A 57671-nucleotide genomic window follows, 5' to 3' on the forward strand; every position below is an offset into this window, starting at 1 on the left:
CTTCGACAACCTTACTTGGATCGTTTGGATCGTTTGTGTAAGGAGTCTTAGGTCCAATTGGGTTACCATCTGGATCAACTGGTACGTAGCTTCCTACTGGTTTGTAGACAACAGTTACCGTTGAATCAGTTCCAGCTTCTTCACCATCTTTAGCATCAGCATTGACAACAACTTTAACGCTATCAACAGCTGTATCTGCAGCAATCGTACCACGTCCATCATTAGCGTCATAAGTCTCTGTACGAGCCACATAACCTTCAACAACTGGTGTTGCAATAGAAGCATAGCTATCATTTGCAGCTACCCATGGTGTTGAGCTGATGACTTGACCAGTTACCTTATCAATAGTCACGCTACGTGTAATTGGTACTGAGATGGTCTTATCAGCAGACAATGTCTTACCAGCTTCATCAACATAATGAACTGTTAGAGTCGCGCTACCTTTAACGTTAGACTCTTGAGTTTCTTCTGGATATGTTGGTGAATTTGGATCTTCTGGGTTGATTGGATCCGTTGGTTTCTTAGGATTTTCTGGAGTAATTGTCTCAGTGATATGCTTCAAGACGATTGTGAAGTTTTGGTCAACTTTTGAATCATCATCAAAGGCTGTACCTGACTTGTAGTCATTTGATTCCACTTCATAACCACGTGCTTTGTAGTAAGCAATAATTTCATCAACTGTCTTACCTTCAAGGACAGGGTTAGTTTGACCTGTAAAGGTATCTGAGATAGTCTCACCAGCTTTACCTGTTTGACTTGCTGTCGTCAAGACTTTGTTATTATCGTCTTTATCAACAACAGTTACTGTCGCACGTTGTGCATCCTCAGTCTTCTTAAATGGTTGTTCTGTATCCTTAGTTGGATCCTCATTTGGTGTGTATGAGTTATTCGTACCATCAGGATTTTGTGGATCATAACCATTTGGTGTTGTTGGTGTGTTGTTACCAATTACCTTAGTTGGATCTTCTGGATCGTTTTGATAAGGTGTAGAGCTTGTACCTGGAATTGGTTCGTTTGTTTCAGAATCTACTGGAATGTAGTTTCCGACCTTGTTGTAAACTACTGTTACAACGGAATCAGTTCCAGCTTCTTCACCATCTTTAGCCGCTGTATTGACAACAACTTTAACGCTATCGACTGATTTATCAGCTGTGATAGTACCACGTCCATCGTTTGTATCATATGTCTCTGTACGAGCCACATAACCTTCAACAACAGGTGTCGCAATAGATGAATAAGTATCTGTCGCAGCTGTCCATGGTGTTGTACTAATCACCTCACCAGTTACTTTGTCAATTGTCACACTACGTGTAATATCAACAGAAATGGTCTTATCTGTTGCAACGCTCTTACCTGCTTCATCAACATAATGAACAGTTAACGTAGCGTTGCCTTTAACGTTAGATTCTTGTGTCTCAGCTGGATACGTTGGTGAATTTGGATCATCTGGATTGATTGGATCTGTTGGATTCTTAGGATTTTCAGGCGTGATTGTCTCTGTGGTATGTACCAAGTAAACCACATAAGCTTGGTCAACTTTTGAATCATCATCAAAGACAGTACCAGCGCTGTAATCTGCTGAATCTAATGTGTATCCACGATCTTCATAATACTTGATAACTTCAGCAATAGTCTTACCTTCAAGAGCAGGAACACTATAACCACTAAAGGCATCTAGGATTGGATCGCCAGATTTACCAGTTTGACTAGCCGTTGCCAAGACAGCATTGTTTTTATCCTTATCAACAAATGTCAAGGTTGCACGTTGCTCTTCTTCAACAACTTCAGTCTTCTTAAATGGTTGTTCTGTATCCTTAGTTGGATCATCATTTGGTGTGTATGAATTGTTAGTACCATCTGAGTTTTGTGGATCATATCCGCTTGGTGTCGTTGGTGTGTTAGTTCCTGTTACCTTAGTTGGATCATCTGGATCATTTTCGTAAGGTGTAGAGCTTGTTCCTGGAATTGGTTCCTTAGTGACAGAATCCACTGGAATGTAGTTACCAACTTTTTTGTAAACAACTGTTACAGCTGAATCAGTCGTTGCATCATCGCCGTTAGTAGCTGCTGCATTCACCACAACTTTAACACCGTCAACTGTCTTATCAGCAGTGATAGTGCCACGTCCGTCATTTGTATCATAAGTTTCAGTCGTAGCGACATAGCCTTTAACCACTGGAGTTGCTACTGCAGTATAGCTGTCAGTTGCTGCTGTCCATGGTGTGGTGCTAATGACTTGACCAGTTACCTTGTCAATCGTTACACTACGTGTTACTTCAACATCTGCTGTCTTATCTGATGCCACTGTATTACCAGCGTCATCAACATAATGAACTGTCAGAGTTGCTGTACCTTTGACGTTAGTTTCTTGTGTTTCTGATGGATACTTAGGAGAATTTGGATCTTCTGGATTGATTGGATCCGTTGGTTTCTTAGGATTCTCTGGTGTGATTGTCTCAGTTGTATGCTTCAAGACAATCGTGAAGTTTTGATCAACATCAGCATCATTATCAAATGCTGTACCTGACTTGTAGTCATTTGATTCTACTTCATAACCACGTGCTGTGTAATAAGCGATGATTTCATCTACTGTCTTACCTTCAAGTGCTGGGTTAGTTTGACCAGTGAAGGTATCAGAGATAGTCTCACCAGTATTACCTGTTTGGCTACCTGAAGTCAAGACTTTATTGTTGTCATCTTTATCAACCACAGTCACAGTCGCTTTTTGAGCAACGACTTTCTTATAAACAACCACTGTTTCGTAGTCTGCTGGTAAACCATCTGTTTGACCATTCTTATAAGCATCTGTCAATTGACCATTTGAAACGACCGTTTCTTGGATAGAAGACGCATCCAACACAGCATGAACTTCTGTACCTGAAGCGCCAACTGTTACGCCGTTGGCGTTTGTTGACTTGATTTCAGCAGTATAGCCATCAAGGACAGGGGACACAACTGTATCGTATGTTGTTTTAGTGTTGTCTGTCTTGCCAACTTTCCAACCTGTATCTGATGTCACGCTATATTTATTCTTAATGAAGTTAAGCACTTCATCAGCGTTGTGCGTACGTGCATACTCTTGGATAGATTGAATATCATCTTTGGTAATATCAAGCTTAAGATTACGTGTCCAGTCAGAACCTTGTTCTACGACAAGAGGTTGTCCATCTGTACCTAGAACTGGTGTACCATCTTCGTAAACGTAAGTAATCGTATTTTTATGATTACCTGCAGCTTGTACTTCTGTACTATGTGGAAACCAGATTTGGTGGTTTGCACGTTGAGAAGAAATACCGTAGTATGGCGCAGTACCTTGAGCACCTTTGACAGTAGGAGACGTATTGTTATCTTTAACGTTGTTGGCCGCTACATTTGGTGTCAAGCCGATACCTGTAATAGACATATCAGGGTTGACGTTGTTGTTGTAAGTGTCTGCTGCGTTGAAACCATGTTTTGGAGATGTCATGCTGTTGACATTCAACCAAATTTGTTTAGCATCATCAGACTTGATTTGTTGGTAAACAACGTAGTCTGTACCACCGATTTTCAAGACACCTTTAGTTCCACCCATATAGATGAGGTTACCATAGTTCTTGTTGTCTGTTTTGAGGATTTCAGTACCACCGACTGGCATCCAACCATCAATACTTCCACCTGCAGTGTAGCGTTGAAGGTTGACATACAATGGATCTTGAATATCAATCGTTGAGTTGGCAGCTCCAAGTGGGAATGAAATCAACTCAGCGTAGAAGTTGGTATTGTCGTCACGAATATCGACGATAGCACCCTTCTTAGATGTAAAGCTTGCTGTTGTTGTCGCTTTACGTGAGTCAAGTGAGATAACGTCATCCCATGGATTAGCTCCACGGTTTGTCATAACAACACGGAAGGTAGCATACTCATCAATTAAGATATTACCAGCTTCGTTGACCCCGATGTAGTTGTAGGCATTGTAAGAACCTGAAATCGCATCAGACCCTTCACTACCTGACTTATTACCTTTTCCATCTGATTCAAATAACGTATCAGAGTGTTTAGAGATGGTAATGTTAGAGTCGTTGGCAAGGTCAAGTGCCACACCATTTCCTTTATTTTGGAAATGTACTTTAGAGTATTCACCTGATACAAACTTAGAGTTGTTACCTAAGATAATACCATCACGACCTGTGAAATTAAAGGTTGAGTACTCACCAAGTTGGACACTAGCTGGACCTGCGTTACGTGATTGGTTGGCTGTGTAGCCACCAAAACGGTCTCTATCTGTAACAGCAATACCTGGACGGTCTGCACCGATAGAGATAGCTTGTCCGATACTTGTGTTAAACGTTACTTTTGATTCACGTCCACTTGTGAAGCTACCGCCATTTTCCATAAAGATACCAGCATTGTGATAGCGTGCACTGTCTGTTGCGTTGTTTGTGTTAAGGTTAACAGTGAATGTTGCCTTATCACCAACAGAGACAGAACCACCATCAACGAGCTTGATACCATCACCAATAGAGCTACGGTTTAAGGTAAAGCTTGCACCTTCTTCAATCGTAACACTCTTAGCATCATGGATATTGGCTGCACCACTCTCTAATACTGTTCCGTTATTTTGGATAGTAACACCATATTGGCGGTTACTATTTCCATATGACTGAACAAATGGGGCATTATTAACAGTTGACGTTGTAGTACCTGCAATGACGATATCTGTGTTTGCACCAGATGTTGTCGCATTATTACCTGTACCTGTTGTTGCGCCACCAAAGAGTGAGTTACCCGTATGAGTAACATCTTTGAATGTGATTTTGTTATTACCTTGACCAGTATCAATCACACCACGACCACTACCTGTGGTAATGTTTAAATTGTCAAAGGTCAAGTCCCAACCACTAGCAGTTGTGGTTAGTAAGTTAGTACCAAAGTTAAGGCTAGCGCCATCAGCACCTGTAACGGTTACTTTTCTGGCAGCTGAAATAGCAGATGTTGCTGTCGCAGTAATGTTTCCATTGACTTTGATGTTTGAAACACTGCTATCATTTAAAGCATTAACCAAGGCATTCCATGTGCTAACAGAAACAGCATCTGTATCTGTTGTCGCACGAAAGGCTGTGTTTTTCTTTTCAGATACATAGCTTTCGATAGATGAGTTTAATAACTCACCAGCTTGTGCTGCACTTTGTCCTGCTTTTAGGTCATCAAGAGTAGTTTCTACATTTTCAGCTTCAGAGGCTGCTTCACTAGTAGCACTTTCTTCAGATGCTTCTGTGCTCGCTACTTCTGAACTTGCTGTTGTAGAAGATGTTGGCGTAGCTTGGCTTGTACTTGAAGGGGTTGTTGTTCCCTCTTGTTCTGAACTTGCTACTGTTGTTTCTTGAGATGATGAAGCGCTTGTGTCTGTAGCTGTTGTACTGTCACTAGCTTCTGTCTTTGTTTCTTCACTACTTGCGGTAGTGTCTTGTGCCGAACTACTGTCTTCAGTAGTTGAGCTAGAGTTAGTGCTTTCTGCTGCAGAGCTTGCTTCAGTAGCTGTTTCTGAGCTTTCTGTTGATGCAGACGTTTCAGTAGAACTTGGTTCTGTTGATGCTTCTGTCACAGATGAGCTTGCTGTTGTTGGCGTAGATACTTCAGTACTTTCAGTACTTGAACTATCTGTCGCCGCAGTTTCCGAAGAGGCTAGCGTCGTTGCTACTGTGACATCGTTTGTGACGTCGTTAGCTTTAACGTTAGGTGTATAAGCACCTACAACTAGCGTTCCCAGCAGAACAGACGTTGCTCCAAACGAATATTTTCGTATGGAGAAACGTTGTTTATGTTTTGCCTTGTAAAACATACTATCTCCTTCTTCCTTTTATTTTCCTTTAGCTTTCGCTACGTATCAACACTCATTTAAGAATATGCCGGTACACTACCATAATAATATTTTAAATTGAATTTGTCAAACGTTTTACTTTTATTTTTTAATTATTTTTTAATTACATTGATGACATCTTTTTATATTCTTTGTCATAATCTCTTTTGAGCACTCAAAAGAGGATTTTTTAAGATTTTGATAAGAAAGATATGATAATAGCCGAGAGTTTATCTTTAAGCGATTTTCATCTCATTTTCCAATTCCGCTATGGAGTAATTTTCTGATTTTTCTTAGTTTATTGCTGATTTGTTTTTTAACATCGATATGGTTTTCTAGCTGAATTTTCAGATATTTTTATTTTTTGTCTATTTTTCAAAAAAAGAGAAAAAGTAATGCGCTACTTCTTCTCTTCTTTCTTCCTATATATATGAACATCTTCTACTTCTAGTTGAGCTAGGCACTGACTTAGCTCTTGACCAGTAGGAAGTTTCAAATCCGATACGATATCAAGTAAAGGTATCACAACAAAGGCTCGTTGGCACATATAAGGATGTGGAACCTGAAGATCTGATGTTTTAATGATCTCCTCACCATAAAGAAGAATATCAATATCAATGGTTCGAGGTCCCCAATGACTATGGCGGACACGTCCGAGCGCCTTTTCAATCTTTTGACAAGCCTCTAAAAGCGCGAGTGCTGATAGTGAGGTCTCTAGCTGACAAGCTAGGTTTAAAAAATCAGCTTGATCCGTCTTTCCCCATGCTTTTGTCTCATAAATAGAAGATACTGCTACTAGACTAGTTTGAGGGAGCGTCCCTAGCGATTCTAGCGCCTCTTCTAAGTAAGACAAGCGATTGTCGATATTGCTCCCCAAGCTCAGATAGACTTTAGTCATGACGCCTTCTTTCTAGCTCGACCGCAACAGCATCATAATGACCATTTATTGGGGGATTGTCTTTTTTGATCTTAATCTTAATGGAGTCAATCATCTCAAAATGCACGAATAAATCCTCTATAATAGCCCCTGCTAAACGCTCAATCAAGCGGTAGCGCTCTTCTTCAACAATGTGTTTGATACGCTCAAATACTAAGCCATAATGCACCGTATCATCTAAAGAGTCTGACTGTGAGGCCTTTGTTAAATCTACTCCTAAGATACAATCCACACGAAAAATCTGACCAAGGCGCTGCTCTTCTTCAAACGCACCATGATAAGCATAAAAACGACAATTTTCTAAATATATCTTATCCATCTAATCCACCAATTGCTCTAAGGTTAAAAGTGTGTCTTTGGTTGCCTTAACATGATGTACTCGAACTAACTGACAACCCTTTAACAAGGCCCAAGCCGATAAAGCTGCCGTTCCTTGATCGCGCTCTAACATTGAGCGGTTGCCTCCTAGTAAATAATTGACAACACGTTTCCGTGAAATACCACATAAAACAGGATAGCCTAGCGCACACACCTCATCCAGTCCTTTTAAGAGAGCGATATTATCCTCTTCGTTTTTAGCAAAACCAAAGCCAGGATCAAGGCAGATATACTCCTTTTTTAGACCTGCTTCAAGTGCTTTTTGTGCCCTTTCCTGAAGAAAGGCAACAACCTCACTAGTAATCTGCTCATAGCCTTCTTGGTGCTGATTGTGCATCAAAATAATAGGCACCTGATAGCTAGCAGCCAACGACAGCATCTCCCCATCATATAAACCTGCCCAGACGTCATTGATAATATGTGCCCCTGCCTCAAGGGCAGCCTTCGCCACAGGCGTTTTGTAGGTATCAATAGAAATCAACGTCTCTGGAAAAGCTTCGCTCAAGGCCCTAATCACAGGAATAACACGCGCTAGCTCTTCTTCTTCACTCACAACGTCAGCTCTTGGTCTAGTCGATTCGCCACCGACATCAATAATATCTGCCCCATCTGCTATCATTTGTCGGACTTGCTTGAGTGCTTCTGAGACATCAGCGTATCGCCCACCATCTGAAAACGAATCTGGGGTAACATTTAAAATGCCCATAATGGCACATTTCCTATCAATACAATACGGTCCAATCTTCATGACTACTCCTCTCTAAGATAAGCTCTGACTTGTGCTATAAAATACAGGGAACCTGTTACGAGATAAAAACAATCCTTATCACAAGCCTTGTCCAGCCACTCCTGCCAAGAGTGAATACGAGGATAGGCTTTAGGATAGCTATCTAGTGGTGTCGCATTAGGATAATCAAATTGTGTCACTGACACGTCTCCAAGTGTCTCTAATTGCTTTAGCATAGCTAAGACTGGCTTGGTTGTCAAGGTTCCCACTAAAATCTTAATCGGCTTATGAGTATAATCCTTCAACACCTTAACTAAAGCTTCTACGCTCTCTTGGTTGTGCGCCCCATCAATCATCAGATTGTCCCTCATCAGCTCAGTGCGACCAGCCCAAGTCGTCGCCTCAAGACCTGCTTTGATGTGTTCAAGAGTCAGATTAGGGTATTTTTGAAAAAGTAATAGACTTGCTGTAATGGCTAAACTAGCATTAGCCATCTGATGCTCTCCTAATAACTGGAGCTTAATCGCCTTTAAGCCAACCTCTCCCATCTGATAATGAAAGTTATTTCCATCTGTAACAATCTTAAAATCACGTCCAAGGCGGTAGCCTTGACTGTTAGTCTCTTGCATCTGCTTACAAAAGACTTGCTCAACATCACTGCGGTCATTGGCATAGATAAAGGGAACACCTTGCTTTAGAACACCTACTTTTTGCCTAGCAATTTGCTCATAACTATCTCCTAGGACATCCTGATGATCAAGTCCAATAGAAGGACACAGTACAGCTAGAGGTGATAAGACATTGGTCGAATCATATAAGCCTCCCATACCAGCTTCAATAATAGCAATATCAACGGGATGTTTATGCCCAAAATACACTAACATCAATAGCGTGATAACCTCAAACTCTGTCGCAGGCTCCATATCAGTCTCAAGTGGCAAGCGCTCAACAGTAGGCTTGACGCTCTCTACCAAGTCTATAAAATCGTCTTTAGCTATCATCTGATTATTGATACTAATGCGCTCTCTAAAATCAGTTATATAAGGTGAGGTAAAGGTACCAACCTCATAGCCTGCTAGACTAAAGATATGCTGGAGATAACTAGTGGTTGAACCTTTGCCATTGGTCCCTACGATATGGACAGCTGAGATGTTATCTTGAGGGTTTCCTAGCTGCTCTAAGAGCCACTGCATCCGCTCTAAGCCTGGTTTAATGCCGAAGGCTAACTTACTATGAATCCACTCTAATGCTTCTTGGTAGGTCATTTTTATCCTTTCTAGCAAAAAATGGCTTGGATTAGTCCTTACAATCACATAGCCACTTTTTGTGTTTTTTTAGCGTTTAATCTGTGACAACAACACCTTTGGTATCAACTGCCAGTACATCAATCTCTCCCATTAAAGGTAAAGCAGTTAGCTGTTCTACAAAATCAGCTGCCTTGTCCTTACTTATCAAGGTCATCACAGTAGGCCCTGCTCCTGAGAGATAAGTCGCATAAGCCCCACACGTTAGCGCTAAACGCTTAATCGGCTCAAACTCTGCAACTAAGCGTTGACGAAAGCGCTCGTGAAATAAATCAGCTTTGATAGCCTGACCTGCACGCACCAAGTCACCACTTAATAAAGCTGCAACAGCAACATTGGCAATGCTGCTTGCTTGAACCGCTTCTGAGTAGCTCATCTCCTTAGGTAAGACCTCTCGACTCTCACTTGTCTTTAATTCATAAGTCGGAATAAAGCAAACAAAAGCACAATCTGGGAAAGGAGCAGATAGAGCACTCACCTCGTCCTCAATGATACTCGCAACGACTAAATTTCCTAGTAAAGCGGGAGCGACATTGTCTGGATGCCCTTCAATCTTAGTAGCAATCCTCAGCTTTTCCTCAAGACTAAGATTAAGCCCAGCCAATTGATTAGCAAGCTCAATCCCTGCTACAATAACAGAACTAGACGAACCAAGTCCCCTTGCAAGAGGGATAGTCGAGGTCATCTTGAGATGGTGTGGCTCTAAATCAGGGCTTACTGTCAGAGCCGTCTTAATGAGGAGATTTTGCTCATCAGAAGGAATACCAGCCAGCCCATGGTCAATATGCCATGTCTTTGTGGGAGAGAGCACCTCAATACAGAGATACCTGCTAAGAGCGACACCTACTGAGTCAAAGCCTGGACCGATATTAGCACTGGTCGCTGGAACTGTGATTTTCATAGCTATTCCCCCAAAACCTTAAAGGTATTTAAGAGTGTCATATCACTGATAGAGCGGATTTGCTCTGTAATACGAGCTAGTTGGGTCTTACTCATCTCATGTGTGATGATGACAACACGCGCCTCACTACTACTTGCTTGTTGTTGCAAAATTTGAGCAAACGAAATATCTTGCTTGGTAAACAATTCTGCCAAACGCAACAATTGCCCTTTTTGATCAGGTGTTTTTATAGCAAAGTAATAGCTACTCTTGACATCACTAGCATCAGCTAGTCGTGTCTCACGGACAAATTCATTAAAGGGCTTGCCGACTGTCTTATCTGACATACGACGAGCGATACGGACAATATCCGCTACGACAGATGTGGCTGTTGGTTTTTGACCTGCCCCAGGACCGTAATACATAGACTCACCGATACCGATAGATTCTACAAAAACAGCATTCATCACGTCATTCACACTGGCTAGAGGATGATCTTTTGGTAAAAACGTTGGTGACACTTCAGCTGATATCCCTGATGGGGTTTCTTTGATATCTCCGACTAGCTTAATCACATAACCTAGAGATTGTGCGACAGCAACATCATCAGGAGTAATCGTTGTGATCCCTTGATGATCGACAGTTTCAAAATCAATCGTCATCCCAAAGGCAAACTGGCTCAAAATGACCGCTTTATAAGCTGCATCGATACCTTCCACGTCATTGGTCGGGTCACTCTCAGCATAACCAAGCTCTTGTGCTTTGGCTAGCGCTGCCTCATAACTCCAGCCTTCTTCTACCATTTTGGTCATCATAAAGTTAGATGTCCCATTTAAGACGCCTAGAATACGAGTCGCTTTGTCAGACACCAAGGCATTAGCCAAGGTTCTTAAAATAGGAATCCCACCTGCCACAGCCGCCTCATAGTAAAAGGCTACATGCTGTCTCTCAGCCAAACTAACCAACTCACTACCATGAGTGGCAATCAAGTCTTTATTGGCTGATACGACGTGTTTACCTGCTTCTAAAGCCTTTGTGATAAAGGTTTTGGCAGGCTCGATGCGTCCCATCAACTCCACGACAATATCAATTTTATCATCTTCTATAATCTCATCAACATTTGTCACAAAATCATACGTGTGCCCTGCCGCCAATAGACGCTCTTTTTCAGCCTCATCTCTAACCAATACTTTGGCGATACGCAAATCACCCTTGGCTGCTTCTTGAATTTTGTGACCATTTTCAGCGAGAAGGTAGGGAATACCACTTGCCACCGTTCCAAATCCTAATAATCCGATGTTAATCACTATACTGACTCCTTTATTTACTTGTCTCAAAAAAGAACTTTTTTTCATTATATCAGATTTTTAGTGTAAATGATACGCTTAAACCTGTCATTTCCTACGACCTTTATGATTTTTCAAGTTTAGAGTTCAAAATAACACCACCTTCAAGAGAAGATGGTGTTATTTTAACTAAGATAAACGCTACGATTGACTTTATGAGCCATACTATCATCATGCGTGATAAAGAGATAACTCACCTCTCTTTTGTCTCGGATTGCTATCAAGCGTTTTAAAATCGTCACTTTATGAATCATGTCAAGGCTGCTAAAAGCTTCATCAAAAATAATCACATCAGGATCTTGCAATAAGCTACGTGCAATTGCCAAACGTTGCAACTCACCGCCACTCAAGGTGCGCACTGATCGCTCTAAGAGTTCTTTAGCTAAACCAAGCTCAGCTAATAGACTAATGAGTCTCTCATCATCTTTAGGCACTGGCACTTCCTCTAAGACATCTCGTACACTAAAGCTAGGGTCAATAGCTGTTTTACTATTTTGAAAGACGAGACTCATCTCACCACTAGCCACAACAGAGCCGCTATCTGCTTGCTCTAGTCCTAGGGCGATACGTGCTAAGGTCGATTTCCCAGCACCATTTTCGCCTCGAATAGATAACACCTCGCCTTTTGTGACACTAAGATTAACCTGCTCCAAAATAGGCTGACGTTGTGATGAAAAGAGGCCTCTTTTTTGCTGATAACCTTTAGAAATAGCAACCAGCTCAAGCACCTTCTCAAGACTCGTTGGAGGTTCAAAATGTAAAGCCGCCCACTCTTTTTGGGCTTTTTCTAGCTGTCCTAGAAAGCCCTCCGTCTGACTAGCTATTTCTGCTTTTGAGACTAGGCTCAACTTAGCATCATCCAATACCAAAATATCTTTGGCTAGGGCTCTAACCAGCTCCAAATCATGACTGGTAAATAAGAGCTTGGTGCCATTTGCCGTGGCTTTGGTCATCGTCTGGATAAAGTAGGTGACACCGTCTCTATCTAAAGCACTCGTTGGCTCGTCTGCAATAATCACTTTAGGATGATTGAGTAGCGCTAAAGCATAGACGATTCTTTGCAGTTGTCCTCCCGATAATTGATAAGGATAACAATCCAGAAGCCGACTATCAACTTGGCTCATCTCTAGCAGCTCTGCTATGCTTTCTTTGACATGCTGACTACCTTGGACTTTGATAATATCTGTGACCTGTGCTCTAATCTTTCGTTGAGGATCAAGGGCGTTTTGAGGGAGCTGTGGAATCACCCTAATCTCTTTACCTAGACAAAGCCTAGCCTTGGCATCTAACAAGCTAACACTGCCTTTATAAGTCAAGTCTGCACTCTTATCTCCAAGAAGCATTCTAAAAAGTGTTGATTTGCCACTACCACTTTTTCCTAGCAAGGCCAAACTCTCTAGAGATACAGACAAATCCTTCTCTTCTACAAGTGTCATCTCACCATTATAAATGCCTAATTGCTCAAACTTTAGCTCCATCATCTATCCTTTCTGATACTATCACCGAGATAATTAAGGCTGACAGTCACTAGAAAAATAGCCAGTCCTGCTGGCACCATCTGCCAAGGGTAAGAGACCGCCGATTCACTTGCGTCACTTAGCATACGTCCCCATTCAGCTGTCGGTGCCTGCACCCCAATGCCTAAAAAAGACAGTGAGGCAATACTAATAATCAAAGCACTCATGTCCATAGTCGCATAGACGATGAGATTTGAGAAAATATTGGGAAAGACATGATGCACTACTATCCACCAAGATGAGCGTTTTAAGAGACGCGAAAATGTCACATAATCACTCTCTAAAATCCGACGACTATCTGTTTTGATCATCTGTACATACCAAGGTAGCTTAGACAAGACAATAGCCAATATCAGACCTAAAAAAGTCGGCCCCAATAGAGCAATAATCATAAGACTCAACATCTCACTTGGCAAAGCTAAAAACAACGTACATATGCCTGTTATCACCGTATCAACAATCCCTTGACAAAGCGCCGCTAAAAGCCCCAACACAGCACCTATCACCAGAATCACACAAGTCAAAAAGACGCCTAATAGTAATGTCGATCTAGCACCATATACCATACGTGCAAAAATATCGCGCCCTAGAGCATCTGTCCCCAAAAGATGAACAAGATTTGGTGTTTGGAGTTTTTCAGAAAGACTAATAGCATTGGGATCAAAATGACTCACAAAGGGCGCCAAAATGGCAAGAAAAATACAAACAAACAAAAGACCGACACATATATAGGCTAACTTATCCTTATGGATACTCATAACTTCTCCCTCATATTAAATCGTTGATGATAAGCTTGACAAATCGCATTTAAGACTAAAAATAGTGCTGTCATGATGCAAATATAGCCTTCTATCAGTGGAAAATCACGATCCTCTATGGCTGTGATGCATAAAGAACCCATACCTGGAAACGAAAAGAGCGTCTCTACAATCACACTACCTGCTAGTAGCTTAGGAAAGCTGATACTTAGCGATGACAAGGTTGAGGTCAAGGAATTTCTCAAAAGACGCGCTTTTTGGTAACGCCTTGACATACCACTGTAGCGATAATAAAGCATATAATCTTTCTCTTGATTACTTAACAGCTCACGCCTGATCAAGCGAATATAAGTCCCTAGATACATAGCTGTCATGGTTAATAAAGGGAGTATGAGACTGCTTGGTGTGACTTCTAATGACGCAATAGGAAACCAACCTAGGCGAGCTGCAAAGAGCGTCAGTAAAATCAAACCTAACCAAAACGACGGCAAACTACTAAACGTCAATAATCCAAATCTAAGCGTACGCTCCAACCAGTGATCTTTCAAGCTCAAAAAGACCTTAGCATAAAGCCAAACGATAACCGCAATCAAGATAAGAGTCAAAATAGTCAATAACAGCGTATTAGGTAGGACCTCAGCAATCAACTTTGTGACAGACTCTTTCTGGACATAGCTTGTCCCTAAATCCCCATGGCAAAGTCTAGCTAACCAAGTCACATACTGGCTAAACAGAGGCTTATCTAGACCTAATCGTACTTTTTCAGAAGCTATGGCTTTCGCTGAGACAGCGATACGATTAGCATGAAGAGAGCTTATCGCTAAGTTAGGGTTAGCTGCGACAAAGAGAAAGAAAGATAGCGTGACAATGACAAACCACATCACCACAAGACGCAATAAGGTCTTTAGAAACTGAAAAACAGGCATAACGGTTTCATCTCTTATTTCTTAAGATTTAAAATACATATGAGCAAATGGAATTTCATATTGTGACGTAGGGAAGTAAATCCCTTTTAGCTGACTGCAAGCAACGGCTTTGGTACATGAAAAAGAAATAGGCACATAAACATACTCATCAGAGATATAAGTCATCACTTGACGATAAGCTTCTTGTCTATCCTCGTCATTTGTTGACAGAATAGCTGTCTTGATTTCTTGATCTAACCACTCTTTTTTAGCAAGGCCTAGCTGTGCTTGATAGTCTCCATGACCATTACCACTGACCGCCCAAGAAGACAAGTAGGTCTGTGGGTCATAAGGGGCTCCCCAAGATAAGGAGTACTGCATATCAAAATCACCGTCTTTTTGACGAGCTAGATAAGTCTGCTTATCCTCAGAAACCACATCAACCTTGATTCCAATCGCTTTTAGCTGACTTTGAATGACTTGGGCAATGCTTTCTTCTTGAGCATTTTGAGCATTACATGAAAAAGTAAGGCTAAGCTCTCTACCATTTTTGGTGCGATAGCCTGTCTTATCATCCAAGACATAGCCAGCTTTATCCAAGATGCTATTGGCTTTTTGGGCATTATAAGTGATTTTTTTCAAATCTATCTTATCCATATAAGGTGCGCTGCTTGGAAAAATGGTATTCGCGACTGTCTCCACGTTATCTAAGACACCTGAGACAATTTCCTTTTTATCAATACCGTAGGAAATAGCCTTACGCACAGCAATATCTTTTAGCGCACTGCGATTAGTGTTTAAAAGGACTGATCTAACCGCATTTGGCTTACTGAGGTAAACGCTAAAGTGGCTGTTATTTTTTAAGGATTGTAGCGTGTCAGAGCTAAGCTGATCGCCATCACTTCCGTAAATCAAATCAATGCTACCCTTCTCTAGAGCCAATTGTAAACTTTGAAACGAGCTAATAACTTGCCAATCAATCGTTTTAAGTTTGGGTTTATCCCCCCAATAATAAGGATTTTCACTAAAGACAGCTTCTTTATTTTGCTTATGAGAACTAAGCTTATAAGGCCCTGTCCCGATATAGTCTGTCACACCATCTTTGGTGCCCCCATTTTTAAACGTCTTAGGCGAGGCAATACCAAAGGGACGCACCAAGCTAAGCTCCGTCAACGTCGGATAATAAGAACGCTTCAAGGTCAGAACAAAGGTAGAATCATCTGCTGCATTGGTATCTGCGATTTCATTGATAAGCCCCATCCACGAATGGCGCTCTTTGTTGGCTAAAACCGCATCAAAATTAGCCTTGACATCCTGAGCTGTCAGCTTATCCCCATTTGAAAATAAGACATTCTCACGCAGGTGAAAGGTGTAGGTCAAGCCATCATCGCTGATATCCCAGCTAGTAGCAAGGGCTGGTTTGATGTCTGTTCCATCACAGGCAACTAACCGCTCATAAATCATATTTTGCGCAGCCATCTCACCACTGTAGAGATGCGGATTCAAATCACCAATATCTTTGGTCGAACCATAGTGAAGTGTGCTGTTACTCTTACTAGAGGCATGAGCCTCTGGTGTTGTCACCATCACACATAATAAGCAGGCTACTAATAAGCCATAGAATAACTGTCTTTTGTTCACGTTTTAGTATCCTTTTCTAGCGATAATAGCAAATAGAGGGGTCGCATTAAAGTTAAGTTGTTGTTCTTTAGTCAAAACGGCTTGATTGATATTTTTAGTCACCGTTAGATGACTAGAACTTGGCAGCAAGTCTTTTAAAATCGTAAAATCCCAGTGCGGACGCTTATGAGCACTTAGCGGTAGGTGTCTTGCAATTGACTCCATATCTGAGACATCTGTGTGGATATAAAAATCATAGACACCCTCTTCTTCCACCACTTTGCGGTCTTGTTCATAAGCTGCTTTTGCCTCTTTATCAAAGAGATAATTGTACCAATTAGCATCGACATTGATTAACAGACCGCCTGGGCGTAAAATCCTGAGCCACTCCTTATAAGCTGCTCTAGGGTCTTCTAAGTTCCACGTGAGATTACGACTCACCACGACATCCACACTCTCATCTTCATACTCTAAATCAAGGGCATTCATTTGTTTGGTGGTTAGCTCAACCTCTAGCTTTCTAGCATTTCGACTAGCTTCGTTTAGCATGGCTTCATTCATATCAATCGCATCAACAGCTAAGCCTTTTTGGGCGAGCAAAATCGCTAAAAAGCCAGGTCCTGTCCCGATATCTACTGCCTTTTTGAGAGGGATATCTGCTTTTTTCAAAGCTTTAGTCAAGTAATTGTCCCACTCTTTACTATTAAGGTGTGTCAATTCGTCAAAATGCTGCTTGGCATAACTTTTGGAGCGCTTAGTCCAATAAGCACTATTTGCTCTTGTTAAGGGAGATTTCATAACTTACCTTTCTTCTTGTTTATCATTTCCTAGCATCACATAAAAGCCAAAAGCTACAGCCATCAGACCAAGAATCATGTTGAGTACCACATAGCAAAAAGCCACTAGCAAATGATTGGTTGACATTAAGCTCTCAATGCCAGAGGCAAAGGATGAAAAGGTTGTCAAACCGCCACAAAAACCTGTCGTTAAAAACTTATTACCGGCTTGCGACATACGCTTTTTCATCACCATAGCGCTGACAGCAGCTATGATAAAACAGCCTGCTACATTAACACATAAAATGGCAAATGGGTCTGAAATGGCCTTTCCAATAATGGTTTCACACAACCAACGAACTGCTGCACCCAAGGCTGCACCTAAGCCGATTAAGAGATATTTTATTCCAGTAGTCATCTTGTCACCTCACTTAAACCAAGCTTGTAGGGCTAATCCTAGAAAGACACAACAAATACATAAGACACAACTACCTATCCAGTAGATAATAGCTCGTTGGTCATGGCGGTTAGCAAATAGCTGATACACTTCTAAACTAAAGGTTGAAAAGGTCGTTAAACCACCACAAAAGCCTGTTATCAACAAGACGTTGCTAGCATTTGACATTCCCTTAGTCGCTACGATACCAAGAAAAATACCAACTAATAAAGAGCCAATCAGATTAGCTAGTAAGGTTCCATAAGGATAGCTGTCTTTTTTTTGATTAAAGACATCAGCTAAAAGGGCTCGAAGACACCCTCCGAAAAAAGCTCCCACACCAGCTAAGCAAAATTCTACAAATCCCATAAGCCACCTACTATCTTATCTTGACACCTGTTTTACGCAGGTTAATCGGCTCAAATGATTTGATATGTTCGCGGTAAAAGTTGATAAATGCCCAGACTAAGTGACGATTATCATGATAAGTGTCACCCAGTATGCGCAATACCACACCACCTGTAATACGAGTTAGACCGTATTTACAAGTTGTCTGCATATCATCTAAGAGGTCATGCATCTCTGCTATCATCGCATCACTCAAGCCATCATCAATAATCACAACTGAATTAAAATTAGTACGTCCTTCAAAATAACCTAGCTCTGCCATCAAGTCATCTTCTGGCTGACAAAGCAAAAAGTCATTTAATAAAAGTTTGCCGTCTTTTTTTATCTGCGTCTTAAGTCCTACTCTATAATATTTAAAAGGATCACCATCTTTTGACCAGCCACCTGTAATCCCATCTGTCAAAATCAGACTAGAGCCTTTTGCCATGGTGATTTCAGTATCTTGGAGATAATAAGCGGACTCGTAAGGGACGACCTCATCAAGATAATATTCTAAGGTGGCCCCTTCTTTAATCGTAATCTCTGTTTTTTGCTTAGTTTCTAAGCGCTTGTCACACTTATAGACATAGTTAGGTGCTTGACTGGTGATAACAGCATGGGCATCCTTATCTAGGTGCACTGTCTGCAGATAATCCTCACCTTCAACATAACCGCCACCTGTGGAGATAAAGAAGTAAACAGGGACGACTCCTGTGTCCATGATGGCAGAGGAGACACGTGAATTGCCCTCACGGTAGATACGCTCTGCCACTGTTCTATCATCACGTTTGACAAAACGCATATCAATATATCCGTCACGCTCTTTCATATTATAAATCCTCTAACAAGCAATTCTTCTTAATCCAGTCAATAACATTATTTAGACCGTCATCTTTTTTCAAGTTGGTAAATAAAAAGGTACCATCTTTACGGAATTTTTCAGAGTCTGATTTCATACGGTCTAGATCTGCGCCGACATAAGGAGCAAGGTCGATTTTATTGATGATAAAGAGATCTGATTTGATCATCCCTTGTCCAGCTTTACGTGGGATTTTTTCACCCTCAGCCACATCGATGATATAAATTGAAAAATCAACTAATTCTGGGCTAAATGTCGCTGCTAGATTGTCACCGCCACTTTCTAAAAAGATAAGGTCTAAATCCTCAAAACGCTCCTCTAGCTCCTCAATTGCAGCAAGGTTCATAGAGGCGTCTTCACGAATAGCTGTATGAGGACAACCACCTGTCTCAACACCGATGATACGATCATCATCAAGCACTGAATTTTTCAACATAAATTCAGCATCTTCTTTGGTATAGATATCATTGGTGATGACAGCAAGATTGTAATCATCTGCCATATGGCGTGTTAAGCGTTCGATTAACATTGTTTTACCTGATCCGACAGGTCCACCAACACCGATTCTAACTGCACGTTTCATTAGTTTTCTCCTTTGTCTTATGACATAAATAAACGAGCTTCTTGTCGTTCATGTTTGATTTGAGCTAATTCTAATCCAACAGAGTTAGCTCCCAAATAATAAGGATCTAAATCAAGAACCTCTTGATATAAGACTCCTAGCTGTTTGATAAGCTGGTTTAAAATAACTTGCCCTTCTTTTTGCCCTAGAGGCACGGCACGAACGGCATTTTGCACTAAGGTTGAGCCGACACTGTAGCCGTACATGAGAAAAGCTTCTTTTAGCGGAACCTTTTTATAATGGGCAAAAATAGCAAAAACAATAGCGGGATTACCACAAGCCCTAGACGCTTTAATCGCCTTTTGATAAGCCTCTAAGTGAGGGATGCTAGTACCGTATAGGTCTTGAAGCAAAGATAGCATTTGTTTGGCAATCAAGCGCGTGCCACTTCTTGTTTCAGAAGCGATGGTAGAGGCATCCATAATCCTGTCATTAGCTAACAACTGCTCAAAATCATCAGCCTCAAGAGCCCCATAAGTCAGCTTAATCAAAAGCCCTTCACCACAACGAAACTGGGTTTGGTAATAATTTTTCAACCAAATGGCAAACTCATGCCCTTTTTGAATGGTACGCTCAAACAAGTAATGTTCCATCCCAAATGAGTGGTTAAAACTCCCGATAGGAAATGTGGAATCACAGACTTGAAAGACATCTAAATAATCTAAAAAATTCATTGGCCTACCCATTTGATAAATTAACGTATTGCAATGGTTGATCTAACTCAATAGCCTCTACCACATAAGGAATATCACGCGCGCTCAAGGTCTCAGCAACAACCTTGTCAAATAGCAAAGCAATGCGCCCATCACTCACTTGAACAGGCTTATGAAGATTACCTAGCATATGAGCAATGACACCCATCTCATCAATATCTTTAGGCGTCACTATCAGCATCTCATCAGCAATCACACTAAGCACCAACAGTTCCTTATCAGATAATTTAAAAGCAGAGCCATTTTCCAGACGATTACTTGTCTCAGACAAGCGAATACCGTAGTCATTGCCGTGGTCTGTTGTCACACGCAAGATACTCTTCATCAGATCATCGCTCTTAACCATGGCTGTTTCGATATGAAAATCAGATAGATTATCAATCTCATCAACCGTACTAAACACTTCGGTTAAAATCATTGTTTTCTCCTTTTAAAAAAAGAGAACCTAAGCCCATTTTTGTATTCAATTGACTTAGGTTCCATACTAGCATCGCTAGCCAAATAAAACATAAAATGTAGTGAATCTTAAAACACTAACCATGCTCGCCATTAAACGAATCATTTAATAACGTGATAACACAGTTTGCTAAGAGGGAGAGCGCATAGTTAGTGCCTTCATCATCTATTAGAATAAGTAGTAACGTTGTGCCAATGACATGGTATTGGCTGGGTCACAAGTAATCAACTTGTCATCAATCGTTACTTCAAAAGATTGTGGGTCAATCTTAATGGTTTTTGGAATGTAGTTGTTGAGTTTCATGTCACGTTTTGTAAGATTACGTGTATTGTGTACTGGAAGAACAATCTTTTCAAGTCCAAGTTCTTCTTTAATGCCGTGGTCATAGGCATATTGAGACACAAAGGTAATGTTTGTAGAACCTACAGCTCTACCTTTAGCACCGTACAAGTCTTTCATCATACGTGGTTGAGGAGTTGGAAGACTTGAGCTAGCATCACCCATAACACCATAGGCAATCATACCACCTTTTAGGACCATCTTAGGTTTTGTCCCAAATTTAGCAGGTTCCCAAATAACAAGGTCAGCAAATTTACCAACTTCAACAGAACCAATGTAATCTGACATACCATTGACAATGGCAGGGTTGATAGTATATTTAGCGACATAACGTTTGATACGGTTATTATCGTTAAAGGCACTATCACCTTCCAAACTACCACGTTGAGCTTTCATCTTGTCCGCTAATTGCCAGCAACGCATAGCAACCTCACCGACACGACCCATAGCCATAGCGTCAGAAGTCATGACAGACAAGGCACCCATATCATGAAGAACATCTTCAGCCGCAACGGTTTGTTTACGAACACGTGATTCCGCAAAAGCGACATCCTCAGGCACTTTTGGATCAAGGTTGTGACAAACCATAGTCATATCAAAGAGTTCGTCGATAACATTTTTAGTGTATGGGTTGGTTGGGTTGGTTGATGATGGCAAGATATTTTCTTGACCAGCAACAATCATAATATCTGGAGCATGTCCCCCACCAGCACCCTCTGTGTGGAATGTGTGGACAGTACGTCCCGCAAAGGCATTCAAAGTATTTTCAACAAATCCACCTTCGTTCAAAGAGTCAGTGTGGACAGCGTATTGCACATCATACTTATCACAAGCACGAAGGGAATTATCAATACCTGCCGCAGTAGCACCCCAGTCTTCGTGTGTTTTCACGGCTGCAGCCCCTGCTTCGATTTGTTCTTCAATAGTACGTGGATGTACACCAGCACCTTTAGCCATCAAACCAACATTAATTGGAGAAGCATCAACAGCTTCTAGCATACGGTGAATGTGGAATTTACCAGGACTAGTAGTTGCTGAGTTAGTTCCATCAGCTGGTCCAGTACCTCCACCAAATAATGTGGTAATACCATTATCAAGCGCTGCATGCGCAAGACCTGGTGAAATGTAGTGAACGTGAAGGTCAATACCACCAGCAGTCACAATCAATCCTTCACCAGAGATAGCTTCTGTACTAGCTCCAACGATAAAATCAATATTATCCATAATACCTGGGTTACCACCCTTACCGATAGCAATGATTTTACCGTCGCGAATACCAATATCAGCTTTGATAATACCAGTATAGTCAATAATAGTGGCACTAGTAATGATTGTATCAGCAACCATTGGATTGCTTTCGCGTGTTTCATTAGGATTGACACCCATACCATCACGAAGCACCTTACCACCACCGAACTTGCTTTCTTGTCCGTGTACAGTGTAGTCTTTTTCAATAGCCGCAAACAAATTTGTATCACCTAGACGTACGCTATCACCCTCAGTTGGGCCGTATAGTGAGGCAAATTGTTGTCTATCCATTTCAAAACTCATAATATGTCCTCTTTCTAGTGCTTGTCGCGTGCTTCATTTTTATCTTTGTCAAGATAACCATTAACACGGTTATTAAATCCAAAGACGCGACGTTTACCGCCAAAGTCAATTAGTTTGACTGTATGTGTTTCACCAGGTTCAAAACGAATGGCAGTACCTGCTGCGATATCCAAACGTTTCCCCCAAGCTTTTTTGCGATCAAACGTCAAACCTTCTTCATTGGCTTCATAAAAGTGATAATGAGATCCAACTTGAACAGCGCGGTCACCCGTATTTTTAACTTCAAGCGAGATAGCATCGTAGCCCTCATTATAAGTTACAGTCTCTTTGGCTAACTTGTATTCTCCAGGAATCATATTTATACCTTCTTTCCTAGTTTAGCGAATTGGGTCATGAACAGTAACCAATTTGGTACCATCAACAAAGGTCGCTTCTACTTGAATCATTGGAATCATTTCAGAAACACCTTCCATGACGTCAGCACGTGTCAAGACACGTCCGCCCTCATCCATCAACTGAGCAACAGTTTTTCCAGCACGGGCACCTTCTAAGATATAACTCGTAATCAAAGCTACACTTTCTGGGTGATTTAATTTCACGCCGTTTTCTTTTCTTTCTTTAGCAATCATACCAGCTAAAGAAATCAACATTTTTTCACGTTCACGTTCTGTAAGTTGCATACCTACACTCCTTCTTTAGTGAAACTATAAGTTATAAGACAATAGGTTGAGTATCTTGTGATACCCTCTCTATGATTATTTAGGCCATTTATCAAGTAACATCAAGAATCCTGGAATCCAAGCTGTGACGATACCTTCTATAATGCCTAGGATACCGACGAATTTACCCAAGTTAACTTTCATGTTACATTCGATAAATCCTGTGAGCCATAAGATACCCCATGCCCACCAGATAAGGCCATAAATCCAATTTCCACCGTATCCAGAAAAGCATAGTAGGCCAGCTGGAATAGAGTTGATAGCTACAAATAAGCTATACCAACCGTAGAGACGATTGTCAAAGTTAAAAATCGTATTGATAGCCGTATATAGGTAAGTAAAGGCAAACAAGAGACCTGTTGCACTGGCGTAAAACCATAATGCATCTTGATTGGTACAAGCTCCGTATCCGATAGCAATGATATTAAGTACTAAGCCTAGACCACCAGTGAAGATATTCATGACGACGTTGGATTTATCGTCTGAACCTTGCAGGCGGTAAAACCCGTTACTCATCAGAACCATCCCGACATACAATAAAATGACACCTAGCATATATTCTCACCTCCTTTCAATGCTATTGATATTAAAGATCGTGATCATAAGTTGTCTCATCAAGTAATGTAGCATCTAAGCCTTTAGCCACATCTTCATCACTTGGGATGATATTAGTAATAGCTCCCAAGACTTTCAAGATGATAAAGGTCAAGATAAAGCTATAGACAGCTACCAAAATAACACCACCAACTTGAATCATAAATTGATGCCAACTGGCAGCAACACCATTGACAGCCTTATCAGCTAAGATACCGATGAGGATACTACCAGTGAAACCACCAATACCATGAACACCCCAAACACCAAGTGCATCATCCCAGCCACGTTTTTCTTGAAGAGATAGAGCTAAGTTACAAATAATACCAGCTACAATCCCTACGATAATCGCCATTTGTGGACGAATGTAGCCTGCACATGGTGTGATAGTCGCAAGACCTGCAACTGAACCTGTCAACACATCAATAAAATCGACACGTCCTCTGACAAACTTAGCATAAATCATCCAAGTCACCATACCACTAGCTAGACCGATAAAGGTATTTGAAAAGGCGATGGCGGCTAAGCTACCTGCTTTGAGGGCTCCTCCTGAGTTAAAGCCAAACCAACCAAACCAAAGAAGACCTGTACCAATAGCGGCTGCCATGAGATTACTTGGTTTCATGGAAATGTCATCTTGATGCCTACGCCCCAAGACAAAGATTGCTGCTAAAGCCGCAAAACCAGCTGTGGTATGGATAACAGTCCCACCAGCAAAATCAACAAAACCGAGTTTAGCTAAGAAACCAGAACCCCAAATCCAGTGACAAACAGGAATATAAACTAAAATAGTCCAAATCACCAGCAACCAAATGTAGCCCTTCATATTAAGACGTTCGGCAAAGGCACCGCTCATTAACGGCACGGTAATCACACAAAACATCAACTGGAAGGCAAAAAAGAGGATAAAGGGAATGGAAGCCGCGTGAACACTATCAGGTACAAAACCGACATGAGCAAGCCCAAAATAATCAGAGATAGAGCCGATAATGCCACCAAGGTCTCGACCAAACGCTAAGCCAAAGCCACCATACATCCAAATCAATGTTACAATCCCCATAGAAATAAAGGACTGCATCATGATGTAGAGTACACTACGCTTTCGAGCCAACCCTCCATAGAAAAAGGCAAGCCCTGGTGTCATCAAGCACACCATAGCTGTCGCCAGCATCATGAAGGTGGTATCACCATAATTCATTATGAAAAATCCTTTCTGTAACTAATAAAGTAGAATAGACACCTTAGCCCAACCATAATGCATCTATCAATAGGCGATTAACGAGGTCTAACTGCCATTCAAAACAGCTCCCCTATTCATATGATTCATTATCATTTGACTCATCAGATAGGTGTTCGTTACCAAAAGTCGTTGGGTAGCTATCCTCGTGAGTCACAGATGCTAAACCTATCCTTCTAAATATTAGTTATTTATTATAATCGACTCATAAATTAGATATAAGTAAATTACGGTTTTAAGTATACTCTTTTAACTAAGAATTGCAAGTTTTTCAGAAAATGCCAAAAAGCCCTTTGTAACGGGCTTCATGGTCTATTTTTTTATGAAAAGTGAGACAATTTTTACGCTTTTTTAAACACGCTTTGACAAAGCGTGTATTTTTTCAAAATAAACAATCCTAAGATATTTGCGGTATCAAACGCTTAAAACGGTTTCTTATGTTTATTTTCAGATTTCTTGATGAGAACAAACTACACACTCCTTAAAGCTTTGTACATCCATACAAAGTCCTCTCTCCATTCATCCAAAAACTAAGAGTAAGGCCCTCTTTACTACACAAAACTCACAAAAACATCAGAACAGCCAACCCTATCTGCCATAAAAAAATAGCCCCGAGGGCCTACTTCTCTATACTCTAAAGCGTCTCCTTAAAACAATCAGCTCCATTCGAAACAACATAGCTCTAAAACACCGCAATAGGAACAGAACCATAAGCATCGGTTTTGGAACCATTCGAAACAACATAGCTCTAAAACTGCCTAATTTCTAGAACAGCTGTAATCTGTGTTTTGGAACCATTCGAAACAACATAGCTCTAAAACTGCCTAATTTCTAGAACAGCTGTAATCTGTGTTTTGGAACCATTCGAAACAACATAGCTCTAAAACTTCACAACCTCTTAGAGCCTTTACAATATTGTTTTGGAACCATTCGAAACAACATAGCTCTAAAACTACTCAATGAGCCACCGCTTAATATTTTTGGTTTTGGAACCATTCGAAACAACATAGCTCTAAAACACGTTGATTTGATAATCTCCAAAGGCTTGCGTTTTGGAACCATTCGAAACAACATAGCTCTAAAACATATTCATTGGTAGTTCGCTCCGAACCTTGGTTTTGGAACCATTCGAAACAACATAGCTCTAAAACACGTTGATTTGATAATCTCCAAAGGCTTGCGTTTTGGAACCATTCGAAACAACATAGCTCTAAAACATATTCATTGGTAGTTCGCTCCGAACCTTGGTTTTGGAACCATTCGAAACAACATAGCTCTAAAACCACAGTACCTACCCGTTGTGGGGCTTACAGGTTTTGGAACCATTCGAAACAACATAGCTCTAAAACTTTGTGCATTAACAGTCCACCAGTCCATATGTTTTGGAACCATTCGAAACAACATAGCTCTAAAACACTTATAATCACTAATTTGTTTCCAAAAACGTTTTGGAACCATTCGAAACAACATAGCTCTAAAACAATAAATATTTTATTTTGAGCGCCACAACGGTTTTGGAACCATTCGAAACAACATAGCTCTAAAACTATCTTAAAATTGATAAAATGTATAAAGTTGTTTTGGAACCATTCGAAACAACATAGCTCTAAAACTTCCAAAAATCAGTTATCAAAAGACATACAGTTTTGGAACCATTCGAAACAACATAGCTCTAAAACCTCGTAAACCTCGTAGATCATTTTTTCCTTGAGATTTCGTAATCGCACTATTCATCCTAGTAAGATGCTTGCCTCAAATAATTCCTTTATTAACTTCATTATAGCATAATATCTTGATTTTTTCTTGCTCTATAAGTCATTTACACCTAAAAAGATAGCCTTATCTCTTTTAGTTTATCTTTTACTATTGACATAGTTTGTGAATGATTGTACAATATATGTGTAAACGATTTCATAATGTCGTAAGGAGGTTTTGTAATGAAAGCTGTTGTGGTTAACCCTGATAGCACAGGGGTAGAAGTTGTCGAACATGATATACCAAAGGTTGGCTACGGTCAAGCACTCGTCAAGGTTGAGTACTGTGGGGTCTGTCATACCGACCTACACGTCGCCCATGGGGATTTTGGAGAGGTCCCTGGACGCATCCTAGGGCATGAAGGGATTGGTATTGTAGAGGAACTCGGAGAAGGGGTAGAGTCACTCGAGATAGGCGATCGTGTCTCTATCGCTTGGTTTTTTGAAGGATGTGGTTACTGCGAATACTGTACAACAGGTCGCGAAACACTCTGTCGCTCTGTCAAAAATGCAGGTTACAGCGTTGATGGTGGGATGAGCCAATATGCTCTCGTCAGCGCCGATTATGCTGTCAAAGTCCCTGAAGGTCTCGATCCAGCACAAGCTTCTTCGATTACCTGTGCTGGAGTGACAACCTATAAAGCCATTAAAGAAGCTGGTGCTGCTCCAGGTCAATGGATCGCTATTTACGGTGCTGGAGGACTTGGTAATCTCGCTATCCAGTATGCAAAAAAAGTCTTTAACACACACGTTGTTGCCGTTGATATCAATCAAGATAAACTTGATCTAGCTAAAGAAGTTGGTGCAGACCTAATTGTCAACGCCAAAGATATCGAAGATGTCCCTGCTTATATCCAAGAACAGACTGGTGGATGCCACGGTGTTATCGTCACAGCAGTATCCAAAGTAGCCTTCAACCAGGCTATTGATAGTGTCAGAGCTGGAGGTGTGGTTGTAGCTGTCGGTCTGCCATCTGAATACATGGAACTCAGCATTGTAAAGACTGTCCTAGATGGTATTCGAGTTGTGGGTTCTCTCGTTGGTACCCGTAAAGATTTGGAAGAAGCCTTTTCATTTGGAGCCCAAGGCTTGGTCGTTCCTGTTGTTGAGACAGTCCCTGTCGAAGACGCTCCAAAAGTCTTTGAAGAGATGGAAAAAGGTCTCATCCAAGGACGTAAGGTACTTGATTTTACAAGCTAATGTAAAAAGACTTGGCTAGCCAAGTCTTTTAATGTTTTTTCTGATAATAATAATTTTGATTGCTCATAGACAAAACCAGCCCAACCCCAATCAGATTTGTAATCAGAGAGCTTCCGCCTTTTGAGATAAAAGGAAGAGGAATACCCGTCAAAGGTAAAAGTCCCAAAGCCGCACCTATATTTTCAAAAATATGAAAACTAATCATCATGATAAAGCCTGTCGAGATAAAGGTATAAAACTGGTTATTTGATTTTAAGGTGATAAGGAGCATCCGATAAATCAACAACAAATATAATAACAAGACCATGCTGCTACCTAAGAAACCAAAATCCTCAGCAATAACTGTAAATATCATGTCACTCTCACGCACTGGAACGGCTAAATCTAAGACATTGAACCCTTTTCCTATGGCACCTCCGCTTCCAATCGAAATCATACCTTGCGTTTGTTGATAAGCAATACCAGCCGAATACTTAAAAGGGTCAAGCCAGGCAGACAAACGGTTAATTTGATAGGTATCCATGCCCATTTTAAAGAGAAATTCCTTACCACCAGGCATTAAAAAGACAATAAGAAAAATAGCGACAATAGCAACGAGCGTCACAATGACAGGCAGCAAAATTTTTCGTGAAATACCTGACATCAAAATAACACCAGCCAAAATAGCCATAAAGACCATAGCTGTTCCCAAATCCTTTTGTAAAGCCAAAAGCATCATAACAGGCAAAGTCACCAAACCGTAGTAAAAGAGACACAACCAATCTTCTTTCAAGGTCTCAGAAGCCATCAACTTTGGACGCCACCAAACTGCCACCCGTGCTAGAGCTAAAATATAGGAAATCTTCATAAATTCTGACGGCTGAAAAAGAGGTGTATTGCTAATAGTCACCCAGTTTTTAGCCCCTGTAGAAGCTACTAGAGCAGGACTATATAAAAACAAAGGTAAAACCATCAGCAAAAGTCCTAAAATATAGAGATAAGGGGTGACTTTCCACAAAAAAGAGGTCTTAAACATCATGACTAAATAAGCCAAGCTCAGCCCCAATAAAACCCAGACAATCTGCTGCACCATGACTGAGGTGACAAGCTTAGGATAATCATTTGCTGTGGCAATATAAATCACAAGAAGTCCTATGACTACTAAAAAAAAGACTGGTACTAATAAGCCATAATCAATAGTTTGCTTAAACAAGCGTTGATATTTTTTCATTGTTTTCCCCTCTATGTTCTCAGATAACTATTATACCATTATTTAGCAAAATCATAACCTCTTTTTGATCTTTTTTGTCTCTCTACTAGCCATCAAAAAAGACTTGAACACCTGTCCAAATCTTTTTCTTATAGCCCTTGTTTGGCTAAATTGTCTTCAAAAATAGCATTGATGAGGTTTGTCATCTCCTCTTTGACCTCATCTGAGAGCTTCTCCTCTTCAAAAGCTTGGTAAAGCTCTTTGTGCTGATCTTTTATCAAACGACAACTCATCTGAATGGCATGTTCCATAACTTGCTTAGGCACACGCTCCAGATACTCTGGCTTAACTAAAGCTATGATACGCTGAGAGGTTGTTGTTGTCTCCATCCACTTCTCCTTTTCCATCATCCTAAAAACGCTATGTAGCTCAAAACATGACCCCTGCTGGAATCGAACCAGCAACTACTCCTTAGGAGGGAGTTGTTATATCCATTGAACTAAGGGGCCTATTAAAAAATCTGCCAAGGGGCAGATTTGATACCTCTGTATCAGATTATTTACGAATTTCTTTGATACGAGCTGCTTTACCTTGAAGAGCACGTAGGTAGTAAAGTTTCGCACGACGTACTTTACCATAACGAACAACTTCGATTTTATCAACACGTGGTGTGTGAACTGGGAAAGTACGCTCTACACCGATACCACTTGAGATTTTACGAACAGTGTACATTTCAGAGATGCCTTGACCTTTACGAGAGATAACAACACCTTCAAAAATCTGAATACGTTCACGTGTTCCTTCGACAACCTTTGCGTGTACACGTACAGTGTCACCAGGGCGAAAGGCAGGGATATCTGAGCGAAGTTGACCTTCTGTCAAACTTTGAATTAATGGATTCATGTCTATTTTTCTCCTTCTCTTGCTAATCATAAAGTTCTTGTCCCAGCGGATTAGCCGTTTTTTGTGCGTCCATTACACACGAATTACATTATACCAAAAACAAGAACTTCTGTAAAGCTTTTTACAGTAAATAACCTAGACCTATGGCTAACAGCCCAACACTACAAGTCCCCATCACATATATAAAGGCTCTTGCAGGAGATTGACGCAACTGAAAAATTTCTGATTGAAAAGTCGAAAATGTTGTCAAACCACCACAAAAACCTGTACCGAGAAAAAGGTAGAGAGAGTTCATGCTAAAATGCTTATAGATAAACCCTAACATCAAACAACCCAAACTATTGGCCACAAAAGTCCCTAAAGGGTAGCGTTTTTTGTCATTTAAACGGCTTAGGTAAAAGCGCCATATCCCCCCTAAACCCGCTAAAGCAAAAATGACACTAATAATCACGATAGACCCTCCTTGCTAAAGTATGAGCTATATAAGTGACTAAAAGGCCACCAATAAATAAAGCTATGCCGTAAGCGATAAAGGACAGAATCTCACCACGCTCCAAATACCTAAATAGCTCTAGCATAGCTGTTGAAAAGCTGGTAAAACCACCGCAAAAACCTGTGCCCAGCGCTAAGATAAGCCTCTTAGAGCTTTTCTTAGCAGGCAGATAGCCTTGCACTACAAATACCAACACGAACGTTCCTAGATAATTAACCACCAAAGTCGCTAATCCTAAAGGCTGTAACACAGCTATCTGCCCCATCAAATAGCGACACACACCACCAAGACCAGTCCCAAAAAAGACCGCTACTAAATCCTTTCGACTCATTTTGTCAATTGACTATCTTGATAAGCTCTGGAGTGTTTCATCATATCAGAAAAGGTATCTACTATGGCTTTTTCAAATTGTTTGTCGATCACACACTCCGACACTTTCTCAAGCACTAAAGACTCACGTTTAGCATCAAAAACAGCTTTTTGATGGGCTTTTTTATATGTCACAACCTTATCAACAAGACGCATACGCTCTTCTAATAAAGCCACTAAGTCCTTATCTATACGGTCTATCTCCCTACGAATCTCTGTTAATGCCATGCTTTTGACGTCCTTTCTCGATATATTTATAGCCTAAAAAAGCTAAAGCTATGACTATGATGATGACTAATAATACCATAAAATTCCCTTTTAAAATCGCTGAACCTCCCATGCTATACAATAAACTAAGCGGACTCAAGCCTAGCCCAGCTAGTAAAAGCCAGGTTTTAAAAGGTAATTTCAACTCAACCACACGATAATTCACTAAAAGCGTGGGAACGATAGGAAAAATATAGCCTAAAATAATAGCCAAGCGTGGATTTGGAAATTTATCTAAGGTTTTCAAGTGCTCATTGACCTTTTTTTCTTCACGCGATAAGGGGGATTTTTTCAACACCTCTATCACGAGATAATTTCCCAAAATATTAGCTAACAAGGTCATCAAAAAGCCTATAAAAGGGCCAAAGGTAATGCCATTAAAAATAGCAAAAGCGGCATTAGACATAAAAGGAATCGCTGAGGTCACACTGGTCAACAGCAAGAGCACCAGAAAATTAAATAAAGTTGGCGAGCGAAACTGTCTCAAAAAATCGGTCACATCTTTTGAGGTTTGACTAAGATTAATCGCACGACCCCAATTATGCATCACATAAAACCCAACATAGCAAAGCAGCAACACTAGCCCTAAGCCAATCAAATAAATCTCTAATCGCTTGTAAGAAAGCGCTTTTTGGTTTCTTATCATATCACTAGAACTAGGTAAAGGTGAGCATTGCCCACCTTCCCTTTATCTCCTATTCTAATCCTGCAGAGATTTTTTCTGCAAAGGCTTCTAATTTTTCAATATCTTCATCTTCTGCCGCTAAATCAACTTTGACAGAATCAGCTCCTTTTTTAGCTCCTGTTAAGCCAAACTGCTCTTCAAAATCATCCACAGCTTTACAGAAATAGTCATAAAAGGTATCGCCAGAGCCGACAACCCCATAAATCTTGTCTGACAAATCAAGATCGGCTAAATCTTCGTAGAAATCAACAATCTCATCTGGTAAATCACCATCGCCATAAGTATAAGTAGCCACAATAGCAATGTCACAGTCTTCAAAATCACTAGCATCAACTGTCGTGCATTCTTCTACTTCAACGTCATGACCAAGTTCTTCTAACTTCTGCCCGACAATATCTGCAATTTCTTCAGTATTTCCAGTCATACTGGCATAAATAATCTTAGCTAAAGCCATACGGTCCTCCATTTGTCTATTAGTTTTATTTTAGCATAATGTAAGCCTGTTTGACTAGTTTATTTCAGAAAAGGTTGATATTTTTCTAAAAGTTGCGCTTTTAGCTTCTCTCTCAGCTCTTGATCAATAAAGGCAGCATCAAGCGCCATTTGGTTATAGCGTAAAAAGTCCGCTACTCCTACACCAAAATACTCATGAAACAAGCGATACTCTCTCGTCAGAGTCGTATCAGATACCGTACGATTACCCGTATTGATACTTAGCCTTGCCCCTGCTTTATCGAGTGCCAAATACGGAAAATCAGCTAGTGTCTTAGCCGCCTTTGTTTGTAGATTACTAGTCAAGCATAATTCTGCTGTCACCTCTTCTTTGACAAATAAATCTATCAAATCAGGTTGATCATTGATAGCTGTCACATGACCTAAACGCTTAATGCCATAGTTTATACTATCTGCGATATGTTGAGGACAACCACATTCCCCAGCATGAAAGGTCATAGGATAACCTAAAGTCTTGAGATACTCTATAAGCTCTCTTAACTTTTGAGGAGGATAACCATGCTCATCTCCTGCAAAATCAAAACCAACAAATCCTTTTGGAGCTAAGCGAGCGAGCTGCTCAAAGATGTCTTTAGTAATCTCAATAGGCGATTGACGCATACCACAAGCAATAGCCCTTGCTGTAATACCAAACTCAGCTTCTGCCTTTTGTAGCCCTTTTAGGACAGCTTCAATCGTATCAATGACACTCAGCCCCTCATCCATCGATAATTCAGGAGCAAAACGAATCTCTATATAGAGGACATTTTCCTTGGCAGCTTGTCTAGCGACATCATAAGCGGCTAGTGTGAGGGCTTCTTTTGTCTGCAACAGCGGACGCACAAAATCAAAAGTCTTGAGATAATCCATCAAATCGTCACACTCTGGCGCTGCGCTAATCTTAGCTTTTAGCTCCTGATCATCTTGTGGAAGCGAAATAGCTGCCATTTTGGCTAATTGTCTGATGGTTGACATGGCTAAAGACCCATCCAAATGGCAGTGCAACTCTGTCTTGGCTAAAGCATGAAACTGAATAGATGTCACTTCTATATCCTCCATAAAATAGTATATTGTTACCATTCTAACAAATATCCTTATTTTTTCAAGACAAAATTCTAAAAAAGCCTCCATACTATGCTATAATGAACTAATCAATCATAACACAAATGGAGAAGAACAGATGACAGATTATTCTATCCCTCAAGAATGGAGTGCCCCTGATACTATGGGAGGAGCTTGGGGAGGGCTCAATCAAGCTAGTGCAGGAAGTCGTTTTGAACAAACTCTCCCTGTTGGTGACAAACCGTTTCAAGTCTATTCTCTAGGGACACCAAACGGTATTAAAGTCGCTATTATGTTAGAAGAATTACGCCAATTAGGTATTAAAGAGGCTGATTATGACCTCTATCGTATTGATATTAGCCAAGGTGACCAATTTGGGTCTGACTTTGTTGCTATCAATCCAAACTCTAAAATTCCAGCTATGCTAGATCAATCCACTGATGAGCCTGTACGTGTCTTTGAGTCAGCTAACATCTTACTTTATTTAGCAGAAAAGTTTGAGCAGTTTATCCCAGACAATCACAAGAAACGCACTGAGGTACTCAACTGGCTTTTCTGGCAAACTGGAGCTGCGCCTCTACTTGGTGGTGGCTTTGGTCACTTTTTCCACTACGCACCTACGGCTATAGAGTATGCCATTGATCGCTTTGCTATGGAAGCCAAACGCCAGCTAGATTTGCTAGACAAAGAGCTTGCTACTAAAGCTTATATCGCAGGCGATGATTACACCATTGCTGATATGGCTATCTGGGGATGGTATGGACGTCTAGCTCAAGATAAGATTTGGGATAAGGCTGGTATCTTTTTAGATGTCAAAAGCTATAGGCATATACAAGCTTGGACAGAAAAAATTGCAGAAAGACCTGCTGTCAAACGTGCTTTAAGTGTTGATTACCAGCCTATCACGATTAAGGAGTAACTTATGTTTGATCATATTTTAGACAACATCATAGCCCATGACACAATCATCATCCACCGTCATATGAAACCAGATCCAGATGCTCTAGGTAGTCAAGTCGGTCTCAAAGAGCTTATCTGCCATAATTTCCCAGAGAAGCGTGTCCTAGTCACAGGCTATGATGAGCCTACGCTGTCTTGGATGGCGACAATGGATACCGTACTTGATAGTGATTATAACAATGCCTTAGTGATTGTCACTGATACAGCCAACACACCTCGTATTGACGACAAGCGTTATACATTAGGCGATTTTCTTATCAAAATAGACCATCATCCAAATGACGATCCTTACGGAGATATCTGCTATGTTGACACGAATGCCTCAAGTGCCAGTGAAATCATCTGTGACTTCGCCCTAGTAACTAAACTCAATTTCTCCGAACAAGCTGCTAGACTACTTTATGCAGGCATCGTCGGTGATACAGGACGCTTTCTCTACCCAGCTACTACTAGCAAGACACTCTCAATAGCTAGCATGCTTCGCCAATATCCCTTTGATTTTGCAGCACTATCTCGACAAATGGACTCCTTCCCGCTTAAAATTGCTAAACTACAAGGATACCTCTTTGACCATCTCGAAATCGACCCTAGCGGAGCGGCACGCTTGTTACTAACACAAGAAACACTAAAGGCTTTCCAACTTACCGATGCCGAGACAGCTGCTATTGTTGGCTTACCAGGAAAAATCGACAGCGTAGAAGCTTGGGCGATTTTTGTCCAACAAGCTGACGGTCATTTCAGAGTTCGCCTAAGAAGCAAATCAAAAGTCATCAACCAGATCGCTAAAGCTCATGATGGTGGTGGACACCCTCTAGCCAGTGGTGCCAACTCTTATAGCCAAGCTGAAAACGACCAAATCTATCAAGCCCTTAAAGATCTCTTTCAATAATGATAACGAATGTTTTTCAAAGAAAAAGCTTGTCAAGCCTTGTAAGTTTTGATAAAATAAAATAGTTAATTAACTATGGCTCACAAGAGCTATGGCAGAAAGGAAATCATTAACATGAAAAAAGACATCCATCCAGAATACCGTCCAGTAGTCTTCATGGACACAACAACTGGTTACAAATTCCTTAGCGGTTCAACAAAATCTTCTAAAGAAACTGTTGAATTTGAAGGTGCTGAATACCCACTTATCCGTGTGGAAATCTCATCAGATTCACACCCATTCTACACAGGTCGTCAAAAATTCACACAAGCAGACGGACGTGTGGACCGCTTCAACAAAAAATACGGTCTCAAATAAGATATCGTATCATACGACTAAACCCCTTGTTAAACAACAAGGGTTTTTTTAGCAATCAAAGTGACGTGATAAAGGTTATAAATCCTAGTACAACACCTGCTGCATTAGGTAAAATTAAGACATAATCTTTTTTAGGCTCCTTAGTCCAGCCATAAAGCACCCAAATCAAACACGAAATAGCCGCAAATAAAGGCTGGTAAGGCTCCCCTTGTCTGCCGTCTAAGTTGGCAACAATCTGAGGAATATAAGCGATGAAAACAAAGATACCCAAGGCAGCACCGATAGACCCAATGACAGTATTAAATTTTTCTTTTGTCATTTCAATAACCTCTTTCTAACAAAATAGAGCTTACCAATCATATCCGTAAGCTCTATAATGACTATTATAACAATTTAAAGAATATTCTGCAAGAATCTACATTTTTCAGTGCGCTACCATCTCTTGTGCCACTTCATGTCCTGTTAGCGAAGCTGGGTAATAGGTTGGCCAGTTAGACATCTCAGAGAGCAATTCTTCTTGACTGCTATCACCCCAAAAGATATGGAAATGACTGGATTTTGTAGGCTTGATGATATGATCGCTAAACTGTACGTACTTAAATTGGCCAGCATCTGCATCATTTGTCTCAAATAAATAACGTACACCTCGATTTCCTTTTTGGTAAGTTAAAATCTCATAGCCAACATAATGATAAGTGAAGGTCTTAGAGTCACCATTTTGCGTAAAGGTTATCGTATTTTTCTTACCGTCAATCTGGATATGTGACACATCTGTCTTGTAGCCTGTGTCATAATAATCTTTATATTCTTTGGCTGTTTTATCTTGTTTCAGTTTGGCTTTATAATCCCACACTTGATCTAGAGTACCATCTTCAAGGTAAGGATAGACAGACTGCCAATTTCCTGACCAGTCTGATAATGTGCGGTCCTTGACATCTTTTGTTTTAAAGTAGCCATTAGCGACTGTTTTGGAGATTTTATCTTCTTCGACCGCTTTTCCTGCCACAGAAGTTGTCTTTTCCAGAGCTTTTAGGTTAGCTGTCATCAGCGATATATAATCATCGCCTGCTTTTTCCTGCTTAGTTGTTAAGCTTTCAATTGGATTTAAGACCGCAGTCTTAACATCTGCTTCTGTCGCCAAGGTTTTAGCTACTTTACTAGAAGCAGTCTCCTCAAAGTAAATATAGCGAATACCATACTTCTTGACAAAGCTCACCAACTCTGACAAACGCTTAGCCGTAGGCTCACTCTCGGCACTAATTCCTGTAATAGCTACTTGGTTAAGGCCATAATCTAGTGCTAGATAAGAAAAGGCTGTATGCTGTGTGACAAAACTTTTCTGCTTGGCTTTAGATAAGGTCTCTTCATATGATTTATCAAGGTTTTCTAGTTTTTCAATATAAGCTTTAGCATTCTTAGTGAAAATCTCAGTCTTATCAGGATACTTGGCCGCAAAGCTATCACGAATCGTCTCTACTAAAGTGATCGCGCGTTTTGGAGACAACCAAACATGCGGATCATAAGCGTGATTATGGTCTGCTTCTGAGGAGTCGTGGTCATGATCTTCTTCTCCTCCAGCCAGTAAAAGCATGCCCTCAGTTGCTTTCACAAAGGTAGGGCCATCCTTACCGATACTTTTTTTGACATTGGATACCCATGTCTCCATATTGTCATCCATATAGACAAAGACATCTGCCTTTTGGATAGTCGTAATATCCTTTGTAGAAGGCTCAAAGTCGTGTGGCTCTGTCCCTGACTTGATGAGAAGGCTCACATTAGCTTCATCACCCACAACTGTCTTGGTAAACGCATAGACAGGGTAAAAAGTCGTCACAACCTCAATCTTATCATCAGCCTTAGCTATTACTGTGCTACCGAATGCCAAGCTTATCAGACTTAGTAGCACAGTCAACAGATAAATTAACTTCGTTTTCATCTATTTCTCCTTATGTTTAACCAGTTAATAGTTTACTGGTTAAGTATATCATATTTTAGCCATTATGCAACCATAAATTGTAAAAAATACCAAATCATACAAAAAAATCGCTTAACAGCGATTTTTTAAGAATGTGACTAATCAATAGCTATATAACGACGCGCCCCTGAATAACTAATATAAGAAATCCATTGATGCCCTTCACTGGTGATGACACTATCATAATTGACACTATTTCCTGCATCATAGTAAGCAATTGCTGCTGCATTCATGCTAGGAGATCCTTTGATGTCTGAGCGTTTTTGGAAGGTATAGCGACCACTTGATGGTATGCTAGTTGGTTTAGGAGCTGGTGTTGCTACTGGTGTTGGACTAGGATTTGTCACAGCTTTGATGGCAATATAGCGACGTGACCCACCATAAGAAATATAGGAAATCCACTCATAACCATCTGCTACCAAGGTTTTATCATAGTTAACACTCATACCCGCATCATAATAAGCTAAATCACCACTAGCATACCTCGCTTCACTCTTGATTCCCATACGACCGGTAAAGCGATAAGTGCCACTGGACGCTAGACTACTTGTTTGCTGTGAGCTTGACTGGTGAGGGGCTGGTGTACTTGGCTGAGTAGTCTGGACAGCACTCTGTGAGAGGTCTTTAAAATGAATATAACCTGATACCTGACTCTTATGAAAACTACGGCGCCAATACTTCTCAGGACCTTGACCAGCATTGAAATTGTACTCTTCGATGGTGACGGTGTCTCCATTTACTTCGGCAACCCATCCAACATGACCATAACCACCTGCTCCATTGACCCCTGATGAAAACCAAGCTACTGACCCAACGGCTGGATTCATATCAACACGATAGCCGTTAGCCCTTGCCACACTCCCCCAAGTGATTGCATTGCCATAACCACGTGGTAGCGTAAAACCATTGGCAGAGCTAAGACGAAAAGCGACAAAAGAGGTGCATTGGCGCAGATACATCCCCCAAGAATCAGCACCATATCCTGACTTCCAATGTGCTGGATAGTTATCTCCTAAAACAGCAGCTTGGGCTGGAGCAATACTCCCTAAACTACTGATTCCCATTAAAGATAAAGCAATCAACGATGTTAACTTCTTTTTATAAGTCTTTTTCATAAATCCTCCTCACCTATTTATACGTAGAAGAATATAAAAATGACGATAAGAGGTGAAAAAAACTAATTCATTGTAGAATTAGCCTTTTCATTTTATTGATGGTCGTCAGTTCTATCTGAGATAATATATCTTGGTCTTTCTTTAACTTCGAGGTATATCTTACCGATATACTCTCCAATAACACCAAGGCTAATCAACTGAATGCCTGCAACAAACATCACTAAAGCTAGATTGCTAGCCCAGCCAGATACTGTTATACCAAAGAAATATTGAAACACAATCCAAATAATCGCTAAAAAGCTTAGTCCAGCAACTATAAAACCAAGAGAAGCAATCATTCTAATGGGTTTTACACTTAAGCTGGTAATACCGTCAATAGCTAAGTTTAACATTTTGCTAAGTGGGTACTTTGATTCTCCAGCCAAACGTTCATGACGCTTATAATAAACACTAGTACTTTTAAAGCCAACTAAAGGAAACATACCTCGTAAAAATAAATTTACTTCTTTAAAATTAGCAAATTCATTCAAGACTTTACTAGATACTAAGCGATAATCAGCATGATTATAAATCGCTTCAACGCCCATCATGTTTAATAACTTGTAAAAACTTTGAGCTGTACTTCGCTTAAATAATGTATCCGTATCTCGATTATCACGAACACCATAGACAATTTCAGCACCGTTTTGATATTCTTTTATCATCTCATTCATAGCATTCATGTCATCTTGACCGTCACAATCGATTGAAATCGTAATATCAAAAGTCTTTCGTGCCTCCATCAGGCCTGCATAAACAGCATTTTGATGCCCTCTATTGCGACTTTGGGAGATGCCAATAATAGCCTCATATTCTCTAGCATAGTCTTGAATCAACGTCCAAGTCTTATCTTTACTACCATCATTGACAAATAAAATTCGGCTTGAGGGTGATATTAGCTGTGTAGTTATCAATTCTTCTAATTTTTTTAAAAACATTGGAACCGTAACTGGCAACACCTTTTCTTCATTATAACAAGGAACAACCACACAAAGTTTTGGTAATTCTCTACTCATCACTGTTTTCCTTTCCTGTTACAGATATACTCTCATCCTTTTTACGACTAGAAGCTAAGCTATATAGTCCAATAGATGATACACTCAATACAGCCGGTATAAACTGCAATAAGTATCTTGAACGTCCAGCTTCAAAAATGAGAAGAAACATTAAAGCACCAAATAACGCTATCTGCATCCACAGTTGATACCAATTATGAACGCTATAAGAGCGATAAAAGAAGACCAGGCCAACAGAAGCTATAATCCAAACCACCTGCATAGCCATGCCATATAGATAGTAGTTGTCACCTCCCACATAGACATAACTACGTACCCATGTGGCAAAAGAGCTGTCTTGAATTTTCTTTAACCAAGCTATATTGGGTCTTGTCTCTTCGCTAAGGACTCTTTCCTGTAGCCAACCAAACATGCCCTCACCAATCATCCAATAATATTTATAATAGAGATGCCCCGTGAAGGATTCAAAAGTATAGTTATCTAGCCTTTTTGAGATATCCGCTAGAGCTGTTTGATTGCGCTCAGCGCCTCTTGCTTGCGCGACTTCTTGAGGTATCTCGGCGTGGATATTACCTTGATAGGTGAGCCCTAAGTTCACATAATAGGCTAATGTCCTTGAAACACCTGGTTCATATTTGACAAATTCTTGATGATTTAGGGCAAAGGCAATTGCTCGATTGACAAGCATAAACGAACATAAAGCTAGGGCTAGCAATATCCCTATTTTTTTAAAATACTGTTTGGCTATTGTTGTTCGTGTGAGAAGGACAATAACACCAGCAATCATAAAGATCATAACAGTTGGTCTAAAACCATAAGTAATAGCCAATAGAACACCTGCTGAGATGGCATAAACAGGTTTATTAGGTTGGTAAACCACTTGCACAATAGCCCAAATTAAGCTGGTCAATAAAACAATCGTAATCGGATCTGAATAAGTATAAATATACTGCGGTGATAATCCCAATAAAAACGCTGACAATACAAAATTGATATTAGCTATAAAAATCCCCATCGTTTGCTTAATAATCTGATACATGATGACAATAGCCACATCGATAAAGGCGATATTCCACAAGGCTAATGCTACTAAATCATTGGCTCCAAAAATAGTATGATTGAGTTTCATCCAAATCACCAGTAAAAAATTATTGGGATAAATCGAAATATAGTCCGTTTCTAGCGCAAATTGAGGATTCGTTGCAATATTATAGACAACTGTCGTATCTGCTGCAGCTAAACCAAGACTGGTAACTGTTATCACTAACTGAAATATCACAAGCACCAAAAAGACGATAGCTTTGTGGTTGATGATGTTCTTATAGATAAAAGCTATTATCTGCTTTGTTTTTTCTCTGAAATAAAAGATTAACACCAGCAATAAGCTCGTTAGAATCAACAATTTAGCATCAATACTTTTCAAATCATTATAATTAAAAGTAAGATACTGAAACATAAAATATACAGCAAAATACAGCCAAAATACCATCAGCATGTTAAATATGGCATTGCCTATTTTTAATAATAAAGTCATTTAAAGTCTTTCTAAACAAAATTACTACACTAGATATAAACAATTAAGGAATACGTGGCTCTTGTAATTGGGCCATAAAATATTCTTCTATTTGCTTCATAATCTCTTTTTTATCATTTCCATCTATCCATCTTATACTATTATCTTCCGATTGAATGACATTTAACTCTGAATTATATATTGTACTAAACTCAGTATTTATTTCTTGAGTAAATAAAGAAGTTCCTAAAAAATAATTTGGTACTGATATATCTAAATAATCTAGCACAGTAGGGACTAAGTCTAACGAATTTCTACCATTGGCATCTACTACAAGAGGAAATACACCCTTATGATAAATGAAAAAAGGAACTTTTCCAAATGAATTATTTTGCCTTGGTGGGCTAGATGAAAATGCTGATTGATAACCGCTTTCTACATAAGTTGCATGATCAGATGAAAAAATAATAATTGTATTTGATGATAAAGAGCTATTATTAAATTTTTCAATAAACTTATTGAATTGAAAATCTAAATTATAAAATTTATTTAATACGGCATCTTTTCCGTCTTGGAATTTTTTATCAGGTGAATCTAATGTTGCATGTGTTCCAAAAGTGTACATTGTAATAAAAAATGGTTCACCTAGAGACTCATAGTATTTAGCTTCATCATATAAAAACTCATATGCTTCTTTATCAGATAAAGTATCTGCTGCACCATTTCTCTTACCTTTTTTATAGGTTACTTCATCAAAATTGAGCCTTTTAACATAATCTGAAAAAGTCAAATTGGCAGGCTCTGTATTGATATACTCTGTATGGTAGCCTTCATTTTTCAAAATGTCTTGAATAGAAATCAAAGAATTAGACTCATAATTTTCAAATTGATATCCTGAGTAAAGTTGACCAATAATTCCCCGATAAGTGGCAAATGTATGATTGTAATAATTAGTAAACTGTAAAGATTCTTTCTGGAGATTACTAATATTGGGCATAATAGAACGACTATCATCAATAACTTCCTGGGATAATCCCTCTGTCAGAATTAAAATAATATTAGGTTTCTCAATAAGATTATCTGGTTTATCTATAGCCCCTTTGATTTCAGAGTGATAGAAATTAGCAGTTACATTTGGGCTACGCTTAATTCGATTATGAATACTCAGTTGAGTTATTTTATCATTTGTGATTTTAAAATAATTATAAAATGGTGAACTATCTACTAATCTTAAGGAGAGACTAGATATTTCAAAAAAAGCTAGTGCTAATAAAATAAAATGATAGCTCCTACTAGAAACACGAATCTCCGTAATAGGAATAAATAACACCAATATAGTAGGAATAATAAAAAGTAAGTAAAAAGGTATCTTTCCAGACAATGCCCCTATAGATTCTACATTAGACAGCATAACTAATGTCAGATACGTTCCACCAAAAAACATTAATAATTGTTCAACAATATAGAGAAAAAATAAGATACTATTTAGGATATTAGCAAATAAAAAACTTATTCTAAAAGCGTAATTAGAGACTAAAGCAACTATCAAGAGCTCAATAATACTAATAAAAATATAACTATTGTTTACCGTACAAGCCAACAAAGTTATGAAAAGAGCAAAGCTATATTTTACTAGTGTAAGAATATAGCCATACTTTTTTTCTCCCATAAAATCATTTTTAAATCTCAATTGATGCTTAAATGTTTTTAAAATATAACTATATTCTTGTCTATAAGACTTCCTCTTATGCTTGAAGTTATTATTTCTAAACAACATAACTCTATATCCTACTTTTTAAGTTTCCCTCTTAAGCGTCTAATAATATATTTGATAGCACTCCCTGGTCCACGATAAATATATTTAAGCGCTCCTTTGATACCTCCAATATGATCAAAATCAACATAAGTATTTGGCATAGTATCAGGACGTAAATTCAGGACTTCATTATCAACAAATGGTGTTATATACAGCTCATTTTTTGAAATTGCATAATCATAGTTATTTGCCCAAGCCAAATAAACTAATATACGTTCAATAGAATGAAGAATAGTGTGCTGAGGGAGCGGCTCTGCTGGAATATCCTCATCTGTTAAATTCAAATCAAAAAGAGGTTGTAACGCTTCACGCTTAAACCAAATAAAGGTTCCATAACTCATGATAAATGTACTAAACTGATTAAAATCCAGAGGTCTCTCCATGTCCATCCGTTCCCATAGCAAATTCATATCATCTGCAAAACGATTTTCGTTCCAAGGATCAACTATCTTAGTGTATCGGAAAAAACTTGGAATATCAGCAATTACTAAACCAAGATTCTCTCTATTTTCCAAATTTGCCAAAATGTTATTTGCTGGCTGAATCAACATCTGAAACAACTCATCACGCCAAGAATCCCCTACCCAATACGGATACTCCGGAGATTTTTTAGTATGAAAATGTCCGATGTAATCATAAGTTGTTAGTTCATCTCTTAATTTAAGCATGGGAATAATATCACGCCCTCTATTTCCCGTCAGAAAAATTTTAGCAGATTTACCCATTCGCTCCAGAATTTCTTCAATCTCAGCTTTTTTAACTTCCGTATCTGTCGTTAAAAAAAGGTCATAATCAAAATGAAAGGCTTCAAATTGATTTAAAAAGTACTCCAATAGATCCACATAATAAGTATGAAGATGCACTGCTACTTTCTTAGTATTCGAGTATGGCTTTAGACTTGACTCTAACACTTTTCGATCTAGTAAGTAAGGAGGAGTAGGAAGACTCACATCAGACATATGGTCCAGAATTAACTGAATAGGATAGTTACTTCTTGCCTCAATAGCTTTCAAAAGATAGGGTGACAAATGCTGTACTAAATCAAATGTTTTAATCTTAATGAATGGGACACCGTTATCCAGTAAAACATGGGGATAATGAATAGTGAAATTAGAATGAAAATATTGATCTGCAATAGAAGGAGTATCTAAAACCGCCCGATAAGAAAAACCTGCTTCTACAAAACGTTTAGTGTATTTCGTTTCATAGTTATCAATTACTTGTTGAACATCGCTATAAGCTTCTACTGATTTCCAAAAAGTTTGGAAAACATCAGATATCACAAGAGATTTTTTAAACACCATAAAATAAGATTGAAGGTGTTCATCAATATAGATATGTCCTGCATCTATAGCTCTATGATTTGTCATACCCCAAAAATCAATTGTATCATCCGATTCATATTTATCATAGAGCAGCTGCATATCCCAAAGAGGCCCAAAACAGGTATCATTCATACAGGTAACAGAATCATAATCTTTAATAGTATTAAATCCAATATCTGCCATCCCATCATGCCATGCCGCAAAATCATAACCGATGTTTTCTCTCTGAATAAACTCATCAATTAAACCCTGTTCATATAAGGAAGTTACATTATCACTATTAAGCTGACTATTTGAGATAAAAACAACTTTAGAAAATAGAGGGCGCATGCACTCTAACTGATAATAAACATGAGGGCTAATCTTATCATATTTATTAAAGTGAACATACAACAATAAACGTTTCATTTATTTCTCCTTAAAAAATGGGTGAATTTTGATGGTTTTCGAAGTAAAATAGATTCCGTTAGCGATTGATAATCTGATAATAATTTTTCGTATTTTTGCGTTACTTCTTCCAAAGCTTGACGATAAAATACTACTTCACTTTCTCTATCTAGCTGAGCATCCTCTAAAGATTTAATATTACTATTTAACTGTTTTTTTTCCCTTGCCAATACTTTAGCGATATAATCATCGGCCACTATATCATTGATATTGTAACGCTTATAACAGAGTTTAAGACTATCACCTTCTGATAAATTGACTCTATACTCTAAAAACGGATAAAAATCTGAGAAAATCACTGACCTAGCATCCAAAATACCATTAGAAAGAACTGGTAATAATTCTGTATTGTACGGTTGATGAACTAGCGAGAACTTCTCATAAAAACTTGGAATATTAGATGGCCTTATTTTAATATGAGTAACTTTCTTTGTAATAGGAATTTCAATGATATCTTCAAAGAAAATCTTTTTTTGAAAATCAGGTTCTTCAGCAAAACTTTCATTATCTGATAGATACAGTTTCAGATCTTCTTCCTTGATAGAATGCTCAATATCAAAATGACTTATTTGTGAAAAATGATAGGCAAGAGCATCAGATGCAAGATCTGGATGATAAGTTAAATATTTTCCTAAAATATAGGCATACGTTTCATAATAATAAACAAAATTTTCACGATTACTTATAGAAGTAGATAAAACCCTGTAGTTCAGATGGGTAGTATAACAAGGTACGGCTTTAGCTCCTCTAGTAACAATAAGGTTAAAGAAGAAGTCATAATCTTCTAATTTCTTGTAATTAAGTTGATGATCAAAGCGCACATCAGCAATCTTATTAACTCTCACCAGAGAACACGAATCTATAAAATTTTCACGATAAAGGCGAGATAGTGAAAATTCAGATACTTCTAAAACAATATCTTTTGTCTCAGGATTAACAAGACTAGTATAAACAATATCTGCTTCTGTTTCTTGAGCTTTTTTAACAAGTTCCTCTATATAGTTCTCTTCTAAAAAATTATCACTATCCATAAAAAGGAGAAAATTCCCTGAAATTTGTTGAAAAGCTTTGTTTCTTGTAGCGACCAATCCTTGATTATCATGAACGTAATACTCTGTTCGCTTAAAAGGAGAATCTTCTAATACTCTTTCAATCACCTCTCCAGAGCCATCTGTTGAACCATCATTCCAAACAAATAACTCAATAGAAGAATAACTTTGATTAAAGATGCTTTTTAAACATTTTTCAATATAATCTTTATGATTATAACAAGTAACCACTACAGAAACTAAATCAAGCTTTTGCATATTCCCATACTCCATTACGCTGGATTAAACCTGTTGCTGAATCTTTGGCTGACAAATCATCCTTAGCAATATCATTACGAGATAACAAAATAACTGGTGTATTTTTTGCATCAGCAAAAGCTATCATCTTATCTTTATTATCTCTGACAGACACTTGTAATTTCATTTTTAAATTATTGACATTTGACAAACTACAACGGTAAATACAAGTCTTAATTCCTTTACCTTGTGTCATATAATCCATAGAATTATCATTATAAATCCATATATTACGATCAATGTCAGTTAAAGAAAAAGCTATATAAGTTTCCATATCTTCGAGCACCTTGTACGATATTTTAAAAGCAATCTCTTCTGCAGGTTGCGTCTGACCATCTGTCAGTAGTTCAACTCTCAAATCATCCACAACTTTTTTTTCAACTGATTTACCAGCCGTATTTTTTTCAGTATTTGCATTATCAAAGCTGTATTGATTAGCAACTTCATCAGGTTCTCCCACAGCTTTAATCAATCCATCCTCAATTAAAATAGCTTTATTACAATATTTTTTAACAGCCCCCATGTCGTGCGTAACTAAAATTGTTGTCTTTCCTGTAGTCTTACGCTCCAAAAAATAGTCATTACACTTGCGTTGGAAAGCTTCATCACCAACAGCCAACACCTCATCTAAGATAAGGACATCGCCTTGTGCCTTGATCGCAACAGAAAAAGCTAGACGAACTTGCATTCCGCTTGAGTAATTTTTTAGCTTTTGATTCATAAACTCAGACAACTCTGCAAAATTAACAATATCGTCATACATGGCGTCAACTTCTTCTGTCGTAAATCCAAGCATAGCACCATTCATATAGACATTTTCACGACCAGTGAGCTCTGGGTTAAAACCAACACCTAATTCAATAAAAGAAACCATTTTCCCATTAACAGTAACTTTTCCCTTTTCTGGGACATAAATTTGTGAAATGATTTTAAGGAGCGTAGATTTTCCAGAACCATTTTTGCCAACAATTCCAAAAAAATCTCCTTCTTCGACATCAAACGAAATATCTTTTAAAACATGTTGCTCTTTGTAACCTTTAATTCCTTTAAAACGATTTACTAAAGCTGTCCGTAAACTTTGCGTACTCTCAGTTGGTAACTTGAAAAATTTACTTACATGTTCAACTTTTACAGCAATTTTTTTATCTGTCATTATAGAATCTCCGCAAATTTCTTCGCATTTTTATTAAAAATGATATATCCAATTATAAAAATAATGAACGGCAGGATATAAGGAATAAGCGCAATAGAATGGTTATTGATTAACTGCCATCCCCTTAGACTTCCAGAATAAACTAAGTAGTGTCTGAAATCTTGAATAACTTGTGCAAGTGGATTCAACATCATTATTTTAGCAACCGTAACTTGTCCTCTTTGCAAAATAAATGTCAATGAATAAATAATCGGTGTAGCATACATTCCTGCTTGCATAACTACTTCCCAAATAGGACCAATATCCCTATATTTAACAAATAATGTTGCTAATATAAATGCAATACCAGTTGCAAAGATAAACAGCTCTATAAATAAAGGAATCGTTACTAACCAACCACTTGTAATATCAACACCATTAACAATGGCGAAGACAAAAACTACTGCTAAATTAATAGCATAGTTGATAGAAGCCCCAACTACAGAGGAAATAACTATAATTTCTTTTGAAAAGTTAAGTTTTCGTAATAAATCACCACGTGATACAATAGACATCATCCCCATGTTAGTTGCCTCAGAGAAAAATGTCCAAGTAACCATCCCTAACAATAACCCAATAGCATAATGTGGTGTTCCGTCATCAAATTTTAAAAAACGGACAAAAACTAAATACATAATCGTAAACATCAATAATGGTTTTAAAATAGACCATAGATGCCCTACCAAACTACCTTGATAGCGTAGCTTGAAATCAGTTTTAACCATCTCTCGTAAGAGAATACGGTTTTCTTTACTAAAGACGTTCATGAGTTTCTCCTATAACCAAATTTTGTAATAATCAATGTCCTAAAGACAAGGGTGTGAAACCAGCGGTTTTTAGCAAAACCATAGCGCTTTAGAGTCATCACTCGTCTCCACATAGGCTGCTGTAAAATACCAACATACGCTTCCACTAACGCTCTATTATCTTCTGCTAAATCCAATTTTAGCAAATGCTTTGCCTGCTTTTGACTTGATCTAATCAAATACCAGTATTTAGATACCAAAGCTTGCGGATTGAGCCAATTTTTCAAACGCTTTTGCAAAGTCCTAGCACCAAGCACATTGTTATCATGCTGACGATACAACTCGCCTGGCCTATCAATATAAATCAGTTTTCCAAGAGCTGAGGCTATCAAGGCCAAATACCAATCATGCATCAAAAGCTCCTGAGTATCTGTCCATAACTCTGCCAAACAGTGATTAAGAGCAGACACACCACCTGTCACTGTATTTTCCGTCAATTCTTGACGTAAGAGTGTATTAGCATGGTGAGATTGCGTCGCAATCATACTCTCATGGGTCACTCTCAGCTGGCTATCAACGACTTTTAAGTCCATATAAACCATAATAGGAATATCTGTTCGCTCATTTGTTAGCACTTGCAGTTGCCTAGCCACCTTATCCTCAAGCCAAACATCATCCTGATCACTAAAGAAATAATAATCAGCTTCTTCATACTTTAATAACTGATAAAAAGAGTTGATAACACCTATATTGCGACAATCATTAGCATTGATAAACGAAATCCGTTCATCTTTTTGAACATAGCTCTCGATAATCTCTCTGGTCTTATCACTTGATCCATCATCACGAATCAAAAGTTGCCAATCTTTAAAAGTCTGAGATCTTATACTTTCAATCTGCTCTGCTAAAAAGGCTTGTCCATTGTAGGTTGACATCAAGATATTAACTTTCATGATAATAATAATTCCTCGTACTCTCCTACAATCTTATCCCAAGTATAATCTTTGCTAATAATGTCCTGCGCTTTTTTAGCATACTCATCAACATCTACCATATGATCAGAATTATCAATAAGACGAGACAAAACTCCCCTCTCCTTTTGCCAATACAGACTACTATCACGCGCAACCGAGCGATTAAAGGAGACATCTAAGACTAGATTAAGCTTAGTATGACTAAGGGCTTCTAAGAGTCCTGGATTGGTACCTCCGACTTCGTGCCCATGAATATAGGCAAAGGCATTTTGACGGATATAAGTCAAGAAATCTCTATCATAAACTGTCCCAACAAACTTGATACGCTTATCCTTGTCAAAGCCAGTTTCTTGCTGCAACTGTTCAAAATAAGCGCTGCCTTGATGATTACAAATAATCACTAAATCTTTGGTTGTTTGAGATGCCATAAACTCACGAATGGCTAACTTATAATTATTTTCAGGGACAAAACGTCCTACAATAAGATAATACTGATGCTCCGAGATACCCCATTTAGTAAAGACTTGACGGACTTTCTCTGAACTAGATATCAAGCTAGAAGGAGTCGTTTGTGTTCCGTAAGCAATAAAATGTATTTTAGCTCTCGGATAAGATGCTTTGATATACTCTTTAATCCCTACATTATCAGCAATAATTAAATCAGCCTTTTCAGCCATTTTCTTCTCAGCGTACTTCAAATAAGCTTGCACTGGTTTAGCCCATTTGGAGCGTTTCCACTCCAAACCATCAGGATTAACAAAAACCTTACCTCCATAAGCATGAACTTTACGGACAAAATGGCTGATAAAAGCCCCAATGGTATTCCCTAAAATATAAAAAATCGGCGCTTCTATCTTTTCCTTGCGACAGAGCTTCAAAGCATAGTTAATAGCCATCATATCATAAAAAATCACACGTGATGGTCCTAATTTGGGGGAAACCTTAATCTGAAAACAGTCTGCACCCTCATACTCATAATGTTTGCCATGCTCTTTATCACTCAGACAGGCAACGTGGTATCTTATCTCATCACTTTTTTGGTTCTTGACTAACTCCTCAACAAAGGTCTCAAAGCCACCATAAGTCGCTGGCAAACCACGACTACCAATAATGAAAACGTGCTGCAAGACACTACCCCCATCAGTTATAATAATCAACCTATTATACCATAAAAAAGAAGACATAGCGACCTAAAACCTATTGATAAAGCCCTAAAAAAAGAGATAGCAAAGCTATCTCTTTTTATTTAACGTCTTGCTTGTAAAGTTCTTTTAAGGCATCCTTCCAACTTGGAATCACAAATCCTGTCTCTTTAGCTTTAGTCAAGCTGAGCGTTGAGTTTTTAGGACGTTTAGCTTTGGCTGGAAATTGACTAGAATCCACAGGTTTAACCTCAACATCTGTGTCTTTTAAAATTTCACGAGCAAAATCATACCATGTCGTATCTTCATCAGCATCATTTGACAAATGATAATAACCAAATGCTTTTTGATTTTCAGCGACATAGGTCATGAACTCTGCCAAAGTACGTGTCCAAGTTGGACGACCATATTGATCGTTAACAACGGTCAAAGTGTCATGTGATTTAGCTAGATTTTGCATGGTAAAGACGAAGTTTTTACCATAGTTACCAAAGACCCAAGCTGTACGAATAATGTAGAATTTTTCAAGGTATTTTTCAACAGCCTCCTCACCCAAACGTTTCGTACGACCATACTCTGTTTGGGGGTCAGCAGGATCATCAACTTCCCATTCTTGACCAACTGGCTTTTCACCATCAAAGACATAGTCTGTTGAAATATAAACAAAAGTAGCATCCCATTTAGCTGCTGCTTGTGCGACATTTTCTGTACCAGTAACATTGATCGCATAATCAAGCTCTTTTCCTTCATCCTCTGCCATATCCACTGCGGTGTATGCTGCACAGTGATAAACTAGAGTCGGCTTAACTTCTGCAAAAACCTTGTCAACCATCTCTCTGTTAGTGATATCCATCTCAGCGACATCAACAGCCACATACTCTTCATGGCGCTCATCTAGCAGATGACGCAATTCTGTTCCAAGTTGACCATTTGCACCTGTAATTAAAATCATATCATGCTCCTTTTTGTTCTCTAAGCTATGATTCATTATACCTTAAAATGACATTTTTTTCATCTTTTTATGCGTTTAGCGAATACCTAAGGCAATGCGTGCATAGCGACTCATCTTTTCGACAGACCAGGCTGGTGTCCAGACTAATTTAACTTCGACATGTGTAGCCTCTGGAACATCCCTCATCGCATCGTGGATTTGATCAGTCAATAAATCCGCCAAAGGACAGCCCATGGTTGTCAGTGTCATATCAATCTCAGTATTCCCATCTTCAAATCGAATCTCATATATCAAGCCTAGATTGACAATATCAATACCAAGCTCAGGGTCTATCACCATTTCCAAAGCTTCTAAAATACGATCTTTAATCTTAGCGACTTCTTGGTCACTATAGTGCTTTGACATGTCTCAACCTCCTCATCTTAGAACTTGCCTATCCAGTGAGCTAAAAACAAGTCCTAATCTTCCATAAAGTCTTTTAGTTGTTTGCTACGACTTGGATGGCGTAATTTACGAAGCGCTTTAGCTTCAATCTGACGAATACGCTCACGTGTCACATTAAAGACTTTACCCACATCTTCTAGCGTACGCATCTTACCATCATCAAGACCAAAGCGCAGGCGCAAGACATTTTCTTCTCTGTCTGTCAGCGTATCTAGCACTTCATTAAGCTGTTCACGCAATACCACTCGAGTCGTGTACTCAACTGGATTTTCAATGGCCTCATCTTCGATAAAATCACCTAGATGACTATCATCTTCTTCACCAATTGGTGTCTCAAGAGATACAGGCTCTTGAGCGATTTTCAAGATTTCACGCACCTTGTCTGGTGTCATATCCATACGTTCTGCAATCTGCTCTGGAGTTGGATCTTGACCCAACTCTTGAAGGAGGTTACGCTGTTCACGAACCAATTTATTGATTGTCTCTACCATATGGACAGGGATACGAATCGTTCTAGCTTGATCGGCAATAGCACGCGTAATCGCTTGACGAATCCACCAGGTTGCATAAGTTGAAAACTTAAATCCTTTGGAATAATCAAATTTATCCACCGCTTTCATCAAACCCATGTTACCTTCTTGGATAAGGTCAAGAAATTGCATACCACGCCCTACATAGCGCTTTGCAATAGAGACTACCAAACGAAGATTGGCTTCTGCTAGGCGCTGTTTAGCTTGCATATCACCTGCGGCAACAGCCAAGGCTAACTCTTTTTCCTCCTCATTGGTCAAAAGGGGAACAACACCGATTTCTTTAAGATACATCCTTACTGGATCATTGACTTTAGCAGAGTTATTACCAAGCAGCTCCTCATCGGTCAACTCTTCTGGCTTTGGTCCTTCAACGACATATTTGCTAGAAGGGTTGCCATCCTTATCTGTAATAGCAATGCCGCCATCTGTCAGACGCTCCAACAAGTCATCAATCTGATCAGCATCTAAAGTAAAGGGAATGACCAGTTTTTCAGTAACCTCATCATCAATTGCTGTCCCTGCTTTTTTATGGTTACGAATAAAATCTGCAACTTGTGCATTAAAGGTCGTCATTTCTTTCTTTTGTGCCATAGTTTCCTCATTCCATACTTCTTTTTTGGGCAATCAATTCGTCTAAAGCAAGTGTTGCGCCATCAACATCACCTTGACTACTTGATTCACGAATTTGTTTACTTTGTTTTTGAAGGTCTGCCTGCCTTAAAATTATCTCACGCCGCTTTTCAAGTTCCTCTAACTCACCTTCTGTCACCTCTTTGGGCAACTGCTCTGCTAACACACGATAGTAAATATCAGCTGTTTTTTCGTCAACCTCTGCCAAATCTGACGGCAAAATATCCCCCTCTTCACACAAAAGTCGATACAAGACATCTAACTCTTTGGTATGAAAGAAAAAATCCAAACGGTTACGGTAAGATTGTAAGAGATAATCATGATGCAACAAACGATGAAAAAGATGTATCTCTGAACGCTCCAAAGCACTGGTGCGAGGTGAGATGGGACTTGGAATAAACGCTTCTACCTTTGCCTGTACTTGAGATCGACTTTGCCGTAAGAGGAGACGCTCATTATTGACCGCTTGCTCCAGCTGGTCATAGTTAAAATCAGGTAGTAAATCCGCTAATTTTCGGATATAGCTGTCCTGTGCTGTTAGGGAGCGTTCTTTAGCGATAAGCTTAGCCATCTGCTCTACATAAGCAATCTGCGCTTGCAGATTATCTAAATTATCTGGCTTTAGATAATCTATATAAAACTCTACGGCACTGATACGCCCTTGTTCCAACAACTTTTTAAGTGCTTCTTTAGAGTGATGCCTTAAAAATTCATCTGGATCCATCTGCCCAGGAATCTTAACGATATCCACCTGCATATCATCTACAATATCAAGTGTTTTTGAGATAGCTGCTTGCCCTGCATTGTCCCCATCATAAGTCAAGACAAGTTTTTTAGTAAAGCGCTTGAGATGAGCTAGATGCTCTCTCGTCAAAGCTGTCCCCATAGATGCTACGGCGTTCTCAATACCCGCTTGATAAGCTGCAATAACATCCATAAAACCTTCCATGAGATAGAGCTCTTGCTTTTTAGGCGCTAGCAATTTTGCTCTATCCATATGATATAATTCGTAAGATTTATTGAAAATGACGGTTGAACGTGTATTTTTATACTTAGCTACTTTATTGTCAATATCCTCACTCGTCCAGATCCGCCCAGAAAACGCAATCACTCGCCCTTTGTCATCTGTCAACGGAAACATAATCCGATTTTTAAAGGCATCATAAAAACGATTCTGGTTGTCATCAACATTAAAGAGCCCAGAATGACTCAGAGCACTTTCTTGATCCTTATACTTACGACTCAGCTGCTGGTAGAGTAAGTCTGGCTGATTGGGAGATAGACCAATATTAAAATAAGTCAGCACATCTTCTGAAATACCACGCGCATAGAGATACTCTTTGGCTTGTTGACCTTCTTTGGTAGTCATTAAGATAGCATGATAAAACTTAGCAGCTTCCTCATGCATGTCATAAAGTATCTGATTGGGATCTTCTTTTTGAGATTGCGTAGGCTCACCAATATCAAGACGAATCCCAGCACGCTCAGCAATCACTGCCAAACTCTCCATAAAGCTAATCTGGCGGTATTCTTCTAAAAACTTAAAGACATCGCCAGATTTACCACAACCAAAACAATGGAAAAACTGTTTGTCCTCCACAACGTTAAAGGATGGTGTTTTTTCCTTATGAAAAGGACATAGACCCAAATAACTGCGCCCAGTATGAGTCAGCTTAACAACTTCTCCAATGACATCCACGATATTGACACTATTTTTTAAATCAGCTATCATTTCGCGGCTAATGGCCAAGGAGCATCACCTCCACATCCTTATTTTTCGTTTTGTGATTTATTATACCATTTCTTAATCTTTTTGTAAAATCGACAGCTTATTGTCTTCTTATATAAAAAAGCTATTTTTTGAGTCATATTATTTGCCCCCAGAAACTTTAGCTGATATAATGGATATATCATTTAATAAATTAACATTTAAGGAGTATTTATGCTTAAAGAGCTTAAAGAGTTTTTGTTCCGTGGTAATATTCTTGACCTTGCGGTAGCGGTTATCCTTGGTGCTGCTTTCAACGCTATTATCACATCACTTGTTGGTGATATCATTACACCACTTATCCTAAATCCTGCCCTCAAAGCGGCTGGTGTTGAAAAAATCGCTGACCTTGCTTGGAATGGTGTTGCTTACGGTAGCTTTTTGAGCGCTATCCTTAACTTCCTTATCGTTGGAACAACTCTCTTCCTCATCGTTAAGTCTGCTAACAAAGCACTTGCCTTTGGTAAAAAAGAAGAAGAGGAAAAAGCTGAAGCTGGTCCTAGCCAAGAAGAATTGCTTACTGAAATTCGTGACCTTTTGGCTAAAAAATAATGATATATCAAGAAGATCGTTTATCACAAACGGTCTTTTTCTTGTGCACAAAATAAAAAAAAAAGACTAGATAATTTAGTCTAGCCTCTTTTTATCATATTAGAATTTTTTGCGTTTACGTGCAGCTTCTGATTTACGTTTACGTTTTACAGAAGGTTTTTCATAAAATTCACGTTTACGTGATTCTTGAAGAGTTCCTGCTTTCGTAACAGAACGCTTGAAACGACGAAGTGCATCATCAAGTGATTCATTCTTGCGTACGATAGTTTTTGACATAGTTTTCACCTCCTCAAGATATAGTAACAGAACTGTCCTCTTTATATAATAGCTAAAGCTATCCTTTTTGTCAATAGATTTTTAGACTTTTTTGTAAAGTTTATCAACAGCTCGTCTAACCTAGACGTTCTTTTAATTTTTCCACAAAGAGATAGGCAGCAGGGCAAATCAAGGTATTTTTAAGCGTCAATTGATTTATCTGATAGATTTTTTTGCGATCAGTATGAGGAAATTCACGACAAGCTTTAGGACGTACATCATAGATTGTGCATAACTTATCTGATCCCAAAAATGGACAAGGCATAGCTTTAAATACCTTATCACCATCCTCATCAAGGCGTAAAAAAGTCTCTTCAAAAACACCTAGCTTCATCTTAAAATGCTTTGCAATACGTTTGATATCTGCTTCAGTGAATAAAGGCCCAAGATTTTGGCAACAATTAGCACACTTGGTACAGTCAATCTCATAAAAAACGTCTCTATGCACTTCTTGAACAATTTTATCCAAATTTTTAGGCGACTTTTTCTTTAGACTTGCTAAAAATTGACGGTGTTCTTTTTGTTTGTGAAGCGCTAATTCTTTGTAGCGCTCAATAGCAACCTCTGTCATCATCTCTTCCTTTTTTCTCTCAGTTTATCATATTTTACCGCATTTGCCTAGACAAAAAACCACCTAAGGTGGTTTACTTAATCATTGATAGATTGCTCATAGGCAGATTGGACAAATTCGTCAATTTTGCCAGAATCTTTAAGTTCTTTAATCACTTGGTTAATCTTATCTTTTAGCTCTGTACTACCTTTTGGCATAGCAATAGCATAAGCATCCGACTCACCTGACGTTAATGTAACGGATTCTGCAATCGCTAAATCACTATTTTTTTCAACATAGCCTTTAGCGATTGGTTTTTCAAGGACAACGGCATCAATTTTTTTATTTTTCAGCTCACTAATGACCTCACTATTTTGCGTTAGTGCAACAACCTTAGCCCCCTTCAACTGTTCTTGGGCGATACTTTCTTGGATACTTCCTTTTTGAACGGCTACTTGTAAGCCTTTAAAATCATCTGCTTGTTTATACTTATCAAGTTCGTCTTTTCTAACAATAACGACATTTTGAGACTCATAGTAACTATCTGAAAAATCATACGCTTTCTGACGCTCTTTGGTCGCTGAAATCCCTGATACGGCAATATCTGCCTTTCCTGATTGAAGGCTAGAGAGAACGTTATCAAAAGACATTGATAAAAACTTCACCTTGACCCCCAGCGCTTCACCAACAGCATTGGCAATATCGACATCTGCCCCAACAACCGTATCCTTGCCATTTACCAAGGTTTTAAATTCAAAGGGGGCAAATTCAGGATTTAGAGCGACCGTTAAAGTCCCTTTATCTTGAATGCTTTTCAATGAGTCACTGGAGCTACTATTAGAAGAGGTGCCACAAGCACCCAATGCTAGAAGAGATACCGCTAATAAACTACCACCAATCAATTGTTTCCATTTCATAATCATTCCTCTTTTCAGTCTTTAATGTAATATAAAGCTATTATAAGTTATAATTATGCGGTTGTCAAGTTATAAATGCAAAAATATCCATTTTAAACTTATAAACATTCAAAAAAAGAGGTATAAAACCTCTTTTTTTAGTGACTATGCCAGATATCTTCATTGTATTGTTCAATGGTACGATCAGATGAGAAGAATCCTGCTTTTGCAATGTTTTGGATGACTTTTTGATTCCAACTATCTTGATCTTCATAGTCTGCAAAGACTTGCTCTTTAGTCGCAATATACTCTTTCAAATCAATAAGAGTCATAAACCAATCTTTACCAATCAACTCATCACGTAAACGATTTAGTCGCTCAGCATTACCTAGCGCTAATACTTTTTCATCAACAATAAAATCGACTGCTTCTTTGATTGCTTCATCATTAGCATAATAATCACGTGACACATAGCCTTCTGTCGCATAAAGGTCAATAATCGTGTCTGAATCCTTACCAAATGTGTAGATATTGTCTTGGCCAGCCAATTCGGCAATTTCAACATTAGCACCATCCATTGTCCCTAAGGTCAAGGCACCGTTTAGCATGAATTTCATATTACCTGTACCAGAGGCTTCTTTAGAAGCAAGCGAAATCTGCTCAGAAACATCTGTGGCTGGAATTAAGTGTTCTGCAACGGTCACATTATAGTTTTCCACAAGATGCACATTGAGATATGGGCTAACTTCTGGGTCATTGTTGATCAGCTCTGACAAACATAAAATCAAGTGAATGGTGTCTTGCGCGATGATATAAGCAGGAGCTGCTTTACCACCAAAGATAACTGTAATTTTGCGTTTTGGCAAG

General features: G+C 39.1%; 57 protein-coding genes, 1 tRNA gene and 1 CRISPR repeat array (1 of these 59 running past the window's edge). Of the genes, 5 read left to right on the top strand and 53 right to left on the bottom strand.

The features are described from left to right. The 23 genes from ACLN19_RS04280 to ACLN19_RS04390 form a co-directional block, all read right to left on the bottom strand. On the bottom strand, positions 1-5818 hold a 5818-nt coding region (locus ACLN19_RS04280; protein ID WP_413383643.1), incomplete at its 3' end, for a mucin-binding protein. Positions 5819-6236: 418 nt separating this feature from the next. Further along, a complete protein-coding gene (gene folK, locus ACLN19_RS04285) occupies positions 6237-6734 on the bottom strand; it encodes a 2-amino-4-hydroxy-6-hydroxymethyldihydropteridine diphosphokinase (RefSeq protein WP_413383645.1) in 498 nt (165 codons plus the stop codon). After that, positions 6727-7092, bottom strand: a complete 366-nt coding sequence (folB, locus tag ACLN19_RS04290; RefSeq protein WP_413383647.1) for a dihydroneopterin aldolase — start codon at positions 7090-7092, stop codon at positions 6727-6729. Before folB ends, folK begins: the two co-directional genes overlap by 8 nt. Further along, positions 7093-7899, bottom strand: coding sequence for a dihydropteroate synthase (folP, locus tag ACLN19_RS04295; RefSeq protein WP_413383649.1), 807 nt, complete (start codon positions 7897-7899; stop codon positions 7093-7095). A gap of 2 nt (positions 7900-7901) precedes the next feature. Next, positions 7902-9143, bottom strand: a complete 1242-nt coding sequence (locus tag ACLN19_RS04300) for a bifunctional folylpolyglutamate synthase/dihydrofolate synthase (protein ID WP_413383651.1) — start codon at positions 9141-9143, stop codon at positions 7902-7904. A 76-nt stretch (positions 9144-9219) separates the two neighbouring features. Beyond that, on the bottom strand, positions 9220-10083 hold the full coding sequence (gene thrB, locus ACLN19_RS04305; RefSeq protein WP_413383653.1) for a homoserine kinase: 864 nt from the start codon (positions 10081-10083) through the stop codon (positions 9220-9222). Between the two features lie 2 nt (positions 10084-10085). Then, complete coding sequence (locus ACLN19_RS04310; RefSeq protein WP_413383784.1) at positions 10086-11372, bottom strand: homoserine dehydrogenase; 1287 nt, start codon at positions 11370-11372, stop codon at positions 10086-10088. Between the two features lie 161 nt (positions 11373-11533). After that, on the bottom strand, positions 11534-12889 hold the full coding sequence (locus ACLN19_RS04315; RefSeq protein WP_413383655.1) for an ABC transporter ATP-binding protein: 1356 nt from the start codon (positions 12887-12889) through the stop codon (positions 11534-11536). After that, the gene (locus tag ACLN19_RS04320; RefSeq protein WP_413383657.1) at positions 12886-13683 is read right to left on the bottom strand and encodes an ABC transporter permease; all 798 of its coding nucleotides are present in this window, start codon (positions 13681-13683) and stop codon (positions 12886-12888) included. Before ACLN19_RS04320 ends, ACLN19_RS04315 begins: the two co-directional genes overlap by 4 nt. After that, positions 13680-14609, bottom strand: coding sequence for an ABC transporter permease (locus tag ACLN19_RS04325; RefSeq protein ID WP_413383659.1), 930 nt, complete (start codon positions 14607-14609; stop codon positions 13680-13682). The genes ACLN19_RS04320 and ACLN19_RS04325 overlap by 4 nt, the downstream gene beginning before the upstream one ends. 21 nt (positions 14610-14630) lie before the next feature. After that, positions 14631-16229 carry a nickel ABC transporter substrate-binding protein gene (gene nikA, locus ACLN19_RS04330; RefSeq protein ID WP_413383661.1) on the bottom strand — a complete coding sequence of 533 codons (1599 nt, stop codon included), beginning with the start codon at positions 16227-16229 and terminating at the stop codon, positions 14631-14633. Positions 16230-16232: 3 nt separating this feature from the next. Then, positions 16233-17006: a class I SAM-dependent methyltransferase gene (locus ACLN19_RS04335; protein ID WP_413383663.1), complete on the bottom strand. Its 774-nt coding sequence runs from the start codon at positions 17004-17006 to the stop codon at positions 16233-16235. A gap of 3 nt (positions 17007-17009) precedes the next feature. Then, on the bottom strand, positions 17010-17402 hold the full coding sequence (locus ACLN19_RS04340) for a fluoride efflux transporter FluC (protein ID WP_413383665.1): 393 nt from the start codon (positions 17400-17402) through the stop codon (positions 17010-17012). 9 nt (positions 17403-17411) lie between these two features. After that, a complete protein-coding gene (gene crcB / locus ACLN19_RS04345; protein ID WP_413383667.1) occupies positions 17412-17789 on the bottom strand; it encodes a fluoride efflux transporter CrcB in 378 nt (125 codons plus the stop codon). A gap of 10 nt (positions 17790-17799) precedes the next feature. Continuing rightward, a complete protein-coding gene (locus tag ACLN19_RS04350; RefSeq protein ID WP_413383669.1) occupies positions 17800-18636 on the bottom strand; it encodes an urease accessory protein UreD in 837 nt (278 codons plus the stop codon). A gap of 1 nt (position 18637) precedes the next feature. Then, entirely contained in the window at positions 18638-19249 is a 612-nt protein-coding gene (gene ureG / locus ACLN19_RS04355; RefSeq protein ID WP_413383671.1) for an urease accessory protein UreG, read from the bottom strand. A gap of 17 nt (positions 19250-19266) precedes the next feature. Beyond that, on the bottom strand, positions 19267-19962 hold the full coding sequence (locus tag ACLN19_RS04360) for an urease accessory protein UreF (RefSeq protein ID WP_413383675.1): 696 nt from the start codon (positions 19960-19962) through the stop codon (positions 19267-19269). A gap of 4 nt (positions 19963-19966) precedes the next feature. Beyond that, positions 19967-20419, bottom strand: a complete 453-nt coding sequence (locus ACLN19_RS04365) for an urease accessory protein UreE (protein WP_413383677.1) — start codon at positions 20417-20419, stop codon at positions 19967-19969. Between the two features lie 207 nt (positions 20420-20626). Then, the gene (ureC, locus tag ACLN19_RS04370) at positions 20627-22348 is read right to left on the bottom strand and encodes an urease subunit alpha (RefSeq protein ID WP_413383679.1); all 1722 of its coding nucleotides are present in this window, start codon (positions 22346-22348) and stop codon (positions 20627-20629) included. 14 nt (positions 22349-22362) lie between these two features. Continuing rightward, positions 22363-22704, bottom strand: a complete 342-nt coding sequence (locus tag ACLN19_RS04375; protein ID WP_413383681.1) for an urease subunit beta — start codon at positions 22702-22704, stop codon at positions 22363-22365. 21 nt (positions 22705-22725) lie between these two features. Then, positions 22726-23028, bottom strand: a complete 303-nt coding sequence (locus tag ACLN19_RS04380) for an urease subunit gamma (RefSeq protein ID WP_413383684.1) — start codon at positions 23026-23028, stop codon at positions 22726-22728. A gap of 75 nt (positions 23029-23103) precedes the next feature. Further along, complete coding sequence (locus tag ACLN19_RS04385; RefSeq protein WP_413383686.1) at positions 23104-23622, bottom strand: AmiS/UreI family transporter; 519 nt, start codon at positions 23620-23622, stop codon at positions 23104-23106. A 31-nt stretch (positions 23623-23653) separates the two neighbouring features. Further along, positions 23654-24859 carry an ammonium transporter gene (locus ACLN19_RS04390; RefSeq protein WP_413383688.1) on the bottom strand — a complete coding sequence of 402 codons (1206 nt, stop codon included), beginning with the start codon at positions 24857-24859 and terminating at the stop codon, positions 23654-23656. A 692-nt stretch (positions 24860-25551) separates the two neighbouring features. Then, positions 25552-26577: direct repeats of the CRISPR family, unit length 36 nt; unit sequence GTTTTGGAACCATTCGAAACAACATAGCTCTAAAAC. A gap of 258 nt (positions 26578-26835) precedes the next feature. Here ACLN19_RS04390 and adhP point away from each other — a divergent pair. Then, positions 26836-27852, top strand: coding sequence for an alcohol dehydrogenase AdhP (gene adhP, locus ACLN19_RS04395; RefSeq protein WP_413383690.1), 1017 nt, complete (start codon positions 26836-26838; stop codon positions 27850-27852). A gap of 28 nt (positions 27853-27880) precedes the next feature. On the opposite strand, the gene ACLN19_RS04400 is transcribed toward adhP, so the two are convergent. The 10 genes from ACLN19_RS04400 to add all read right to left on the bottom strand — a co-directional run bounded on the left by ACLN19_RS04400 (position 27881) and on the right by add (position 33330). Then, positions 27881-29062, bottom strand: a complete 1182-nt coding sequence (locus ACLN19_RS04400) for an FtsW/RodA/SpoVE family cell cycle protein (protein ID WP_413383692.1) — start codon at positions 29060-29062, stop codon at positions 27881-27883. Between the two features lie 128 nt (positions 29063-29190). Then, entirely contained in the window at positions 29191-29430 is a 240-nt protein-coding gene (locus ACLN19_RS04405; protein WP_413383694.1) for a hypothetical protein, read from the bottom strand. A gap of 48 nt (positions 29431-29478) precedes the next feature. After that, positions 29479-29550, bottom strand: a tRNA-Arg gene (locus ACLN19_RS04410). A 46-nt stretch (positions 29551-29596) separates the two neighbouring features. Further along, entirely contained in the window at positions 29597-29944 is a 348-nt protein-coding gene (rplS, locus tag ACLN19_RS04415) for a 50S ribosomal protein L19 (RefSeq protein ID WP_413383696.1), read from the bottom strand. A 121-nt stretch (positions 29945-30065) separates the two neighbouring features. Then, positions 30066-30395 (bottom strand): fluoride efflux transporter FluC, encoded by a 330-nt coding sequence (locus ACLN19_RS04420; protein WP_413383698.1) that lies wholly within the window; start codon positions 30393-30395, stop codon positions 30066-30068. Continuing rightward, a complete protein-coding gene (locus ACLN19_RS04425; RefSeq protein ID WP_413383700.1) occupies positions 30385-30768 on the bottom strand; it encodes a fluoride efflux transporter FluC in 384 nt (127 codons plus the stop codon). Before ACLN19_RS04425 ends, ACLN19_RS04420 begins: the two co-directional genes overlap by 11 nt. After that, positions 30765-31034 carry a chorismate mutase gene (locus ACLN19_RS04430; protein ID WP_413383702.1) on the bottom strand — a complete coding sequence of 90 codons (270 nt, stop codon included), beginning with the start codon at positions 31032-31034 and terminating at the stop codon, positions 30765-30767. The genes ACLN19_RS04425 and ACLN19_RS04430 overlap by 4 nt, the downstream gene beginning before the upstream one ends. Continuing rightward, a complete protein-coding gene (locus ACLN19_RS04435; RefSeq protein ID WP_413383704.1) occupies positions 31012-31719 on the bottom strand; it encodes a VTT domain-containing protein in 708 nt (235 codons plus the stop codon). The genes ACLN19_RS04430 and ACLN19_RS04435 overlap by 23 nt, the downstream gene beginning before the upstream one ends. 49 nt (positions 31720-31768) lie before the next feature. Further along, positions 31769-32212 (bottom strand): flavodoxin, encoded by a 444-nt coding sequence (locus ACLN19_RS04440; protein WP_413383706.1) that lies wholly within the window; start codon positions 32210-32212, stop codon positions 31769-31771. Between the two features lie 59 nt (positions 32213-32271). Next, positions 32272-33330, bottom strand: coding sequence for an adenosine deaminase (gene add, locus ACLN19_RS04445; protein WP_413383708.1), 1059 nt, complete (start codon positions 33328-33330; stop codon positions 32272-32274). 100 nt (positions 33331-33430) lie between these two features. Here add and yghU point away from each other — a divergent pair, with 100 nt between their 5' ends. From yghU to ACLN19_RS04460, 3 genes are all read left to right on the top strand, one after another. After that, the gene (gene yghU, locus ACLN19_RS04450) at positions 33431-34231 is read left to right on the top strand and encodes a glutathione-dependent disulfide-bond oxidoreductase (RefSeq protein WP_413383710.1); all 801 of its coding nucleotides are present in this window, start codon (positions 33431-33433) and stop codon (positions 34229-34231) included. Positions 34232-34234: 3 nt separating this feature from the next. Beyond that, on the top strand, positions 34235-35161 hold the full coding sequence (locus tag ACLN19_RS04455) for a DHH family phosphoesterase (RefSeq protein ID WP_413383712.1): 927 nt from the start codon (positions 34235-34237) through the stop codon (positions 35159-35161). 114 nt (positions 35162-35275) lie between these two features. Further along, positions 35276-35518, top strand: coding sequence for a type B 50S ribosomal protein L31 (locus ACLN19_RS04460; RefSeq protein ID WP_413383714.1), 243 nt, complete (start codon positions 35276-35278; stop codon positions 35516-35518). A 55-nt stretch (positions 35519-35573) separates the two neighbouring features. Here the strand turns inward: ACLN19_RS04460 and ACLN19_RS04465 are convergent, their stop codons facing one another. From ACLN19_RS04465 to dnaG, 16 genes are all read right to left on the bottom strand, one after another. Further along, positions 35574-35837: a SemiSWEET family transporter gene (locus tag ACLN19_RS04465; RefSeq protein WP_413383716.1), complete on the bottom strand. Its 264-nt coding sequence runs from the start codon at positions 35835-35837 to the stop codon at positions 35574-35576. A 105-nt stretch (positions 35838-35942) separates the two neighbouring features. Next, positions 35943-37454: a metal ABC transporter solute-binding protein, Zn/Mn family gene (locus ACLN19_RS04470; protein ID WP_413383718.1), complete on the bottom strand. Its 1512-nt coding sequence runs from the start codon at positions 37452-37454 to the stop codon at positions 35943-35945. Between the two features lie 137 nt (positions 37455-37591). After that, entirely contained in the window at positions 37592-38608 is a 1017-nt protein-coding gene (locus tag ACLN19_RS04475) for an SH3 domain-containing protein (RefSeq protein WP_413383720.1), read from the bottom strand. 92 nt (positions 38609-38700) lie between these two features. Continuing rightward, complete coding sequence (locus ACLN19_RS04480; RefSeq protein WP_413383722.1) at positions 38701-39663, bottom strand: glycosyltransferase family 2 protein; 963 nt, start codon at positions 39661-39663, stop codon at positions 38701-38703. Beyond that, a complete protein-coding gene (locus ACLN19_RS04485) occupies positions 39656-41197 on the bottom strand; it encodes a glycosyltransferase family protein (RefSeq protein WP_413383724.1) in 1542 nt (513 codons plus the stop codon). The genes ACLN19_RS04480 and ACLN19_RS04485 overlap by 8 nt, the downstream gene beginning before the upstream one ends. A 43-nt stretch (positions 41198-41240) precedes the next feature. After that, positions 41241-42953, bottom strand: coding sequence for an LTA synthase family protein (locus tag ACLN19_RS04490; protein WP_413383726.1), 1713 nt, complete (start codon positions 42951-42953; stop codon positions 41241-41243). Between the two features lie 11 nt (positions 42954-42964). Continuing rightward, positions 42965-44725 (bottom strand): rhamnan synthesis F family protein, encoded by a 1761-nt coding sequence (locus tag ACLN19_RS04495; RefSeq protein ID WP_413383728.1) that lies wholly within the window; start codon positions 44723-44725, stop codon positions 42965-42967. Further along, complete coding sequence (locus ACLN19_RS04500; protein WP_413383731.1) at positions 44722-46071, bottom strand: glycosyltransferase family 2 protein; 1350 nt, start codon at positions 46069-46071, stop codon at positions 44722-44724. The genes ACLN19_RS04495 and ACLN19_RS04500 overlap by 4 nt, the downstream gene beginning before the upstream one ends. Beyond that, positions 46058-47263: an ABC transporter ATP-binding protein gene (locus ACLN19_RS04505; protein ID WP_413383734.1), complete on the bottom strand. Its 1206-nt coding sequence runs from the start codon at positions 47261-47263 to the stop codon at positions 46058-46060. The genes ACLN19_RS04500 and ACLN19_RS04505 overlap by 14 nt, the downstream gene beginning before the upstream one ends. After that, a complete protein-coding gene (locus ACLN19_RS04510) occupies positions 47263-48069 on the bottom strand; it encodes an ABC transporter permease (RefSeq protein ID WP_413383737.1) in 807 nt (268 codons plus the stop codon). The genes ACLN19_RS04505 and ACLN19_RS04510 overlap by 1 nt, the downstream gene beginning before the upstream one ends. Beyond that, entirely contained in the window at positions 48066-49001 is a 936-nt protein-coding gene (locus ACLN19_RS04515) for a glycosyltransferase family 2 protein (protein ID WP_413383740.1), read from the bottom strand. The genes ACLN19_RS04510 and ACLN19_RS04515 overlap by 4 nt, the downstream gene beginning before the upstream one ends. Further along, positions 48998-50149 carry a beta 1-4 rhamnosyltransferase Cps2T gene (cps2T, locus tag ACLN19_RS04520; RefSeq protein ID WP_413383743.1) on the bottom strand — a complete coding sequence of 384 codons (1152 nt, stop codon included), beginning with the start codon at positions 50147-50149 and terminating at the stop codon, positions 48998-49000. The genes ACLN19_RS04515 and cps2T overlap by 4 nt, the downstream gene beginning before the upstream one ends. Before the next feature lie 115 nt (positions 50150-50264). Further along, on the bottom strand, positions 50265-51116 hold the full coding sequence (gene rfbD / locus ACLN19_RS04525) for a dTDP-4-dehydrorhamnose reductase (RefSeq protein ID WP_413383746.1): 852 nt from the start codon (positions 51114-51116) through the stop codon (positions 50265-50267). 75 nt (positions 51117-51191) lie between these two features. Beyond that, positions 51192-51521, bottom strand: coding sequence for a metal-sulfur cluster assembly factor (locus ACLN19_RS04530; protein WP_413383748.1), 330 nt, complete (start codon positions 51519-51521; stop codon positions 51192-51194). Between the two features lie 53 nt (positions 51522-51574). Beyond that, complete coding sequence (gene rpoD, locus ACLN19_RS04535; protein ID WP_413383751.1) at positions 51575-52684, bottom strand: RNA polymerase sigma factor RpoD; 1110 nt, start codon at positions 52682-52684, stop codon at positions 51575-51577. Positions 52685-52691: 7 nt separating this feature from the next. Continuing rightward, a complete protein-coding gene (dnaG, locus tag ACLN19_RS04540) occupies positions 52692-54455 on the bottom strand; it encodes a DNA primase (RefSeq protein WP_413383786.1) in 1764 nt (587 codons plus the stop codon). A 210-nt stretch (positions 54456-54665) separates the two neighbouring features. On the opposite strand from dnaG, the gene mscL reads away from it, so the two are divergent. Further along, complete coding sequence (gene mscL / locus ACLN19_RS04545) at positions 54666-55043, top strand: large conductance mechanosensitive channel protein MscL (RefSeq protein WP_413383754.1); 378 nt, start codon at positions 54666-54668, stop codon at positions 55041-55043. Positions 55044-55142: 99 nt separating this feature from the next. Here the strand turns inward: mscL and rpsU are convergent, their stop codons facing one another. From rpsU to glgP, 4 genes are all read right to left on the bottom strand, one after another. Continuing rightward, positions 55143-55319 carry a 30S ribosomal protein S21 gene (gene rpsU, locus ACLN19_RS04550; RefSeq protein WP_318248113.1) on the bottom strand — a complete coding sequence of 59 codons (177 nt, stop codon included), beginning with the start codon at positions 55317-55319 and terminating at the stop codon, positions 55143-55145. 115 nt (positions 55320-55434) lie between these two features. Continuing rightward, positions 55435-55929 (bottom strand): YkgJ family cysteine cluster protein, encoded by a 495-nt coding sequence (locus tag ACLN19_RS04555; protein WP_413383788.1) that lies wholly within the window; start codon positions 55927-55929, stop codon positions 55435-55437. Positions 55930-56006: 77 nt separating this feature from the next. Then, complete coding sequence (locus tag ACLN19_RS04560) at positions 56007-56825, bottom strand: transporter substrate-binding domain-containing protein (RefSeq protein WP_413383757.1); 819 nt, start codon at positions 56823-56825, stop codon at positions 56007-56009. A 137-nt stretch (positions 56826-56962) separates the two neighbouring features. Next, positions 56963-57671 carry the 3' portion of a glycogen/starch/alpha-glucan family phosphorylase gene (gene glgP, locus ACLN19_RS04565; RefSeq protein ID WP_413383759.1) on the bottom strand. Its footprint extends 1553 nt past the window's final position, so the window shows 709 of its 2262 coding nt (coding positions 1554-2262); the start codon falls outside the window, past its right edge; its stop codon occupies positions 56963-56965.

Source organism: Streptococcus lishijunsis, assembly GCF_047290665.1.
Taxonomy (GTDB): domain Bacteria; phylum Bacillota; class Bacilli; order Lactobacillales; family Streptococcaceae; genus Streptococcus.

Bases quoted from the DNA above. Each gene is read 5' to 3' on its own strand.
- folK (WP_413383645.1), bottom strand. From the start codon at position 6,734: ATGACTAAAGTCTATCTGAGCTTGGGGAGCAATATCGACAATCGCTTG.
- folB (WP_413383647.1), bottom strand. From the start codon at position 7,092: ATGGATAAGATATATTTAGAAAATTGTCGTTTTTATGCTTATCATGGT.
- folP (WP_413383649.1), bottom strand. From the start codon at position 7,899: ATGAAGATTGGACCGTATTGTATTGATAGGAAATGTGCCATTATGGGC.
- ACLN19_RS04300 (WP_413383651.1), bottom strand. From the start codon at position 9,143: ATGACCTACCAAGAAGCATTAGAGTGGATTCATAGTAAGTTAGCCTTC.
- thrB (WP_413383653.1), bottom strand. From the start codon at position 10,083: ATGAAAATCACAGTTCCAGCGACCAGTGCTAATATCGGTCCAGGCTTT.
- ACLN19_RS04315 (WP_413383655.1), bottom strand. From the start codon at position 12,889: ATGATGGAGCTAAAGTTTGAGCAATTAGGCATTTATAATGGTGAGATG.
- ACLN19_RS04320 (WP_413383657.1), bottom strand. From the start codon at position 13,683: ATGAGTATCCATAAGGATAAGTTAGCCTATATATGTGTCGGTCTTTTG.
- ACLN19_RS04325 (WP_413383659.1), bottom strand. From the start codon at position 14,609: ATGCCTGTTTTTCAGTTTCTAAAGACCTTATTGCGTCTTGTGGTGATG.
- ACLN19_RS04335 (WP_413383663.1), bottom strand. From the start codon at position 17,006: ATGAAATCTCCCTTAACAAGAGCAAATAGTGCTTATTGGACTAAGCGC.
- ACLN19_RS04340 (WP_413383665.1), bottom strand. From the start codon at position 17,402: ATGACTACTGGAATAAAATATCTCTTAATCGGCTTAGGTGCAGCCTTG.
- crcB (WP_413383667.1), bottom strand. From the start codon at position 17,789: ATGGGATTTGTAGAATTTTGCTTAGCTGGTGTGGGAGCTTTTTTCGGA.
- ACLN19_RS04350 (WP_413383669.1), bottom strand. From the start codon at position 18,636: ATGAAAGAGCGTGACGGATATATTGATATGCGTTTTGTCAAACGTGAT.
- ureG (WP_413383671.1), bottom strand. From the start codon at position 19,249: ATGAAACGTGCAGTTAGAATCGGTGTTGGTGGACCTGTCGGATCAGGT.
- ACLN19_RS04360 (WP_413383675.1), bottom strand. From the start codon at position 19,962: ATGAATTTTTTAGATTATTTAGATGTCTTTCAAGTCTGTGATTCCACA.
- ACLN19_RS04365 (WP_413383677.1), bottom strand. From the start codon at position 20,419: ATGATTTTAACCGAAGTGTTTAGTACGGTTGATGAGATTGATAATCTA.
- ureC (WP_413383679.1), bottom strand. From the start codon at position 22,348: ATGAGTTTTGAAATGGATAGACAACAATTTGCCTCACTATACGGCCCA.
- ACLN19_RS04375 (WP_413383681.1), bottom strand. From the start codon at position 22,704: ATGATTCCTGGAGAATACAAGTTAGCCAAAGAGACTGTAACTTATAAT.
- ACLN19_RS04380 (WP_413383684.1), bottom strand. From the start codon at position 23,028: ATGCAACTTACAGAACGTGAACGTGAAAAAATGTTGATTTCTTTAGCT.
- ACLN19_RS04385 (WP_413383686.1), bottom strand. From the start codon at position 23,622: ATGCTAGGTGTCATTTTATTGTATGTCGGGATGGTTCTGATGAGTAAC.
- ACLN19_RS04390 (WP_413383688.1), bottom strand. From the start codon at position 24,859: ATGAATTATGGTGATACCACCTTCATGATGCTGGCGACAGCTATGGTG.
- adhP (WP_413383690.1), top strand. From the start codon at position 26,836: ATGAAAGCTGTTGTGGTTAACCCTGATAGCACAGGGGTAGAAGTTGTC.
- ACLN19_RS04400 (WP_413383692.1), bottom strand. From the start codon at position 29,062: ATGAAAAAATATCAACGCTTGTTTAAGCAAACTATTGATTATGGCTTA.
- ACLN19_RS04405 (WP_413383694.1), bottom strand. From the start codon at position 29,430: ATGGAGACAACAACAACCTCTCAGCGTATCATAGCTTTAGTTAAGCCA.
- rplS (WP_413383696.1), bottom strand. From the start codon at position 29,944: ATGAATCCATTAATTCAAAGTTTGACAGAAGGTCAACTTCGCTCAGAT.
- ACLN19_RS04425 (WP_413383700.1), bottom strand. From the start codon at position 30,768: ATGAGTCGAAAGGATTTAGTAGCGGTCTTTTTTGGGACTGGTCTTGGT.
- ACLN19_RS04430 (WP_413383702.1), bottom strand. From the start codon at position 31,034: ATGGCATTAACAGAGATTCGTAGGGAGATAGACCGTATAGATAAGGAC.
- ACLN19_RS04435 (WP_413383704.1), bottom strand. From the start codon at position 31,719: ATGATAAGAAACCAAAAAGCGCTTTCTTACAAGCGATTAGAGATTTAT.
- ACLN19_RS04440 (WP_413383706.1), bottom strand. From the start codon at position 32,212: ATGGCTTTAGCTAAGATTATTTATGCCAGTATGACTGGAAATACTGAA.
- add (WP_413383708.1), bottom strand. From the start codon at position 33,330: ATGGTAACAATATACTATTTTATGGAGGATATAGAAGTGACATCTATT.
- yghU (WP_413383710.1), top strand. From the start codon at position 33,431: ATGACAGATTATTCTATCCCTCAAGAATGGAGTGCCCCTGATACTATG.
- ACLN19_RS04455 (WP_413383712.1), top strand. From the start codon at position 34,235: ATGTTTGATCATATTTTAGACAACATCATAGCCCATGACACAATCATC.
- ACLN19_RS04460 (WP_413383714.1), top strand. From the start codon at position 35,276: ATGAAAAAAGACATCCATCCAGAATACCGTCCAGTAGTCTTCATGGAC.
- ACLN19_RS04465 (WP_413383716.1), bottom strand. From the start codon at position 35,837: ATGACAAAAGAAAAATTTAATACTGTCATTGGGTCTATCGGTGCTGCC.
- ACLN19_RS04470 (WP_413383718.1), bottom strand. From the start codon at position 37,454: ATGAAAACGAAGTTAATTTATCTGTTGACTGTGCTACTAAGTCTGATA.
- ACLN19_RS04475 (WP_413383720.1), bottom strand. From the start codon at position 38,608: ATGAAAAAGACTTATAAAAAGAAGTTAACATCGTTGATTGCTTTATCT.
- ACLN19_RS04480 (WP_413383722.1), bottom strand. From the start codon at position 39,663: ATGAGTAGAGAATTACCAAAACTTTGTGTGGTTGTTCCTTGTTATAAT.
- ACLN19_RS04485 (WP_413383724.1), bottom strand. From the start codon at position 41,197: ATGACTTTATTATTAAAAATAGGCAATGCCATATTTAACATGCTGATG.
- ACLN19_RS04490 (WP_413383726.1), bottom strand. From the start codon at position 42,953: ATGTTGTTTAGAAATAATAACTTCAAGCATAAGAGGAAGTCTTATAGA.
- ACLN19_RS04495 (WP_413383728.1), bottom strand. From the start codon at position 44,725: ATGAAACGTTTATTGTTGTATGTTCACTTTAATAAATATGATAAGATT.
- ACLN19_RS04500 (WP_413383731.1), bottom strand. From the start codon at position 46,071: ATGCAAAAGCTTGATTTAGTTTCTGTAGTGGTTACTTGTTATAATCAT.
- ACLN19_RS04505 (WP_413383734.1), bottom strand. From the start codon at position 47,263: ATGACAGATAAAAAAATTGCTGTAAAAGTTGAACATGTAAGTAAATTT.
- ACLN19_RS04510 (WP_413383737.1), bottom strand. From the start codon at position 48,069: ATGAACGTCTTTAGTAAAGAAAACCGTATTCTCTTACGAGAGATGGTT.
- ACLN19_RS04515 (WP_413383740.1), bottom strand. From the start codon at position 49,001: ATGAAAGTTAATATCTTGATGTCAACCTACAATGGACAAGCCTTTTTA.
- rfbD (WP_413383746.1), bottom strand. From the start codon at position 51,116: ATGATTTTAATTACAGGTGCAAATGGTCAACTTGGAACAGAATTGCGT.
- ACLN19_RS04530 (WP_413383748.1), bottom strand. From the start codon at position 51,521: ATGTCAAAGCACTATAGTGACCAAGAAGTCGCTAAGATTAAAGATCGT.
- rpoD (WP_413383751.1), bottom strand. From the start codon at position 52,684: ATGGCACAAAAGAAAGAAATGACGACCTTTAATGCACAAGTTGCAGAT.
- dnaG (WP_413383786.1), bottom strand. From the start codon at position 54,455: ATGATAGCTGATTTAAAAAATAGTGTCAATATCGTGGATGTCATTGGA.
- mscL (WP_413383754.1), top strand. From the start codon at position 54,666: ATGCTTAAAGAGCTTAAAGAGTTTTTGTTCCGTGGTAATATTCTTGAC.
- rpsU (WP_318248113.1), bottom strand. From the start codon at position 55,319: ATGTCAAAAACTATCGTACGCAAGAATGAATCACTTGATGATGCACTT.
- ACLN19_RS04555 (WP_413383788.1), bottom strand. From the start codon at position 55,929: ATGACAGAGGTTGCTATTGAGCGCTACAAAGAATTAGCGCTTCACAAA.
- ACLN19_RS04560 (WP_413383757.1), bottom strand. From the start codon at position 56,825: ATGAAATGGAAACAATTGATTGGTGGTAGTTTATTAGCGGTATCTCTT.